Annotated in this window: 49 protein-coding genes and 6 tRNA genes; 24 read left to right on the top strand and 31 right to left on the bottom strand. The window is 30.6% G+C overall.

All coding sequences use genetic code 11. The features are described 5' to 3' along the window. Positions 1-238, top strand: a 238-nt coding sequence (locus tag B3R94_RS10900) for a helix-turn-helix domain-containing protein (protein WP_291100779.1), incomplete at its 5' end; no start/stop codon positions are given. 77 nt (positions 239-315) lie between these two features. Here the strand turns inward: B3R94_RS10900 and B3R94_RS10905 are convergent. The 4 genes from B3R94_RS10905 to B3R94_RS10920 form a co-directional block, all read right to left on the bottom strand. After that, positions 316-400: transfer RNA gene (locus B3R94_RS10905), tRNA-Ser, on the bottom strand. A gap of 132 nt (positions 401-532) precedes the next feature. Next, positions 533-940: a hypothetical protein gene (locus B3R94_RS10910; protein WP_291100781.1), complete on the bottom strand. Its 408-nt coding sequence runs from the start codon at positions 938-940 to the stop codon at positions 533-535. A gap of 86 nt (positions 941-1,026) precedes the next feature. After that, positions 1,027-1,758, bottom strand: a complete 732-nt coding sequence (locus B3R94_RS10915) for a YebC/PmpR family DNA-binding transcriptional regulator (protein ID WP_286511583.1) — start codon at positions 1,756-1,758, stop codon at positions 1,027-1,029. Positions 1,759-1,853: 95 nt separating this feature from the next. Beyond that, positions 1,854-3,962 carry a M3 family metallopeptidase gene (locus tag B3R94_RS10920; RefSeq protein ID WP_291100787.1) on the bottom strand — a complete coding sequence of 703 codons (2,109 nt, stop codon included), beginning with the start codon at positions 3,960-3,962 and terminating at the stop codon, positions 1,854-1,856. A gap of 225 nt (positions 3,963-4,187) precedes the next feature. Here B3R94_RS10920 and B3R94_RS10925 point away from each other — a divergent pair, with 225 nt between their 5' ends. Genes B3R94_RS10925 through B3R94_RS10935 form a run of 3 tightly spaced genes read left to right on the top strand, consistent with a single transcriptional unit; the run spans position 4,188 to position 7,107 of the window. Beyond that, complete coding sequence (locus B3R94_RS10925; protein ID WP_115001319.1) at positions 4,188-4,832, top strand: NUDIX hydrolase; 645 nt, start codon at positions 4,188-4,190, stop codon at positions 4,830-4,832. A gap of 19 nt (positions 4,833-4,851) precedes the next feature. Next, entirely contained in the window at positions 4,852-5,736 is an 885-nt protein-coding gene (locus B3R94_RS10930; protein WP_038334575.1) for a lysophospholipid acyltransferase family protein, read from the top strand. An 18-nt stretch (positions 5,737-5,754) separates the two neighbouring features. Further along, complete coding sequence (locus B3R94_RS10935; protein WP_125348833.1) at positions 5,755-7,107, top strand: UDP-N-acetylmuramate--L-alanine ligase; 1,353 nt, start codon at positions 5,755-5,757, stop codon at positions 7,105-7,107. A gap of 388 nt (positions 7,108-7,495) precedes the next feature. Here B3R94_RS10935 and B3R94_RS10940 read toward each other — a convergent pair whose 3' ends face one another. The 3 genes from B3R94_RS10940 to B3R94_RS10950 form a co-directional block, all read right to left on the bottom strand. Further along, positions 7,496-8,320: a helix-turn-helix domain-containing protein gene (locus B3R94_RS10940; protein ID WP_291100790.1), complete on the bottom strand. Its 825-nt coding sequence runs from the start codon at positions 8,318-8,320 to the stop codon at positions 7,496-7,498. A 21-nt stretch (positions 8,321-8,341) separates the two neighbouring features. Then, the gene (locus B3R94_RS10945; RefSeq protein ID WP_038334569.1) at positions 8,342-8,668 is read right to left on the bottom strand and encodes a DMT family transporter; all 327 of its coding nucleotides are present in this window, start codon (positions 8,666-8,668) and stop codon (positions 8,342-8,344) included. Between the two features lie 74 nt (positions 8,669-8,742). Continuing rightward, entirely contained in the window at positions 8,743-9,396 is a 654-nt protein-coding gene (locus tag B3R94_RS10950) for a hypothetical protein (protein WP_291060461.1), read from the bottom strand. 218 nt (positions 9,397-9,614) lie between these two features. On the opposite strand from B3R94_RS10950, the gene B3R94_RS10955 reads away from it, so the two are divergent. Next, positions 9,615-10,373, top strand: a complete 759-nt coding sequence (locus tag B3R94_RS10955) for a 5'-methylthioadenosine/adenosylhomocysteine nucleosidase (RefSeq protein ID WP_291100793.1) — start codon at positions 9,615-9,617, stop codon at positions 10,371-10,373. Between the two features lie 99 nt (positions 10,374-10,472). Here B3R94_RS10955 and B3R94_RS10960 read toward each other — a convergent pair. The 5 genes from B3R94_RS10960 to B3R94_RS10980 form a co-directional block, all read right to left on the bottom strand. Further along, positions 10,473-10,553, bottom strand: a tRNA-Tyr gene (locus tag B3R94_RS10960). 32 nt (positions 10,554-10,585) lie between these two features. Next, positions 10,586-10,659, bottom strand: a tRNA-Thr gene (locus B3R94_RS10965). 41 nt (positions 10,660-10,700) lie between these two features. After that, a tRNA-Thr gene (locus B3R94_RS10970) sits at positions 10,701-10,777 on the bottom strand. 7 nt (positions 10,778-10,784) lie between these two features. Then, positions 10,785-10,865, bottom strand: a tRNA-Tyr gene (locus B3R94_RS10975). 17 nt (positions 10,866-10,882) lie between these two features. Continuing rightward, positions 10,883-10,956: transfer RNA gene (locus B3R94_RS10980), tRNA-Thr, on the bottom strand. Between the two features lie 278 nt (positions 10,957-11,234). On the opposite strand from B3R94_RS10980, the gene B3R94_RS10985 reads away from it, so the two are divergent. From B3R94_RS10985 to B3R94_RS10995, 3 genes are read left to right on the top strand one after another with little or no spacing between them, the layout of a single operon-like run. Continuing rightward, positions 11,235-12,881 (top strand): Na/Pi cotransporter family protein, encoded by a 1,647-nt coding sequence (locus B3R94_RS10985; RefSeq protein WP_291100796.1) that lies wholly within the window; start codon positions 11,235-11,237, stop codon positions 12,879-12,881. Positions 12,882-12,912: 31 nt separating this feature from the next. Further along, positions 12,913-13,440, top strand: coding sequence for a hypothetical protein (locus B3R94_RS10990; protein ID WP_221856050.1), 528 nt, complete (start codon positions 12,913-12,915; stop codon positions 13,438-13,440). 39 nt (positions 13,441-13,479) lie between these two features. Then, the gene (locus B3R94_RS10995; RefSeq protein WP_291100799.1) at positions 13,480-14,463 is read left to right on the top strand and encodes an acyl transferase; all 984 of its coding nucleotides are present in this window, start codon (positions 13,480-13,482) and stop codon (positions 14,461-14,463) included. 37 nt (positions 14,464-14,500) lie between these two features. Here B3R94_RS10995 and B3R94_RS11000 read toward each other — a convergent pair whose 3' ends face one another. Both B3R94_RS11000 and B3R94_RS11005 read right to left on the bottom strand, forming a co-directional pair. Next, positions 14,501-16,369 (bottom strand): DUF3857 domain-containing protein, encoded by a 1,869-nt coding sequence (locus B3R94_RS11000; protein WP_280045327.1) that lies wholly within the window; start codon positions 16,367-16,369, stop codon positions 14,501-14,503. Between the two features lie 70 nt (positions 16,370-16,439). Continuing rightward, positions 16,440-17,330 carry a TIGR01777 family oxidoreductase gene (locus tag B3R94_RS11005; protein ID WP_291100802.1) on the bottom strand — a complete coding sequence of 297 codons (891 nt, stop codon included), beginning with the start codon at positions 17,328-17,330 and terminating at the stop codon, positions 16,440-16,442. 45 nt (positions 17,331-17,375) lie between these two features. Between B3R94_RS11005 and B3R94_RS11010 the strand changes: the two genes are divergently transcribed. Then, positions 17,376-18,251: an ion transporter gene (locus B3R94_RS11010; RefSeq protein ID WP_291100804.1), complete on the top strand. Its 876-nt coding sequence runs from the start codon at positions 17,376-17,378 to the stop codon at positions 18,249-18,251. Here the strand turns inward: B3R94_RS11010 and B3R94_RS11015 are convergent. Next, complete coding sequence (locus tag B3R94_RS11015) at positions 18,248-19,219, bottom strand: YihY/virulence factor BrkB family protein (RefSeq protein WP_291100806.1); 972 nt, start codon at positions 19,217-19,219, stop codon at positions 18,248-18,250. The two genes, B3R94_RS11010 and B3R94_RS11015, sit on opposite strands and share 4 nt — an antisense overlap. A 26-nt stretch (positions 19,220-19,245) precedes the next feature. On the opposite strand from B3R94_RS11015, the gene rlmH reads away from it, so the two are divergent. Genes rlmH through B3R94_RS11035 form a run of 4 tightly spaced genes read left to right on the top strand, consistent with a single transcriptional unit; the run spans position 19,246 to position 22,044 of the window. Next, on the top strand, positions 19,246-19,719 hold the full coding sequence (gene rlmH, locus B3R94_RS11020; protein WP_038334530.1) for a 23S rRNA (pseudouridine(1915)-N(3))-methyltransferase RlmH: 474 nt from the start codon (positions 19,246-19,248) through the stop codon (positions 19,717-19,719). After that, positions 19,712-20,545 carry a CPBP family intramembrane glutamic endopeptidase gene (locus tag B3R94_RS11025; protein ID WP_291100808.1) on the top strand — a complete coding sequence of 278 codons (834 nt, stop codon included), beginning with the start codon at positions 19,712-19,714 and terminating at the stop codon, positions 20,543-20,545. Before rlmH ends, B3R94_RS11025 begins: the two co-directional genes overlap by 8 nt. Continuing rightward, the gene (rdgB, locus tag B3R94_RS11030; RefSeq protein ID WP_291100811.1) at positions 20,546-21,127 is read left to right on the top strand and encodes an RdgB/HAM1 family non-canonical purine NTP pyrophosphatase; all 582 of its coding nucleotides are present in this window, start codon (positions 20,546-20,548) and stop codon (positions 21,125-21,127) included. Continuing rightward, entirely contained in the window at positions 21,124-22,044 is a 921-nt protein-coding gene (locus B3R94_RS11035) for a ribonuclease Z (RefSeq protein ID WP_291100812.1), read from the top strand. The genes rdgB and B3R94_RS11035 overlap by 4 nt, the downstream gene beginning before the upstream one ends. On the opposite strand, the gene B3R94_RS11040 is transcribed toward B3R94_RS11035, so the two are convergent. The 3 genes from B3R94_RS11040 to B3R94_RS11050 are packed head-to-tail and all read right to left on the bottom strand — an operon-like array spanning position 21,992 to position 26,411. Beyond that, on the bottom strand, positions 21,992-25,048 hold the full coding sequence (locus B3R94_RS11040; protein ID WP_291100815.1) for an AAA family ATPase: 3,057 nt from the start codon (positions 25,046-25,048) through the stop codon (positions 21,992-21,994). The two genes, B3R94_RS11035 and B3R94_RS11040, sit on opposite strands and share 53 nt — an antisense overlap. After that, positions 25,048-26,253, bottom strand: coding sequence for a metallophosphoesterase family protein (locus tag B3R94_RS11045; RefSeq protein ID WP_291100852.1), 1,206 nt, complete (start codon positions 26,251-26,253; stop codon positions 25,048-25,050). The genes B3R94_RS11040 and B3R94_RS11045 overlap by 1 nt, the downstream gene beginning before the upstream one ends. Before the next feature lie 2 nt (positions 26,254-26,255). Beyond that, a complete protein-coding gene (locus tag B3R94_RS11050; RefSeq protein WP_291100818.1) occupies positions 26,256-26,411 on the bottom strand; it encodes a hypothetical protein in 156 nt (51 codons plus the stop codon). Between the two features lie 153 nt (positions 26,412-26,564). On the opposite strand from B3R94_RS11050, the gene B3R94_RS11055 reads away from it, so the two are divergent. Next, positions 26,565-26,699: a 30S ribosomal protein THX gene (locus B3R94_RS11055; RefSeq protein ID WP_219033578.1), complete on the top strand. Its 135-nt coding sequence runs from the start codon at positions 26,565-26,567 to the stop codon at positions 26,697-26,699. A gap of 142 nt (positions 26,700-26,841) precedes the next feature. After that, positions 26,842-27,327 (top strand): DUF4822 domain-containing protein, encoded by a 486-nt coding sequence (locus B3R94_RS11060; RefSeq protein WP_291100819.1) that lies wholly within the window; start codon positions 26,842-26,844, stop codon positions 27,325-27,327. Positions 27,328-27,400: 73 nt separating this feature from the next. On the opposite strand, the gene B3R94_RS11065 is transcribed toward B3R94_RS11060, so the two are convergent. Further along, positions 27,401-27,994, bottom strand: a complete 594-nt coding sequence (locus B3R94_RS11065; protein ID WP_291089414.1) for a hypothetical protein — start codon at positions 27,992-27,994, stop codon at positions 27,401-27,403. A 148-nt stretch (positions 27,995-28,142) separates the two neighbouring features. Here B3R94_RS11065 and B3R94_RS11070 point away from each other — a divergent pair, with 148 nt between their 5' ends. Both B3R94_RS11070 and B3R94_RS11075 read left to right on the top strand, forming a co-directional pair. Continuing rightward, positions 28,143-28,421, top strand: a complete 279-nt coding sequence (locus tag B3R94_RS11070; RefSeq protein ID WP_291063475.1) for a nucleoside 2-deoxyribosyltransferase domain-containing protein — start codon at positions 28,143-28,145, stop codon at positions 28,419-28,421. A gap of 284 nt (positions 28,422-28,705) precedes the next feature. Continuing rightward, positions 28,706-28,945 (top strand): hypothetical protein, encoded by a 240-nt coding sequence (locus tag B3R94_RS11075; RefSeq protein ID WP_038334521.1) that lies wholly within the window; start codon positions 28,706-28,708, stop codon positions 28,943-28,945. Positions 28,946-28,976: 31 nt separating this feature from the next. Here B3R94_RS11075 and B3R94_RS11080 read toward each other — a convergent pair whose 3' ends face one another. The 4 genes from B3R94_RS11080 to B3R94_RS11095 form a co-directional block, all read right to left on the bottom strand. Then, positions 28,977-29,756: a polysaccharide deacetylase family protein gene (locus tag B3R94_RS11080; RefSeq protein WP_291100822.1), complete on the bottom strand. Its 780-nt coding sequence runs from the start codon at positions 29,754-29,756 to the stop codon at positions 28,977-28,979. Positions 29,757-29,916: 160 nt separating this feature from the next. Next, positions 29,917-30,645, bottom strand: a complete 729-nt coding sequence (gene lptB, locus B3R94_RS11085; protein WP_125348857.1) for an LPS export ABC transporter ATP-binding protein — start codon at positions 30,643-30,645, stop codon at positions 29,917-29,919. A gap of 30 nt (positions 30,646-30,675) precedes the next feature. Beyond that, on the bottom strand, positions 30,676-32,037 hold the full coding sequence (locus B3R94_RS11090; RefSeq protein ID WP_280035549.1) for a pyridoxal-phosphate dependent enzyme: 1,362 nt from the start codon (positions 32,035-32,037) through the stop codon (positions 30,676-30,678). 33 nt (positions 32,038-32,070) lie between these two features. Further along, positions 32,071-33,300, bottom strand: a complete 1,230-nt coding sequence (locus B3R94_RS11095; protein WP_038334518.1) for an ABC transporter permease — start codon at positions 33,298-33,300, stop codon at positions 32,071-32,073. Positions 33,301-33,374: 74 nt separating this feature from the next. Here B3R94_RS11095 and B3R94_RS11100 point away from each other — a divergent pair, with 74 nt between their 5' ends. After that, positions 33,375-34,598, top strand: a complete 1,224-nt coding sequence (locus B3R94_RS11100; protein ID WP_291100825.1) for an exo-beta-N-acetylmuramidase NamZ family protein — start codon at positions 33,375-33,377, stop codon at positions 34,596-34,598. Between the two features lie 4 nt (positions 34,599-34,602). Next, on the top strand, positions 34,603-35,205 hold the full coding sequence (locus tag B3R94_RS11105) for a hypothetical protein (protein ID WP_038334516.1): 603 nt from the start codon (positions 34,603-34,605) through the stop codon (positions 35,203-35,205). Between the two features lie 49 nt (positions 35,206-35,254). On the opposite strand, the gene B3R94_RS11110 is transcribed toward B3R94_RS11105, so the two are convergent. The 5 genes from B3R94_RS11110 to B3R94_RS11130 form a co-directional block, all read right to left on the bottom strand. Continuing rightward, positions 35,255-35,641 carry a hypothetical protein gene (locus B3R94_RS11110; RefSeq protein ID WP_291100829.1) on the bottom strand — a complete coding sequence of 129 codons (387 nt, stop codon included), beginning with the start codon at positions 35,639-35,641 and terminating at the stop codon, positions 35,255-35,257. A gap of 107 nt (positions 35,642-35,748) precedes the next feature. Next, positions 35,749-35,943, bottom strand: coding sequence for a hypothetical protein (locus B3R94_RS11115; RefSeq protein WP_291100832.1), 195 nt, complete (start codon positions 35,941-35,943; stop codon positions 35,749-35,751). A 53-nt stretch (positions 35,944-35,996) separates the two neighbouring features. Further along, a complete protein-coding gene (locus tag B3R94_RS11120; RefSeq protein WP_291100835.1) occupies positions 35,997-36,446 on the bottom strand; it encodes a hypothetical protein in 450 nt (149 codons plus the stop codon). Positions 36,447-36,500: 54 nt separating this feature from the next. Beyond that, complete coding sequence (locus tag B3R94_RS11125) at positions 36,501-37,067, bottom strand: DUF4920 domain-containing protein (RefSeq protein ID WP_291100838.1); 567 nt, start codon at positions 37,065-37,067, stop codon at positions 36,501-36,503. An 11-nt stretch (positions 37,068-37,078) separates the two neighbouring features. Next, positions 37,079-37,675, bottom strand: a complete 597-nt coding sequence (locus tag B3R94_RS11130) for an NUDIX hydrolase (protein ID WP_291100840.1) — start codon at positions 37,673-37,675, stop codon at positions 37,079-37,081. Positions 37,676-37,716: 41 nt separating this feature from the next. On the opposite strand from B3R94_RS11130, the gene B3R94_RS11135 reads away from it, so the two are divergent. From B3R94_RS11135 to B3R94_RS11145, 3 genes are all read left to right on the top strand, one after another. Beyond that, entirely contained in the window at positions 37,717-38,115 is a 399-nt protein-coding gene (locus tag B3R94_RS11135; protein ID WP_038334509.1) for a hypothetical protein, read from the top strand. Positions 38,116-38,207: 92 nt separating this feature from the next. Continuing rightward, the gene (locus B3R94_RS11140) at positions 38,208-40,502 is read left to right on the top strand and encodes a choice-of-anchor L domain-containing protein (RefSeq protein ID WP_291100843.1); all 2,295 of its coding nucleotides are present in this window, start codon (positions 38,208-38,210) and stop codon (positions 40,500-40,502) included. Next, entirely contained in the window at positions 40,502-40,822 is a 321-nt protein-coding gene (locus B3R94_RS11145; protein ID WP_125348788.1) for a hypothetical protein, read from the top strand. Before B3R94_RS11140 ends, B3R94_RS11145 begins: the two co-directional genes overlap by 1 nt. 56 nt (positions 40,823-40,878) lie before the next feature. Here B3R94_RS11145 and typA read toward each other — a convergent pair whose 3' ends face one another. From typA to B3R94_RS11160, 3 genes are all read right to left on the bottom strand, one after another. Continuing rightward, on the bottom strand, positions 40,879-42,681 hold the full coding sequence (typA, locus tag B3R94_RS11150; RefSeq protein WP_291100845.1) for a translational GTPase TypA: 1,803 nt from the start codon (positions 42,679-42,681) through the stop codon (positions 40,879-40,881). 93 nt (positions 42,682-42,774) lie between these two features. Continuing rightward, positions 42,775-43,746, bottom strand: a complete 972-nt coding sequence (locus tag B3R94_RS11155) for a hypothetical protein (RefSeq protein WP_038334506.1) — start codon at positions 43,744-43,746, stop codon at positions 42,775-42,777. A 6-nt stretch (positions 43,747-43,752) separates the two neighbouring features. Further along, entirely contained in the window at positions 43,753-44,157 is a 405-nt protein-coding gene (locus tag B3R94_RS11160; protein ID WP_038334505.1) for a hypothetical protein, read from the bottom strand. A 199-nt stretch (positions 44,158-44,356) separates the two neighbouring features. On the opposite strand from B3R94_RS11160, the gene B3R94_RS11165 reads away from it, so the two are divergent. Both B3R94_RS11165 and B3R94_RS11170 read left to right on the top strand, forming a co-directional pair. Then, positions 44,357-45,436, top strand: a complete 1,080-nt coding sequence (locus B3R94_RS11165) for a sensor histidine kinase (RefSeq protein ID WP_038334504.1) — start codon at positions 44,357-44,359, stop codon at positions 45,434-45,436. After that, positions 45,433-46,066: LytR/AlgR family response regulator transcription factor (locus tag B3R94_RS11170; RefSeq protein ID WP_291100849.1), on the top strand; the 634-nt coding region annotated here is incomplete at its 3' end. The genes B3R94_RS11165 and B3R94_RS11170, both read left to right, overlap by 4 nt.

Genomic DNA, 46,066 nt, shown 5'->3' on the forward strand with positions numbered 1-46,066 from the left:
AACTTTTGATACTGATCCGAATTATATTAATCGTTCGAGATCGAAAAATTTCAACCAATATATCAACGAATTAAGAATTAATCATCTTTTGAAACGATTTGCAGATGAACCAAATCTCAAAAAATATACAATTGATGCATTGGCAGAAGAAACAGGTTTTAATTCGAGAAAGACTTTTTCGGATGCATTCTTAGAACATACAGGTTTTCGTCCGTCAAATTATATCAAGTTTTTATAATAAACATGAAGTAAGTAAGAACATTACTCAAAACTATACACAAAAAAAGAGATTCTAATTAATAGAATCTCTTTCAGCGGAGAGTGAGGGATTCGAACCCCCGGAGGTGTGACCCTCAACAGTTTTCAAGACTGCCGCATTCGACCACTCTGCCAACTCTCCAATAACGCAGTTTATTGCGGTATTGCGAGTGCAAATATAGAACGCTTTTTCGAATTTGCAAACCTTAATTTAAAGTTTTTTTAATACAAAAACATAGTTTATTCAGTATCAAATAAATATTTTTAAAAAATTTTATACAATTATTACCAAAGCTATCTGAATAAGGAAACCAAGCGTGAAAAATAAGGCTGCAAACTTCAATAAAGTAAAGCGAAATGTTTCGTTTATGATTAGCTTATTGACCAATGGTTTCGAGATTTTTTCGTCCAAAAGCTTTTCTACTTTTTTATAAAAAATCAATAATAGAATTATAATCACCATAACAACTGTAAATACCAAAATAGAACTCATCGAATGATAAAACATCATTCCCATCGCCATTCCTAATACAGCTAGTATCAATTGTGGTAATTGATTAATTGCTTTCCGAATCATTTCTTCAGTTTTACTTAACCAATCGGCTCCAAGAATTTCTGGCGCAGCCATCCAAAATGCGACAAATTGTAAAATCAAACCAAGTAAAGTAAAAATTTTTATCATTCCCAAAAATTCAATTATGGTTAAAGATAAAAAAAACCGTTTAAAATAAATTAAACGGTTTTCATATTATTCTTCTCAAGAAAAGATTATTCTTCCTCTTCTTCGTCTTCTTTCATCGTATGATAAACGTTATTTACGTCCTCATCTTCGTCAAATTTCTCTAACAATTTCTCGATGTCAGCTTTTTGTTCTTCTGTTAATTCTTTTGTTGTTTGTGGAATTCTTTCAAATTCTGATGAAATAATTTCATATCCACCTTCTTCCAAAGATTTGAAGATTGTTCCGTAATTCTCGAAAGGTGCAATTAATACAATTCCATCTTCATCCTCAAAAATCTCCTCTACTCCAAAGTCAATCATTTCAAATTCTAATTCCTCTAAATCTAGATTTTCAGGTTTTTGAATTTTGAAATTACAGATATGATCAAACATAAATTCAACAGAACCTTGCGTTCCTAATTGTCCATTACATTTACTGAAATAAGAACGAACGTTAGCTACTGTACGATTGTTGTTATTTGTAGAAGTTTCAACTAAAACGGCAATTCCGTGAGGTCCATAACCTTCAAAAATAACTTCCTTATAGTTTTCTGTATTTTTATCAGATGCTTTTTTGATTGCGCGTTCGATGTTATCTTTTGGCATGTTAACAGCCTTCGCATTCTGAATCACCGCACGAAGATGAGAATTTGAATGCGGATCAGGTCCTCCTGCTTTTACTGCCATTACGATATCCTTCCCAATTTTAGTAAACGCTTTAGACATTGCCGCCCAACGTTTTAATTTACGTCCTTTTCTAAATTCAAATGCTCTTCCCATTTATACTTGTTTTTATAGCTGCAAATTTATTCATAAAACGAAAAAAATCCAAGAACTATGTCTTGGATTTTTAAGATGTTAATATTTTAGAATGATTATTTCAATCCGTGGTATTTTAACATGGGCTCAATTGAAGGGTTTTTACCTCTAAAATTTTTGTAAATCACATTCAAATCGTCCGAATTTCCTTGAGAAAATACTTTATCTCTCAAAATTTGACCATTTTTACGTGACATTCCTCCATTTTCTATTGTCCATTCATATGCATCATGATCTAACATTTCTGCCCAGATATACGCAAAATATCCCGCTGCATATCCTCCACCAAAAATATGGCTAAAGTAAGAAGAACGGTAACGAGGCGGAACTTGTGGTAAATTTGTTTTATTATCAATTAAGGCTTGTTTCTCAAAATCGTCTACACTTGTAATTGTTTTATCAACTGAAACTGTATGCCAAGACAAATCTAAAGCTGCAGCAGAAAGTAATTCTGTTAACGTATAACCTTTGTTAAAGTTAGATGCTTTTTTCATTTTTTCTACCAACGCATCAGGAATCGCAGCTCCTGTCTGATAATGCTTCGCATAATTTTTTAGGATAGATGGTTCCGTTACATAATGCTCGTGAAATTGCGATGGAAACTCAACAAAATCTCTTGAAACATTTGTTCCAGATAAAGTTGGATATTTTTGATTCGCAAAGAAACCGTGCAACGCATGTCCAAATTCGTGGAAAGTTGTCACCACATCATCATACGAAATCAACGCAGGTTGACCATTTGCAGGTTTTGTGTAGTTTCCGACATTATAAATAACAGGTTTTGTTCCAAATAAGTGCGATTGCTCTACAAGATTACTCATCCAAGCTCCTCCTTGTTTAGAATCTCTTTTGAAATAATCGGTATAAAATAATCCCAATTGAGAACCATCTTCATTAAACAATTCGTAAACTTTTACATCTTCGTGCCAAGTTGGAATATCTGTACGTTTTTTGAATGAGATTCCGTACAATTCTTTCGCCATAAAGAAAATTCCATTCTCTACAACTGAATCTAAAACGAAATAAGGCTTCATTTCATTTTCGTCGATATCAAATTTCTCTTTACGAACTTTCTCAGCATAATAGTTCCAATCCGCAGCTGTTAATGTATTTGCTGGATTTTCTTTCTTTGCTAAGGCTTCAAATTCTTTTGCATCTTTTTGTGCCATTGCAGTAGCGGCTGGAATCATTTGATTCAAAATCCCTTTTGCTGCTGTTGGATTTTGCGCCATTTGATCTTGCAAATTCCATTCTGCATAATTCGCAAAACCTAATAATTTAGCTTTCTCCGCACGTTTTTTAACCAAAGTTAAAATTGTAGCACGCGTATCATTTTCGTCTTTTTTCTCTGTTCTAATCCAAGCTGCATCAAATAATTTTTTTCTTGAAGCTGCATTAGTCATATTTTGCAACTCAGGTTGTTGCGTTGTATTCAATAAACTGATTAAATATGTTCCATCAGCTTGTTTGAAAGCCTCTAAATCAGCATCACTCAAACCTACTAATTCTTCTTTCGTAAAAGTAACGCCACCAGATTTTGTTCCTTTTAATAATTGATTTGAGAATTTAGTTTCCAAAGAAGCTATTTCTCCATTCAATTTTTTCAATTCGTCTTTTTGTGCAGCAGATAAATTTGCGCCAGCCAATTCAAATCGTTGATAATATACATCTAACAAACGAGATGATTCTTTATCTAAATTCAATGATTTTTTATTGTCATGTAAAGTTTTTACACGTTGAAATAATTTATCATTCAAATAAATGGCATCGCTATGAGCCGCAAATTTAGGCGACATTTCCTCCTCAACTGCTTGCAACGTTTCGTTTGTATTTGCTCCTGTCAATAATCCAAAAACATGGCTAACTCTCGACAATAATTGACCAGATTTTTCCATTTCCACCAACGTATTTTCGAAAGTTGGTGCTTCAGAATTATTAGCAATTTTATTGATTTCGACTAATTGTTCAGCCATTCCTTGCAACAAAGCAGGTTTGAAATCTTCGTTTTTAATTTTCGAAAAATCAGCAGTTTGATAAGGCAAAGTGCTCACTTCAAAAAAAGGATTTTTATCGTTCCACATACTATTTGTTGACTTTTCGCTACAAGAAGTGGCAAGGATTGACGATCCAACCATCATTCCGTAAAAAAGTTTTTTATTAAACATTTTTATAATTTTTAGACCTAACGAAGTTAAAACTTATAATGTTAAATTTCAAAAATATTCAATTTTTCATTCAAACAATGGGAAATATTTAAGCTAAATCTTAAAAGTTAAATAATTAATAAACCTTACCGAAAAGGTTGAATTTTCTTCAACGAAAATAATTATCTTTGAAAAAGAGTGAGGAAAAATTTCACTCTTTTTTATTACCCTAAAAATCAATCCATTTTGTATTTAGATTTAGAAGAATTAAAATATTTATTAGCTGAAAGTGTTGAAGAATTGCCAAGTTGGGAATCACACCAAAAGCTTTCACCTCCATATCGTCAAAAATTTGATTTAGAATATGTAAAACGTACCAATCCTAGAAGTGCGTCTGTGATGATTTTATTGTATCAAAACGAAGATGGAGAAGTTGAATTCCCAGTAACCATGCGTGTTTCTTACGAAGGAGCGCATTCACATCAGTTTTCTTTGCCAGGTGGACAATTTGAAGAACAAGATATTAGTTTTGACGAAACTGCTATTCGCGAAACTATGGAAGAACTTGGTGTAGAGTACGAAAACATTGAGATTGTAAGACAATTGAGCGAAATGTATATTCCGCCAAGTAATTTCTTGGTTTATCCTTACATCGGAATTTATCATGGAGAACCACATTTCAATCCAGATGAGCGCGAAGTACAATACGTTGTTCCATTAAATTTGGAAGCTTTTTTGAATGCTGATTACGAAGTTTTTGAGAGAGAATTTTCTGGTCAAGTTGTCGAAATTCCTGGTTATAACATTGGTGATGATGAATTTCTTTGGGGCGCAACGGCAATGATTTTAGAAGAATTTAAAGATTATCTAAAAATCGTATTAAATTTGTAACTTAAACAATTAAGAACTCGTGTCTCAAAAAGCAAAGAAAAAGAACGCATTTCGCGATTCATTTGGACATTTATATTTCCTAAAAAGGACGTTAATTTTCTTATTAGGATCATTTACTTATAACCGTTACAATGGTTTTAATAAATTAAAAGTTAGCGGTACAAAAAACTTGGTTCATTTGCCAGCTCAAAATGTATTATTCGTTTCGAATCATCAAACTTATTTTGCTGATGTTTTCGCGATGTATCATGTATTTTGTAGTGTAAAAAATGGTTTTATTGATACCATCAAAAATCCAATTTATTTACTTAATCCTAAGATTGACTTTTATTACGTTGCCGCTGAAGAAACAATGAAAGATAATCTTTTGACGAAATTATTCGCCTACACAGGAGCGGTTACCGTAAAAAGAACGTGGCGTGCAAAAGGAGAAAATGTAAATAGAAAAGTAGATTTAAGCGAAATTAACAATATTGATATTGCGTTGCAAAGTGGTTGGGTAGTAACATTTCCGCAAGGGACTACAACTGCGTTTGCACCTGGTCGTCGTGGAACTGCACATTTAATCAAGAAAAATAAACCAATTGTAATTCCAGTTGTAATTGATGGTTTTCGTAGAGCTTTTGATAAAAAAGGTTTGCGTATTAAAAAACGTGGAATTAATGCGACAATGACATTCAAAGAGCCTTTGGAAATCGATTATGAAAATGATTCGAGTGATGCAATCATGAAAAAAATTATGAATGCAATTGAGCAAGCACCAGAATTTAATAAAGTTCGACCAATGGACGAAATTCTTGCTGAAAATAGTGAAAAATCATTGGATGATTATTTGAATGAAGACGACGAAGAGTTTGATGATTTCGAAGAAATGGGCTACGACGAAGAAAATAAAAAAGACTAAAAGAATACAACATACAAAATGAAAAAAGTTCATTTTATTGCAATTGGTGGAAGTGCAATGCACAATTTGGCGATTGCTTTGCACGAAAAAGGATATCAAGTAACAGGTTCTGACGACGCAATTTTCGAACCTTCGAAAACACGTTTGGACCAACGTAGAATTTTACCAGAAGAAATGGGTTGGTTTCCAGAAAAAATTACAACAGATTTAGATGCTGTGATTTTGGGAATGCATGCTCACGCTGATAATCCTGAAATGTTACGTGCTCAAGAATTAGGTTTAAAAATCTATTCATATCCAGAATATTTGTACGAACAATCAAAAGATAAAACGCGTGTTGTAATTGGTGGTTCGCATGGAAAAACGACAATTACATCAATGATTCTTCACGTTTTGCATTATCATAATATCGATGTTGATTATATGGTTGGTGCGCAATTGGATGGTTTTGATGTGATGGTAAAATTGACAGAAGACAACGAATTTATGATTATGGAAGGTGATGAATATTTATCATCTGCCTTAGATCGTCGTTCAAAATTCTTGTTGTATCAACCAAATATTGCGTTGATTTCAGGTATTGCTTGGGATCATATCAATGTTTTTCCAACGTTTGCAGATTACACTTCTCAATTCTCAAAATTCGTAGAATCTATCGTGAATGGAGGTGCTTTAATTTACAACGAAACAGACGAAGAAGTTGTTAAAGTGGTAGAAGAAACGGAGAAAGCAATCAAGAAATTCCCTTATCATTTACCAGAACATTTTATCGAAAATGGAATCACTTTTATCGAAACAGAAGATGGACCAATTCCGTTAGAAGTCTTTGGTAATCATAACTTGATGAATTTAGAAGGTGCTCGTGCAATTTGTAAACAATTAGGTGTAATGGATGATGATTTCAACGAAGCAATTCAATCATTCAAAGGAGCATCTAAACGTTTGGAATTAATTAATCGTACTTCTGATTTTGTTGCGTATAAAGATTTTGCCCATGCGCCAAGTAAAGTAACTTCAGTTACGAATGCAGTAAAAGAACAATATACAGATAAAACAGTTGTAGGATGTTTAGAAATCCACACCTATTCGTCTTTGAATCCTGAGTTTTTGGTGCAATACAAAGGTGCTTTAGACAAAGCTGATATCAAAATTGTAATGTATAGCCCAGAAGCATTAGAAATAAAACGTATGGAAATGATTTCTCCAGAAGATATCAAAAAAGCCTTTGGAGATGATTCTATTTTGGTATTTACAAATGGTGAACAATTGCAAGATTATATCGAAAGTTTAGATAAAAAAGATAAAGTATTTTTGATGATGAGTTCAGGAAACTTCGGTGGAGTAAACTTGAATGAATTATTTAAAGCATAAAAAAATCACCTTTCAATAAAAGGTGATTTTCCACTTAAATATCTATAAAATATAGAAAAAGAAAACTTAATTTTTTAGGTTCTCTTTTTGTTTTTTGTCAAATGGTCAAAATAATCATTTTAGGTTTTTGGATTACTTCTTTTCAAATATCAGTAAACTTAGAACTATTTTAAACTTTTTCGGAACTATTAATTTTAAAAACATTATTTTAGAAAAAACAGAGGTGATATAAACTTTTAGTAATACTCTACTCACTTTTGTTTTCGCCATCAAAAAACACCTCTGTTTTACTATAAAATTATAGTGACCCTTTTGATAGTAACAAAGATGATAAAAATCGAGATTAAAAAAAGTTTGAAAAGTAGCCTAAAGATGTCCAAAACGGAAGTTATTGTAAACTTTTTCTAAATTGAGTTGGACTAATTTTTAGATGTTTTTTGAAAAAATTTCCGAATGAATATTGGTCAGAAAAGTTTAACTCATTCGAAATTTCAGAGATTGTTTTAGTTGTTTCACTCAACAATACTTTCGATTCACGAATCACAACAGAACTGATTAATTCTTTTGTCGTTCTACCTGTTATTGATTTGCAACATTCAGTTAAATATCGTACTGTAATATTCAATTTATCTGCATAATATTTTGCATCTCTGTTTTCTGTATAACTCTTATTTAAATCATTCAAAAAACGTTTTACAATATCATCTTTTCGCGTTCCTTTTCTTACAATAATTGTTTGTTGTTTCGAAAGTTCACTAAACGTTGTGTAAACAATCGCATAAAATAAATTGAATTGTAAATAGCGTACGAATTTAGTCGATTTCTCTTGCAAACGCAACTTCAATTGCAATAAAAGTTCTATTAAAGCAGAAAATTCTATTTCATTGAAATGATAATTATTGATTCTACTTTCGCCAAAAAATTGGTTGTATTCATAACCACTCAAATCGATAATCGACGTATCTAAAATCTTTTTGGTTAAGACTAAACTCAACAATTCTAAATCAGATAATTTTGAAATTATTTGGTAAGATTTATTAGGTTCAGGAAAAAAAACATCGTGTTGTTTAAGTTTAATTTCTTGGTCATTTTGAGAAATAATTAAATAACCATGCTGAATAAAAATCGTCTGAATCAAATCTTTTTTCAAACGTTTATTTTCGACAGTTTGCTGAATAAATTCCTCTTGATCAAAAACATTAAAATTCTCCATAAATCAACACTTTAATTTCAGTTAATTTGACACAAATTTTAATCCAATAATTGAACAAATTAAAGTCGTTAAGAAGAAAACGCGCCAAAAACTTGCTGGTTCTTTAAAAATAAAAATTCCTACTAAAACTGTTCCGACTGCTCCAATTCCCGTCCAAACTGCATAAGCCGTTCCGATTGGTAATGTTTGCGTTGCTTTTACCAACAAAACCATGCTCACCGTTAAGAAAAATAAAAAACCGCCATACCATAAATAGGTGTCATTTCCAGTTGCCTCTTTTGCTTTTCCAAGACATGATGCGAAACCGACTTCGCACAACCCTGCGATTAGTAAAATTACCCAATTCATTTTTTACTGATTTGTTTATAAAAATTAAGACTACAAAAAATTGTAGCCTTAAAATTAATTATTTATTTTTTGAATTATTTACCGAAACTATCGCTAAATTCTACTTGACCTTTGATGTGTACTTCGCTCCATGTTTTAGAAACGCCATCTGCACCTTTGTGTAATTCGAAACAAGCCTGATTAAGAGCTTCCATCGCTTTTCCTGTGTTAAAATCCATCAAATCAACATCTGTTTCAATTGTGAAAACATTATTCTCAAACGTCGATTTTACTTCGTATTCTTTAGAAGCATTATTCAACGTTAAATTCAAGAAAGTTTTACCATCTCTGAAATGTAATTGACCTTTGATTTCGCTTGTATTAATCATGTTTCCGAACAAAATATCTTTCAATTTTTGATCACGATCAATTTGATCAGAATTTAATGTCGCAACTGTAGCAATAATATTTGCACCTTCTAAAACTTCTTGAGGCGTTTTTCCATCTTCTTTTGCGTCTTTCACCAAAACAACATCAAAACGTCCTGAAACAGCCACTTTTTCTGTCGTTTTATAAGCCGTCCACTCAACTCCAGATTTTCTAATCACACCTTCTACAATTTCTGTTGGCTCTTCCACTGTAACAGCAGTTTTAGCAGGTTGTTCTACTGGTTTTTCTTCTGTTTTATTCGTACAATTCATCAGCATTACTGATGCACAGCATATAATCGCTATAGATAATTTTTTCATTTCAAACTTTTATGTTACAAAAGTACAACAAGCCAAGACTAATTCACAATTGATTTTTAACATATTCTGAAAAAAGTCTACTTTTGTAACATGATAAAAAATCTTCTAAATACGTGTTTGATTATCATTTGTTTGCCATTTATCTTAATTTATGAGATTTATTGTTCGGTTTACAAATACAGAAAATAAATTGGTAACTTCGCTTTCAAATTGAAAAGATGAGCGAAAGAATAATAGGAATAATGGGTGCTATACCGCAAGAAATAAACGGTGTAGTCAACTTATTAACAAACAAGCAAGAACATAAAATTGGCCGAAGAAGTTATTTTACTGGAGAATTAAACAATCAAAAAGTTGTAGTCGTTTATTCTCGTGTTGGTAAAGTTGCTGCTTCTGCTACGGTTACAACTTTAATCCTTGAATTTAAAGTTTCTGAATTAATTTTTACAGGTGTTGCAGGCGGAATTCATACTGATGTAAAAATTGGAGATATTGTGTTAGGACAAAATTTGATTCAACATGATATGAATGCACAACCTCTTTTTCCTGCTTATGAAATCCCAATGTTAGGAAAAGCTTATTTTGAGGCTGATTCTTCTCAATTAGAAGTTGCGACAACAGCTATTTTAGAAATTTTAGAAGAGCAACATTTACATAATGTGATTTCTGAAAAAGATTTGGATAAATTTAATATTCATCAACCTCAACTACATGTCGGTTTAATTGGTTCTGGAGATTTATTTTTCTCGACAAATTCTCAGAAAGAAAAATTACAACAAAACTTACCCGAAATACTTTGTGTCGAGATGGAAGGCGCTGCAGTAGCACAAGTTTGTTACGAATTTGATATTCCTTTTATCATCATCAGAACAATATCAGACGATGCCGACGATCATTCTACATTAGATTTTAATAGTTTTATAGAAAAAATTTCGAATGTATATTCAATAGAGATTATTAAGAACATCATCAAGTAAAAAGTCCTTTAAAAAGGGCTTTTTTTATGATGCACACATTAATAAAAAAAATCATCAAAAGATTTGATGATTTGCTTTCCAAATATTTAAAATGGATTGTGGGGAGAGCAGGATTCGAACCTGCGAAGGTTACCCAACGGATTTACAGTCCGTCCTCGTTGGCCGCTTGAGTATCTCCCCGCCTAATAATAAAGTATTCTTCAAAAAAGAAGAGCCGATAGAGGGACTCGAACCCACGACCTGCTGATTACAAATCAGCTGCTCTAGCCAGCTGAGCTACATCGGCGATTTTTTATTTTTGTTTTAAAAGTAAAATATAAACTTTTTTGGAGCCGATAGAGGGACTCGAACCCACGACCTGCTGATTACAAATCAGCTGCTCTAGCCAGCTGAGCTACATCGGCTTTTTAGTGGGGAGAGCAGGATTCGAACCTGCGAAGGTTACCCAACGGATTTACAGTCCGTCCTCGTTGGCCGCTTGAGTATCTCCCCGACCTATATTTTTGCTGAGCCGATAGAGGGACTCGAACCCACGACCTGCTGATTACAAATCAGCTGCTCTAGCCAGCTGAGCTACATCGGCAAAAATATTATTATTTGAATATTTCAAATTGAAAACAGGAGATTCATTTCTCGAAAGAAGTGTTGTTCCTTTTTCGTGGTGCAATATTAGGGCAGTTTTTCGAATCTCGCAAATGTTTTTTCAAAAAAAAGTAGAAGTTTTTTCGAAAAAACCACTTCAATTTTGAAAATCAGAATTTTAGAATTCAAAAAAAAATCAAACTTTTTTTCAATAAAAGTAAAAAAAGATAATATTCTATTTACATTAGAGTCCCTATTTTTGTGGTCAATTAATCATTAATGCATCTTATCATACAAATTTTGCAACTTTTCGGAGCAATTGCTCTGTTCATTTTTGCGATAAAACTATTAAGCGAAAATTTACAAGCGTTATCTGGATCGAATTTTAAACGCACTTTAAACAAATTAACCAAAAACAATTTTTCGACAATTGTTACAGGTACTCTTTTTACAACAGCCATACAATCTTCGTCGGCTGCAAGTGTATTTATATTAGGATTTGTAAATGCTGGATTGATTAATTTGCGAAAAGCATTTGGTTTGATATTAGGTGCAAATATCGGAACTACGCTTACATTATGGTTGGTCTATTTCGGAATGAAATTCGATTTGATACAAATTGCATTGCCTCTTATATTAGTGGCTTTTCCATTTTATTTATCAAAAAAACGTAATCAAAGAAAAGTAGGTGGAATTTTATTTTCACTTTCATTACTTTTTCTTTCGCTATATTTCTTGAAAACTTTTTTACCTTCTATCGAAAGTCATCAAAAGTTACAAGAATTCTTTCAACATTTATCGCATTATGGTTTTTTGACTAATTTATTATTTATTCTATTTGGAATATTATTAACAGTTTTAGTCCACTTTTCGTCAGCATCAATTACCATTGCAATTTTATTAGCAAGCAAAGGTTTACCTATCGAATTAGCCGCAATGATTGTTTTAGGAGCTAATATTGGAACAACTTTTACAGCGCATTTAGTTGCAGCAATTGGAGATAAATACACAAAAGTAGTCGCAGCATTTCATACATTTTTCAATGTTGTAATTGCGTTTATTTTTATGTTGATTGCTAATATTGTTTTAAAATTTATTGATTCAGCAATTTCATCGAATATTGCTATACAGCTTATTGCTTTTGATACCATTAGTAATTTGGTTGGTGTAATTTTATTTGCTCCTTTTATCAATAAATTGGCTTTCTACTGTCAGAAAAAGTATTTCTCGGTAAAATCTACAGATAATAAGTTAGAGTTTTATGCGATTCCATTTGGAACAAATTCTGACCTATATAAAAATGAAGCCAACAAAAAACTTCTGAAACTTGCTTCTACAACAAAACAGACAATTTATACGCTTGGGCGAATGATTACTGAAAGTGATGAAGAAAAGATTTTGGTTTTTCGTGAACGAATTTTAGAACTCGAAAAAGAAGGTGATCAATTGGAGCGAGAAGTCAATGAATTTTTGAATGAAATTGCTGATTTAGATTTACCAAACGAAAATACAATTGCGATTCATCAGTTAATTACACTTTGTCATCATTTGGAAAGTGTTGGTGATATTGCGATTAAGATTTCGTCTATTCATCGTCGTCGTAGAATGACAAATAGTTATTTTACACCAAAAATGAGAACATATTTGGTCGAATTTCAAAACAATTTGGATCAAACAACACGTATTTTAAATCAAAATTTGAACGAAACACAAGAAGAAGTTTCTATCAAACAAGCGGAGTTTATCGAAAAAACGATCAATACAATTTACAAAGAAGCCGAAGCGAATTTGATGAAAACCATCGAAAAAGAGAAACTTTTGACGACAAGTGCGCTTTTCTACAAAGATTTAATTCAGAATTACGAAATTCTTGGTGATCATCTTTACAAAGCCAATGCAACAATTGTTAAGCTTAAAAATCAGTAAATTTTTGTAAGTTTAAAGAAATTATCTAAATATGAATATAATTTCTAAAATTTTATCAATTATTCTAATTATTATTTTCTCTACATTAATTGCTATTCTTTTTGGGATTTGTCATAATCAAATATCTTTTTCAATCTCTAATGAATTATTTGAAAAATATTTTTTCTTTCAATTTGGAACTTCAGAATGGAATATTACTAATCCGAGAATAAACGCAGCTATTGTTGGATTTTTAGGTACTTATTGGTTAGGTTTTTATTTTGGTTTAATATATTCTGTAATATTTTTATTTTTAAAAACATCTAATAATTTAAAATATATCTTTAATTCAATAGTTATAAATTTCTCTTTTGCTTTAATTGGAAGTCTTTTAGGGTATTTTATTGCAATCCTATTTTTTGATCTAGAAAATGTGCCTTTTAAAGTTGAAATAGATATTATTAATATTAAAAATTATATTAATGCTATGTTTATGCATTCAGGTGCCTATTATGGTTCTTATTTCGGAATGGCTATTTCAATAATCTATTTAATTTATAAAAATCAAAAGAATAATTAATTTTTCGCACACTTCTACTCTATTTTGTAATTTTGCAAAATGTTTGATTCAAAGCAAATTTTTTCTATTCAATCCGAAGAAGATTTCCAAAACGTTGCATTGGAAGTTTTCCGTTATCAAGCGCAAGAAAATGAAGTCTACAAAAACTTCTTAAATTTCTTGAACGTTGATTATTCTACTGTAAAACACACCAACGAAATTCCTTTTTTACCAATTCAGTTTTTTAAGAAATTTGAATTGATTTCGGGAAATCGTGAAGTGGAAAAAATTTTCACAAGTTCTGGAACAACTGGAATGGCGACAAGCAAGCATTTGGTTACGGATTTGGCATTGTATCATTACAGTTTAGAAAAATGTTTCGAGCAATTTTATGGTCCGCTTTCCGATTATACTATTTTCGCACTTTTGCCTTCGTATTTGGAGCGCTCAGGTTCGTCTCTAATTGATATGGTGGAGTATTGGATTGAGAAATCCGGCAGCGATAAAAGTGGTTTCTACTTGTATAATCACGATGAATTGTACGAAAATCTTATTGCCCACGAAAAAACGGGCAAGAAAGCAATTTTGATTGGTGTTTCGTTTGCTTTGTTAGATTTTGTCGAAAATTATAAAATGAATTTGCAACATACAATTGTCATGGAAACTGGCGGAATGAAAGGTCGCAAGAAAGAAATTACGCGCGAAGAATTGCATTCAATTTTGAAAAATGGTTTCGGAACAAATGAAATTCATTCGGAATATGGAATGACGGAATTGCTTTCGCAAGGTTATTCTCGAGGAGATTTGACGTTTAAATCGCCAAATTGGATGCGAATTTTGATCAGAGAAACCGAAGATCCTTTCCAGTATGTTGAAGAAGGAAAAACAGGTGGCGTAAATGTGATTGATTTAGCAAATTACAATTCGATTAGTTTTATTGCAACTGATGATTTAGGTAAAAAAATAACTCACAATCAATTTGAAATATTAGGACGTTTCGATCATTCGGATGTGCGAGGTTGTAATTTGATGGTGATTGAATAATAAACAAAATCCCGCACTGNNCAGTGCGGGATTTTGTTTATTTCTTTTTCATTAAAACTTCTTTCAGAGATTCTGTTTTTATTTTCTCAAAAAATTGTTTCAATTCATTGTATTTATCCGCTTCATAAACACCTTCTGGCAATAAAAATTGAATTGCTAGTATCAATTGTCCATCTTTCACTTTTGCTTCCTGATAATACTCTAAACCAAGCTCAGTTTTGTGATGCGCTTTGTATTTTTCATCAATTATCACTTCATAACCTTCTGGAATTTTAGATTTCACCTGAATATTAAACAAATAAGGATAATTAAATTCTATTTTGCGCTGACGATTTTTATCTTCAAAAGTATATTGTTTTAGAAATTCGCGCAAAGGATTAATAAATGTATAAAATGGAGCATTCGGAATTACAGCTTTTGCTTTATAATTTTTAACGTAAGAATCAGTATCAAAAAACGTTTTATCATTAATTTCTTCGTCCAAACGCACATCTAAAGATTCAGTCAAATACCTATTCAAAACATTTTTTTCGTCTACATCATCATCATAAAAATAACCATTGAATTTGTCTTTACGATAAAGAACTAAATTTCCATTACTCATAAAATCATACTTTAATGATGATTCGTAATAAGACAATTTTTGATTCAACTTTACAAAAGAAGCTTCACCTTTTTTGATGACAATTCCGTGATAATTAAACACGTCTAAAGGTCCAAATTCGATTTGCTCTTTATTTAATTTCGAAGCATCCAAAATAATATTTGAAGCGCCATTATTCAATTTCACAACCGTCAAAACAGAATTGAATTGATTGACAATTGGATAAGAAAACAAAATTTGTCCATGATGACGACTACTAAACATAACCATCGAAGTTTCGAAACCTTTGGCTGTTAAAATTTCATTCAATAAAAGATTCATATCTGCTGTAGAACCAGACTTTTCTTTCAATAAAGTTTTGTTTGAACGCGTTGGAATAATTCCATAAAATCTGTTCCATTTTACATTTGAATCAATATATTCAATCACATTTTTCAAAGTTTCTATCTCATCTTTTCCATTCGGAATATTTTGCGCTAAATCTCTGATTGCAGAAGGATTTCGATACAAATCATATTGTGCATTTATATCTTGAATCAAATCTCTCCACGCGCTCATCGTAGTTTTCTTTGCACCATCTGTATGATAAGTAGCAGCCTGTATTTTGATACGTTCACTTTGATCTTCAGGATTATAAACGTATTTTAATTGATTATAACTTTGGATATTATGTAATAACCACTCCGTTGAACTTGATTTGCCTTTATACTTTGTATTCAAACCATCACCAATTGTAATAATCGAATAGGTACCATAAGCTTGATTATTTAATCGAAACTTGCTCGAAAGCGTTGGTATATCATGTTGAAAATTCCACGCATCAATAGAAAAATTATGTTCGCTACTTTTGATATAAGTATACTCGATAATAGAACCAACTTTTACATTTGGAAAAGTGAAACGTTTTGCAGCATACAATTCATTTAGAGAAACATCAAAAATCTCTTTCTCATCAATCGGAGTCATTTGTTCTACTCCATTTACAATATTAATTGTACCTCCCTTAATTCCGCTTATAGATTCATTTCTATTCTTGCTGTAATAATTCAGTTGTATATTTGCTTCATCAAGTCCTTTATCAGTCAGTATTTTGATTCTTCGTTTTACAGTCAAATAATAATTAGACGAAGTTAAATCCATTTTTCCTTCTTCCGAAAGAATAACAGCATCTACATTTTTCTCAAAAGGAACTTGAGTTAAGTTAATTTCTTGCTCCGAAATTTTTCCGAATTTTAAATCTTTCGATTGCGCATTTGTATATAATGCAATAAATAAAAAGAGTAAAGTAATTTTTAATTTCATTTCAATTTGTAATTCCTGCAAAAGTACAATACACAATAATACATAAAGAATAATCTAAATAAAATTTTCGTTACTTTTCTATCAATTCTTCTAACGCTTTTTCTAAAGTAGGATATTGAAATTTGAAACCTATTTCTTGAATTTTAGTTGCGTCAATTCTAGATCCATTTAGGACTAAACTACTCATCTCACCTAATGCTAATTTCATAACAAAAGCAGGAATATTAGGAATAAAAAAAGGTTTATTCATTATTCTCGCTAGCGTATGATTGAATTCCGAATGATTTATATATTGCGGTGAAGATGCGTTATAACTTCCTTTTACTTTATCATTATCTACAGCTTCCGCATACATTTGTATCAAATCTGTAATATGTATCCAAGGCATCCATTGTTTTCCGTTACCTAGATTTGCTCCTACACCAAGTTGAATAGGTTTTTTTAATAATTTGAAACCTTCGCCGTTTTTAGACAAAACAAAAGAAGTTCTAAGACAAACCACTCTTGCACCTATTTTTTCGAACTGATAAGCAGCATTTTCCCATGCGACACAAACTTTACCTAAAAAATCAATATTCGGTTCATCAGATTCTTTGAAAATTTTGTTCGAAGTAATTTGTCCATAATAAGCAGTTCCAGACGCGGAGATAAAAAATTTCAAATCAATATTCAATTTTTTGACATACTCAAAAAGTAAATTCGCTGTATCAACTCTACTCGAAAAAATTTCTTTTTTGTAAGAATTTGTCCATCTTTTCGCAATTAAGCTTCCAGCCAAATGAATAATTCCATCCAAATTTTCAAAAACTTTTTCATCAATTGTATCTTTCTCCCAATGATAAAAAGGATGTTCAATCTCTTTTTCTCTTGTCAAAATACGAACTTGATGTCCATTTTTAATTAAAATCTTCGTTAATTCTGAACCAATTAATCCACTTCCGCCAGTCAATAGAATATTCATACTAAAATTTTTTCCTAATTTAGCTCATTCCAAAAATATAAACCAATGTTTAAAGGTAGATTTCCTTATCTAAAAAGAATGGGGGCTGATGAAGAAAAGAAGCTAAAACAAAAAATATTCGATATAGTTTTTGAAGCTGATACACCTTATGGAAAACTTTTTGACATCTCGTTATTACTTTTAATTTTATTAAGTGTAGGTTTGGTTATGTTGGAGTCTATTCCAGCAATTAATGCGAGACACCATACAGTTTTAGTATCTTTAGAATGGATTTTAACCTTTTTGTTTACTATAGAATATTTATTAAGAATCTATTGTGTTAAAAATCGTTGGCGATATATTTTTAGTTTTTATGGAGTTATTGATTTATTGTCTATTTTACCATTTTATCTTGGTTTAGTTATACCTACAAGTAAGTACCTAGCAAGTATTCGTATTTTAAGATTACTACGTATTTTCAGAATTTTTAACCTTACACGATTTACACGTGGGAAAAATGTGTTGGTGTTAGGGCTGAAAGAAAGTAAAGATAAAATCATCGTTTTCTTATCATTTGTAGTATTAATTGTTGTTGTAATTGGCTCGATCATGTATATGGTTGAACATGATCATCCTGAATCTGGTTTCACAAGTATACCTATTAGTATTTATTGGGCAATTGTAACTTTAACAACAGTAGGTTATGGCGATATTTCTCCTGTCACTGGTTTGGGACAATTTTTAGCTTCTGTTGTTATGATTATAGGTTATGGTGTAATTGCTGTTCCCACAAGTATTGTAACAATGGAAATGAATAAAGCGGCTAGACACAAAGAAGACATTCCTACAAACACACAAAGATGTCGCAATTGTGGCGATGATTATCACCTAGATGGTGCTATTTATTGCAAAACCTGCGGTCATCTTTTAAATGAGCCTTAAAATTTATCCAAATTAATAAATCGATTATTGTCGATATGATTAACGTATTCGTAATTTTTGGTGTAATTAATTGACATATTCAATTCATAACCAACCAACATCAAAATCACATTGATGTATACAAAAATCATCATAATCATCACTAATCCAAGCGATCCATACAACAAATCAATGTTTGTAAAATAACTTAAATACGTGTTAAAACCAATAACTGTCAATAAGAATAAAGCAGAAGTTAACAATGCTCCAGGAATTACTGTGCTACGCGATTTTTTGTGATTTGGTCCGAAATAATACAGCATACACATCGAAACAAAGTAGAAAAGAAATACCGAAAAATAGTTAATTAAATACGAAAACTGTCCAAGTTTACTTAGGAATGAAACGTTGGTTAAGTATTTCCAAATAATTGATGTCGAATACGATAAAAAAACTTGTAACACAATAAAAGCTGTAAAAAACAAGGTTAAAATAATCGAAATCATTCTCGATTTAGAGTTTTTTCGCTTCACATAAACATCTTGATACGAGACATTAAATCCATTAATAATTCCTTGGATTCCGTTGGATGACATAAAAATTGTAATCAAAATCAAGAAATAATTCACTTTACGTTTTCCTTGCACAGCCGTCGTTTTATCAATATAAGAAATCACTTCGTTGCTCACATGTTTAGGCAAAAGTTGAGGAAGAAGTTGTGTAAATAATAGATTTTTTATTTCTTGGTAATAAACCAAATGCGGCAAAATACTAAACAAAAAAAGCAAAAATGGAAACATACTAAAAAATAAAATCCAAGAAACTGCTGCCGAACGCAACGGAAAATTACCTTTCATAACGCGAATCCAAAAAACTTTCAAGAAATCATATACCGTGATGCCCGTATTTTTGTTCATCAATTTTGTTTTCGACCAATCTCGAAAATAATTTATTCCTGTATATGTTTTAAAATCTTGTAGAATGCGCATATTTTTGTCTCAATAAATAATTTTGAATGAATATTACGACCATTTGTATCGGTAAAACAGACGAAAAAGCCATCGAAATGCTATTACAAAAGTATGAAAATCGATTGCCTTCGCACATTAATTATCAAAGAATTGAAATTCCTGACATCAAAAATCGTAAAAATTTGTCCGAAATTCAACAAAAACAAAAAGAAGCTGAGCAAATTTTGAGTAAAATCGTCAATACAGATTTTGTGATCATTTTGGATGAAAAAGGGAAACAGCCTACTTCGAAGCAATTTGCAGATGATATTCAGAATTACATGAATCAATCTGTCAAAAATCTTGTCTTTGTGATTGGTGGCCCTTATGGTTTTGACGAATCTGTTTATAATCGAGGAAATAAAAAAATGTCTTTATCCAATATGACATTTACGCATCAAATGGTTCGCTTATTTTTAACAGAGCAAATTTACCGAGGATTTAGTATATTGCAGGGTAAACCTTATCATCATGAATAACACCTCTCCGTTTGAAGAATTTGTTCCAAAGCAAGAAAATAAACTAAGTTTTGGCATTGGAAAAGCACTTTTGTATAGCGCGATTGCAGTGATTATGATGCAATTTGCTGGCGGACTTGTTTCTGCTCCAGCACTTTTTTACAAACCGCTTAATCACGTTCTTTTACCATTAGGATTTTTAACAGGAACGGTTTGCGCAATTGTTATTTTATTGATGTTAACACAAACAAAATTTGCATCGATTTTAAAAGATATTAAACATTCTTTTACTCCAATTCAGCTCATATTATCAATAGCTTGTTGGTTATTTCTTTTGCCTTTAGCCGAGGTTGCAACAAGTTTAATTCCGACAACTGGACCTTTAGAAAAAATCTATAAAATTTTTCAAGCTTCTTTTGAAATGATGTTAGATTACAAAATCGCTGGATTTATTATGATTTGTATTTTGGCTCCAATTTTCGAAGAAATTATTTTCAGAGGAATAATCTTGAAAGGAATGCTAAATTTCAATATAAATCCTACCACTGCAATCTTAATCAATGGATTTATTTTTGGATGCGCACACATGAATCCTTGGCAATTTATAAGCGCTGGACTTTTAGGAATCATTTTTGGAATAATTTATTATCGTACAAAATCGTTGTTTTTGCCTATGTTATTACATTTCTTAAACAACACACTATCATACTCGTTAATGCTGATGCAGGGCGATATGGAAGGCGAAGTTTTTGCACAAAGAGATTATTTATTAATTGGAGGAATGACACTTATCGGAATTTTATCTGTCTATTTATTAATCAAAAAAACAGAACAAAAAACAATATAAATGGAATTAATTTTTGCCACACATAACAACAATAAAGTAAAAGAAGTTACAAAAATGTTACCTTCTTACCTATCGATGAAATCGTTGACTGATATTAATTTCTTTGATGAAATTGAAGAAACTGGAACAACTTTCGAAGAAAATGCGCAACTGAAAGCGAAAACTATTTTCGATAAAACTGGAAAAAATATCTTTGCAGATGATTCTGGATTAGTGATAGAAGCGTTAGATGGCGCGCCTGGTGTATATTCTGCTCGATATGCTGGTACAGGAAAAGATGAAGATAATATTGCAAAAGCGTTGAAAGAATTGGAAGGAAAAACAAATCGAAAAGCGTATTTTATTTCTATTTTCTGTTTAATTTTGAATGGAAAGGAATATTTTTTCGAAGGTCGAGTAAACGGAACTATTGCAACTGAAATTATGGGTGACAATGGTTTTGGCTACGATCCGATTTTTATTCCTGATGGTTTTTCAAAATCTTTTGCACAAATGTCTCCTGAAGAAAAAAATGCAATTAGCCACCGAGGAAAAGCTGTCGAAAAATTAAACGATTTTTTAACTAATCTAAACGTAAATTGAGTTTACAACTAACAATATTAGGATTTAATTCGGCTTTACCAACAGCTTTTACGCACCCGACCGCTCAATTATTAAACATCGCAGAACGCTATTTTTTGATTGATTGCGGAGAAGGAACACAAGTACAATTGCGAAAAGCGAAGGCAAAATTCAACCGAATAAATCACATTTTTATATCGCATTTGCACGGCGATCATGTTTTTGGATTGATTGGATTAATTTCCACACTTCAATTACTTGGTCGCGATATGCCTTTGCATATCCATGGTCCGAAAGGAATTGAGGAATTTATTACGACACAATTACGTTTAACAGAATCTAATAACTCATTCGAGATTATTTTCAACGAATTGCATACAAAAGAATCTGTTTTAGTTTTTGAAGATGATAAAGTTGAAGTTTATTCTATTCCGCTAAATCACCGAGTTTATACAAATGGTTATCTTTTTCGAGAAAAGCCAAAACCTCGAAAATTGAATATGGATACGATCGAGGAATTTCCAGAAATTGAAATCTGCGATTATCAAAATTTGAAAAATGGAAAAGATTTTACGTTAGAATCTGGAAAAATAATTCCGAATGATTATTTAACCTTTGATGCTCAAAAATCATTGAGTTATGCGTTTTGTTCGGACACAAAATATAAACCAGATATTGTTCCGATTATAAAAGGTGTCGATTTGTTATATCACGAATCAACATTTTTGCATGAATTGAAAGATTTAGCCGTTTATACAGGACATACAACAGCTAAAGAAGCTGGAATGATTGCGAAACAAGCCAATGTAAAGAAATTAATTTTAGGTCATTTTTCTAATCGCTATCACGATTATAAGCCATTGTTAATAGAAGCGCAAGAAGAATTTACGAATACCGCTTTACCCGAATTGCTGAAAACAATAAAAATAGAAAGTTAGTAATCAAAATATAAAAAAATCCGTTCGATNNATCTTTTAATTCGTCAACATGAGAAATAATACCGACAATTCGGTTCTCTTTTTGCAAACTCATCAACGTTTCAAACACGATATTTACAGCATCTGCATCTTGCGTTCCAAAACCTTCATCAATAAAAAAGAAGTTTTTTTCTGACTTCGCATTCGTTTGCACACTTTCTGCCAAAGCCAAAGCCAAGCTCAATGAAACTTGGAAAGATTGTCCTCCAGAAAGCGTTTTCACACTACGTGAACGACCTTCATTCAAATAATCTATAATCTCAAAATCATTGTTGTCATTCATTTGTAAACTCAATTGATTTCTCGTCATTCGATGAAATCTCACATTTGCGTTATCACATAATTGTTTCAAATAAATAGACGAAACATATTGCACAAATCCCGCTGAATTAAACAAATTTCGCATCGTTTGTAAATTTGTCGCTCGTTTTTGCAACTTCTGCAATTCAATTAACAAATCTTTCTTTTCAGCAAAAGATTTATTCAATCGCTCAATTTCAGTTTTTGTTTTTGTTACAATTTCGGTCGCTTCTTTCAACTGATTTGTTACAAAAGTTAATTTTTCTTCTTGTGTTTTATAAATCATTTCATCAAAAGAAACATCCGCTAATTTCTGCTCTAATTCATGAATTGAACTTTTCAAAGTTTCGAACAAAATTCTAAAATCTTCTAATTCTTTTCTGATTTCAGAAACATTAAACTGTTGATTTAAAACTAATTGAACTTCTTCAATATTTTGTATTTGATTTTTTTCTAATGATTTTTCTAATTGATTTTGATTAATAGCCAATTCTTCTTTCAACTCAATGATTTGTTTTTCAACTAATTCAATTGAAGTTTTTTGAGAAGCTAATTTTGGATTCAATTGATTTAAACTTTCTGTAAATTGAATATAATCTTGTTCAATTTTTGTATTATTTAACTTTAAATCATTCAAATTTTGAAGCACATTTTCTGTTGTTTGATTTTGAAAATCTTCAAATTTCAAGACTTTCAAATTTGCTTGATTTTGCTTGATTTGAGAAGCTTTTTCAGCTTCTTCTAATCTAAATTTTTCTAAAGCATTTTTATATTTTTCAACAGATTCACGTTCTTTCTCTAAAGTTTCACGAAAAGTTTCAATCTCTTTATTTTTATTCGAAATTGTTTTGTCCAAAGCAATAGCTGCTTTCTTTTTTTCTTCAAATAATTCAACATTTTTCGAATCAAAATCTTTCCAAACAAACAAATTCATATGATTTTCTTGTTCAATTTTCAGATCATTCAAAACTTGATTTTCTTGTGCAATTTGTTTTTCAATAAACTGTTTTTGATCAATCATTTTCTGAACTTCATTTTGTTTTTTCTGAAGCGATTTTAACTTTTCATCAATTTGATTTAATTCATTATTTACAACTTCAAATTTCGTGGAAATATCATCAATTTCAACAATATTCGGATGCTCTAAAGCGCCACAAAGCGGACAAGATTCACCTTCGTGTAAATTATGTGCAAAATGAACCAACTTTTGCTGAACTTCTAATTCATTTTTCTGTTTTTCAATTGATTTTTTAGTTGATTCAAGCTTTTCAAATTCAGAACTAAACCAATTTTCAAAACTTGAAATTTCAATATTATCTGTTTTGAATTGAGCTTCGAAAACATTAATTTGTTGCTTTTGCTCATCTATTTTAGTTTGTTGTTTCTGAATAGATTGTTGCAAATTTTGATTCTGAACAAACCAATTTCCAACCTCCATCAATGTTTGCGCATCTATTTTTGACTCAGCTAAAGTTTTGACTTCTTTTTCAGATAATTTGATTGAAGCTTCAATTTTCTGTTCATTTTTCTGAACCTCTTCAACTTCTTTCAAACCTTTTGCTGTTCTTACTTTTAACTTTTCTATCTCCTCTGAAAAAGTTAAAATTTGAACTATTAATTCTAAATCTGTTTCTTCTTTTCGTTTTATTGGTAAAGTTTCATAATCAGTTTTAATCGCTTCAATTTGGTTCGAAATTTCTTTGATTTGATTCTCGATTAAAGTCAGTTGTTTTTGTTGATTTTCAACTGAAATTGACTTTTCTTCAATCTGATTTGAAAGTTTTTTATGATTTTCTAAAAGTTGAGAAAACGCATTAAAAATCAATTCATAGCGCTCAATTTCAAGTTTTCGTTGATCCATTTCATTTTTCTGAACTGAAACTTTTTCAAAATCAATTTTCTTTTGTTTTAAAGTCTCAAAATCTGATTTCAACGCTTTTAAACGTTGAAATGATTCATTCATTTGATTATATTCTTCTTGAACTTGATTGGTAACTTTTGTTTGCTCAATCAAATTTTCTTCAAGCTCTTTTATTTTTTCTTCCGAAACTTCTTCAAATCCAGATAATTTCCCTTCTAGTTGATTCAAATTCGTTAAGTTTTGAGAATTTAAAGCTGCAACTTTATCTTGTAAATCATAACGATGAAGTCCAAAAATTTCCTTCATCATTTGTGTTCGATCTTTTGCACCCAACTCAATAAATTCCTTGAATTGCCCTTGCGGAATAATAATTGTTCGTTTGAAATTTTCGTAACTCAACCCAATTATTTCTTCTGCTTTCGAATGATTAAGCGGAATCCATTCATTGTCTTTTTGTTCATAAAAAACAACTATTGGCGATTTTACATCTTCAAAACGTTTCGAATTTCTTTTAAATTCACGTGTTGCTCTGAATAATTTTTGTTCAAAATTATAGAAATCAAACTCGATATATGCCAAATTCGATTTCAAATTCATCATATTGTAAGCACGCTTATCTTTGGAATTTAGACGTTCTGTTTCGCCATACAAAACGTACATAATCGCTTCCAAAATTGACGATTTTCCGGAACCTACATTCCCGAAAATTCCAAATAATCCTGCTTCTGTTAATTCAGAAAAGTCAATTGTTTGGCGTTCTTGATACGAATAAAGTCCTTCTATGGTTAATTTTACTGGAATCATTATGAATTCAAAATTTCGTTAAACAAATCCTTTATTTCGTCGTTTGGTTCTTGATTTCCGTTCTTCGATTTGAAATAATCTGTAAACAATTCCTTCATATCTTTCGTTTGATCTGCAAACTTATATTCAACCGTTTCAATTTCTTGATTTTTAACTTTCGGAATCAAATGAATAATTCCATCATGTGCTTGATAAATCAATTTTCGTTCATCAGCTTTCAAAAAAGAATCACTTTCTAAAGTCAATTCAACCAACGCATTTTGATTTTCATTCAACCATTCTACAGCTACATTTATATCATCAAAAGTTTTACGAATAAGTGGTTTTCCGTTCTTTAATTCTATTTTATGATAAGAAATAGCTTGATTTGGTTCTGCTTCTATTACCGAAACATACTTGGTTTGACCAGCTTCGGAAAAACTATAACACAAAGGCGAAGAGCTGTACACAACAGGTTTTTCTTCTGTTCCGATGTTCTTAAAACCATGCAAATGTCCAAGCGCTGTATATTGAATTTGAGGCGGAATAGCTTCGGAAAAAATCATATCTGCATTTCCAATTTTAATCGGTTTTTCGCCTTCTGGTTCCTCTAAAATTTCAGCACCTTTTTGGTTCATATACAAATGTGCTATCAATAAATTAACACCATTTTCGTCACAATATTCATCCGCAATATTTTTCCAATTTGTCGCTAAAACTTCATTCAATGCATCTTCTTTATTCTCTCCAAAATATTGTTTCAAACGAATTTCGTTTGCATAAGGCGTATGAATAATTCGAATCGGAAAATTGAAAGAATTTAATTTCAATTCAATCATTCCTTCTACAGATTTCGAAATTTTGAAATCATTTAATTCAAATTCCTGAATTTTTGCATTTGGATAACCAATCAAAATAATTCCACATTCGCGCGCCAACGGATCTGGCGCATCAATCAAACTTGGAGAATCGTGATTACCAGAAATCGCTACAACAGGGCGTTTTCCATTATTCGAAAGTCTTTTTAATGTTTTGTAAAATAATTCTACACCTTCTACACTAGGATTAAAATTATCAAATAAATCGCCCGCAATAAGTACCAAATCAACTTGTTGTTGATCTGCAATTTCGACAATTTCATTCATGACTAAAATTTGTTCTTCTAATCGAGAAAAACTATCTAATTTTTTGCCCAAATGCCAATCGGCTGTATGTAGAATTTTTATCATTATTCTCCCGTTTCTGATTTATTTTTTTCGTTAAATTGCTGATTAATTGCTTTCAATCTAGCTTTACGTTCAGCTTCGGCTTCTTGCGCTTTACGCTTCTTTTGATCTAACTTTTTCTTGTGTGCCTTTTTATTTGCGTCTGTATTTCTACTCATTTCTATTTGGTTTAAAATTAATTATTCTCCACGCCAAATGATGTCACAAAGTTAGATTAAATGATAAAGAATTGTAAAACTTTTGTCCAACTAAATTGAAATTATTAACTTAGGTAGAAAGTAATCGAATTTATTAATTTTAAAACATTTATAATGGGAAAAGGCGATAAAAAATCGAGAAGAGGAAAAATTGTGAATGGCTCTTATGGTGTAAAACGTCCGAGACATAAGTATTATTATGAGGAAGATGTTGTTGAAGAAAAACCAACCAAAAAAGCTAAAAAGTAATTTTTTGAAGCTGAAAATCAATCCTGATTTTCAGCTTTTTTATTTTATTCAACTCAACAATAATTTATTCAATGATGAGAATAAAATCTACAATTTAAGCCATTAAATATTGAGTTTATTTGTGCTATCAAAAAAATAAAACATGAATATTTTAAAAAGAATTACAACAAGCATTTTTGTATTATTGGTTGGATTAACACTTTTTAGTTGTAACAATGATGATGATTCAGGAATTACAGAGCAATTAACGCCAAGCGAAATTTTATCCTTTACTTCTTGGGAAACAACTAATGCTTTGAACAACAAAGGACAAAATGTAGCCTTAACAGACACTAATGTTTCTAATTTTGTAGGTTATGCCTATTTCAAAAAAGATGGTACATTTACTATGTTCAATTTAGATGATACGCCAAAAATGAAAGTAGATTGGTCTGTTTCTGAAGATGGAAAAACAAGAACAATCGTTGCTAAAAATGATGCAGGAGAAGTTTTGTTTACACGAATTGTTGACATTACACTTTTAACAAAACAAGAATTTACTTACAGAATTTATCCGTCTAATGATGATAAATCTGTTTATTTCGATATCGTACATACGCCTACAGCTCACAAAGAGCCAACAAAATAGTGTCACATCAATATCATCCAAATATTTAAATTTAAAAAGCTAAGTGTCAATTGACGCTTAGCTTTTTTTGTTATTATTTCACAAATTTATATTCAACATTATTCCAAAAAACATAAGCTCCTTCTTGTTTTAAACTTTCAGGCTTATCTATAATTCTTGGAAAAATATTGTCTTTTGTAATTTTTCCAAAAGAAGAACTTTTACCAGAAGCAGAACTTCCATTTTCAGGATCTACAACAGCATAAGACTCAAAATGTTTGAACAAATAAAATGAATTTGTTGTTTTATCAATTCGACCCAACAATATTTTTCTTGAACCGTCAGTAGCATACAGATTATTTTCTTCTATAGTTGATTTAAATTTAGACGTTTTCAATTCTTCATTGATTATAATCGAATCTTTTTTCAATTCAATAGATTTGACAGAAGGATCTTCGTAAAGCGTCCACGTTTTCTTGAAAAAAGCTTCTGCTTCTGCCGGATAATCTTTTCCGTTTACTCCTTTGTAATAGTATGCATCTAAAATTGAAACATTTTTATCGAATTTGAAAATTTCAGTTTCCGTTGGTTGAGGATTCGTAGGCTGTTCTTTGACTGGAGTTGTCACTTCGTCTTCTTGACAAGAGAAAATTACAAAAGCAGCAAAAATGGGTAGTAGCTTTTTCATTTATGATTATTATTTATACTAAACAACATTAAATCTATTCAAAAAGTATAAAATCTATGTTAAATATTCTTTGTTTCAAGCCAATTCTAACAAAAGTCATTAAATACAAAATCAACAACCTCATTATATTTGCCGAAACAAAAACAACATGAAAGCAATTTTATTTGCCTTATTTCTATTATTGAATACTACAATTTTTGCTCAATCTCTTGAGATAAAATCACCTAATGAATTTCCTAAAAATGATCAACGTACAAAGATATTTTTGGGAGGAACGATTGATATGGGAAATTCTGAAGATTGGCAAGCGAAAGTTTCAAAAGAATTGAAAAATGAAAAAGTCATCTTGCTAAATCCTCGTCGTAATGATTGGAATAGCGCTTGGGAGCCTGTAAAAGAAGAGCCCGAATTTCACAAACAAATGTAATGGGAATTGAATGCAAAAAGTGAAAAACCATTGGTGATTTGTCCAGATGGTTTTTAGCGAAAAAGGAATGTTGATATTAAGGCAGAAAAATATGGCATAAAACAATTTGATTCAATAGAAAATGTGTTGGATTATTTAAAAAAATATTATAAAATAAATAATTAAAAAAGAGAGATTTAAGTTGAAACATAAAAGGTTTAACATATAATTTTATTTCTCAAAATCTTATTTTAAAAATTTATGTTTTAGCTTTGAAACCGCTTTAATAGTAAGTTTTAGAGATTATGAAACATAATGATTTGGAAATTAATCGGTTGATTGAACGATTAGAATCTTTAGGAATTTTGGTCGAAAAAATCGAGAGTTCTGGTTTTGGTAGCATGTTAAATTTTGAAATGATTTATCAACTTCCTGAACAAAATATTTCTAATGCAATCAATTTTAGACGTTTTGATATACAAGATGTTTATCTTTATTTCAAAGAAGCTGTTAACCAAAAAGGAGATTTACTTTTTATAGAATAAACGAAAAATGCTCAAGAATTTGAGCATTTTTTTATTTCAATTTTTGTAAGTCATTAACCGTATAAAACTTCATATCATTGTTCTTTACAAACTTGCAAATCTCTTCTAAGGTTTTAAATTCAGTTTCATAATTATTAGTTGCTTTTGCAACTGTTTTATGCGCATAAAAAACGACTATCTTATTGTTATCCTTTGCGTATTGCAACAACGAAATAAAATAAGGTACACTAAAATGCGCGTAACTATTATCGATTCCTAAACCAAAAAATAACGGTTTATTTTGATAATAACAGTTCTGAAAATTAGGCGCTTCGTTTCCATAAGTTGTTCCTCTTAATGTTTTAAAATGATTGAAAAGTAATTGATCTGATTCTACACTTCGATCACCATAAGGATAGGAAAAATCGGTTACATCAAGTCCTTTGTTTTTCATCAAACTTAGCATTGGAGCGATTTCTTTATCAATAAATTCTTTTCCTCCAAATTCTTTTATATACTTTGTTGTATGTACATGATTTAAACCATGCGCAGCAATCTCGTTTCCGTTTTGTTGCAGATAAGTTAACTCACGAATTTGACTCTCCGAAAGCTTATCAAAATGCGTTACATAGAACGTTCCTTTCCAATTGTATTGTTTCAATTTTATATTTGCATTGAACCATTCGTCCACATAATCATCATCAAACGTAAGCACCACTCCTCCTCTATTTGTAGATTTTTTTGGTCCTTTTATCACATCTTCTTCGTGTGTACAGCTATTCAACACAAGAATTGAAATTAAGCAAATAAAATAATAATTAAGTTTTAGCATTCTATATCAGTAAGTTTTAGTACTTAAATATATCGAAAAAGTAACTGCTAAATGAAAAATTTTTAAAATTAAGCAAATCTTAATTTTAGAACATTTTGAAGTGATTTAAAACAAAAAAACCACTCAAAATTGAGTGGTTTAGAAAATACTATAGTGTAATTTATATCTGCTGATACATAAAGTTTTCACCTAAATAAACGCGACGAACATCTTCATCATTTGCTAATTCTTCTGGCGAACCTTCTTTCAAGATTTTACCTTCGAACATAATATACGTTTTATCGGTAATTGCAAGCGTTTGCGATACATTATGATCGGTAATTAAGATTCCGATATTTTTATCTTTTAACGAACGTACAATCTTCTGAATATCCTCAACCGCAATTGGGTCAACTCCAGCAAAAGGCTCATCTAATAAGATAAAATTAGGTTCTGTTGCCAAACAACGTGCAATTTCGCAACGACGACGCTCACCTCCAGAAAGTAAATCTCCACGATTTTTACGAACATGCTCTAACGAAAACTCTTCAATCAAAGCATCTGTACGCATTTGTTGTTCTTTTTTGGAATGTTTCGTGAATTGTAAAACAGATTTGATGTTATCTTCTACAGAAAGTTTACGAAAAACAGAGGCTTCTTGCGCCAAATATCCAATACCTTTTTGCGCGCGTTTGTACATCGCATCGTTTGTGATATCTTGTTTATCTAAAAAAACTTTTCCTTGCGTAGCCTTTACTAAACCAACAATCATATAGAAAGAAGTCGTTTTACCAGCACCATTTGGTCCTAATAATCCAATAATTTCTCCTTGTTCTACTTGAAAAGACACATTTTTTACGACGTGTTTTTTACCGTAATCTTTTACTAAATTCTGACCTTTTAATACAATTCCCATATCGCTTCAAAGATAGGATTTTTGTTATTTAATCGAGTTAATAATATCATATTTTGTGATGATATGATATTTTCCGTTTTCTAATTCTATTAAAACAGCTTGATTATCCTTTGTAATTAACTTCGAAACTTCTTCAATAGATGTTCCTGCTTTAACAACTGGATAAGGTTTTCCCATAATTTCATGAACAGGTTTTTCAGCAACATTTCTATCTTCTAAAAATGCTTGAAACAAATCTGATTCATCCAAAGAACCAACAATTCCATTTACATCCATTACTGGAATTTGAGAAATTTTGAAACGACGCATACGATCAATTGCATGAGAAGCCAATTCCTCTGTACGAACCGTTACCAAAGGTTTATCGACATGTTCTTTAATCAAATCCACAGCCGTTTTGATTTCTTCGTCCAAATATCCTCTGTCACGCATCCAATCATCATTAAAGATTTTTCCTACGTAACGAGAACCTGAATCGTGGAATAAAACCACTACAACATCATCTGGTCCGAATTCGTCTTTCATTTGTAATAATCCTTTGATCGCAGAACCCGAAGACATTCCGACAAACAAACCTTCCTCTAAAGCTAAACGACGCGTATAAACCGCTGCATCTTTATCAGTCACTTTTGTAAATCCATCAATAATATCAAAATCTACGTTTTCAGGTAAAATATCTTCACCAATTCCTTCTGTTACATAAGAATACACTTCATTTTCATCGAAAATTCCAGTTTCTTTATATTTTTTGAAAACTGATCCATACGTATCAACTCCCCAAATTTTAATGTTAGGATTTTTTTCTTTCAAGTATTTTCCAACACCTGAAATTGTTCCTCCAGTTCCTACTCCAACAATAAAATGCGTTACTTTTCCTTCTGTCTGTTCCCAAATTTCTGGTCCAGTTTGCTCATAATTCGCTTGTGCATTCGATGGATTATCGTACTGATTGACATACCAACCATTCGGCGTTTCTTGTGCCAAACGTTTCGAAACTGAATAATAAGAACGTGGATCATCTGGCTCAACATCTGTAGGACAAACGACAACTTTTGCTCCAACAGCGCGCAAAATATCCATTTTCTCTTTCGATTGTTTGTCTGTAATCACACAAATTAATTTGTAACCTTTGATCACAGCAGCCAAAGCTAACCCCATTCCTGTGTTACCAGAAGTACCTTCGATAATTGTACCTCCAGGAACTAAACGACCATCTTTTTCGGCATCTTCGACCATTTTCAATGCCATACGATCTTTACAAGAATGACCAGGGTTAAAATATTCAACTTTTGCTAAAACTGTACATGGTAAATCCTTTGTAATCTTATTAATTTTAACCAAAGGTGTATTCCCAATCGTTTCTAATATATTGTTTGCGTATTTCATTTTTTTCTAACTTTTAAATTAAAACATTAAATTTTATCTAAAATTAATCGCTTTTGCAGGTGTAATTTTAGATATCATATACGATGGCAAAAGTAATACAATTGCACAAACTAATAACGCTCCTGCATTCAATAAAACAATTGTGCCAAAATCTAAATAAACTGGAGCTGTTGATAAATAATAGTTTTCTGCCGGAAGTTTGATAATTCCGAAATATTTCTGAATGAATAATAATCCAAGTCCAATTGCATTTCCAGCAATTAATCCTGGCAACATAATAAATAATGCGTAATTGATGAATAATTTTCGAATTCGCCAATTTGTTGCACCAAATGCTTTTAAAATTCCGATTGAATGTGTTCGTTCTAAAATTAAAATCAATAAAACCATCACCATATTAATCACCACGACAAAAAGCATGATAAAAAGAATAATGACAATATTTTTATCGAAAATAGAAATCCAATCGTTAATCTGAGCAAAAGAAGCCGTAGCCGATTCTGCATACAAATTGTATGGAATATTTTCTTGCACACGCTTTGCAATTGGGTCAATATTTTCGACATCGTTTACAAATAATTCAAATCCACCAACAGTTGTCGAATCCCAACGATTAAGACGTTGTACATGCTTGATGTCACCAAACATAATTTGATCGTCAAAATTTTTGATGTCTGTTTTGAATAATCCAGAAATGGTAAATCGACGATAAATTGGCTTCGTATCCTCTTGAATAAAATACATCACAAACGAACTATCCACATCTAATTTCATTTCGTCCGCAATCTTTTTCGATAATAAAACCTCATCCATAATCGAATCTTTATTGATTCGTGGAAAATGTCCTTTTACCATAAATTTCTCAAAACGAACCGAATCATAATCTGTTCCAACTCCTTTGAACACAACACCACTAAAATTTTCATCCGTTCGGATAACACCACTTTTATTGGCAATTGCTTGCACATGTTCTATTTCTGGAATTGATTTAAACTTTGGATAAAAAGCTTGATGAAGTGATAATGAATCAGAATTTAATGACGTATTACTATTGTAGTTTCTAATTGTAATATGACCATTAAAATCGGCCAACTTTTCTTTGATCGCCTTTCTTGCACCAACACCAGTCGAAATCGTCACCAAAGAAACAATCAACCCTAATGCTACCGCAATTTGACCTACTCGAATAATAATACTCGATAAGTTATTTTTAGTATTTTTACCAAGCGCAATTTTTTTTGAAAACCACCAAGAAAAACTCAAATTATATATTTTTTATAAGATTAAAACTAACTTTAGGCTTTAAATTCGCCTAAATTCAAATGATTCAAAACGAAATGAAAAACTTTGTCAAATATACATCAATTGGTTTACTTAGTTCAGTTATTTTTTTCGGCTTTTCTACTCCAATTTTAGCTCAAAATAATACATCAAAAACGATAGAAAATCATTCAACTATTCTTGTTGGAGCAGAAAATACAGCTAACTATCTTTCGAAATTAAAAGGTAAAAAAGTTGGATTAATTTCTAATCAAACAGGAATTGCAACCATTAATGGAACAACGATGCATACAGTTGATTTGTTACTAAAAAATAAAATCAATGTGGTTAAACTTTATTCGCCAGAACACGGTTTTCGAGGAGATGCTGATGCAGGCGCAAAAGTAAAATCTGGTATTGATACAAAAACTAACTTGCCAATTATTTCTCTTTATGGTGACAATAAAAAACCGAAAGCAAATCAGATTACCGATGTAGATGTTTTGGTTTTTGATATGCAAGATGTTGGCGCACGTTTTTACACATACATTTCTACTTTGCATTATGTTTTGGAGGCTGCGGCTGAAAATGGCAAGAAAGTAATTGTGTTGGACAGACCAAATCCAAACGGACATTATGTGGACGGACCTGTAATGAAAAACGAGTACAAATCATTTGTTGGAATGCACAATGTTCCGATTGTTTATGGAATGACGATTGGCGAATATGCGCAAATGATCAACGGTGAAGGTTGGTTAGCAAATGGTATAAAAGCAGATTTGGAAATTATTCCATTGATCAATTATACTCATCAATCCAAGTACAATTTACCAGTAAAACCATCGCCTAATTTACCAAATGCACATGCGATAAATTTATACCCAAGTACGTGTTTGTTTGAAGGGACAAACGTAAACGAAGGTCGTGGAACAGATATTCAGTTTCAGGTTTATGGTTCACCATTCTTAAAAAATATGCCTTATCAATATACGCCAACTTCAAAACCTGGTGCAACAAGTCCAAAATTTAAAGATGAAGTTTGTTACGGTGAGGATTTATCGAATGTTCCGTATCAATCTTCCATCAATTTGAAATGGTTAATCAATGCATATAAAAACAATACGAAGCAACCTTTTTGGACGATGAATGGTAAAAAATTGTGGATTGATCAACTTTCTGGAACAGATGAATTGCGTAAACAAATAGAAGCAGGTTTATCAGAAGAAGAAATAAAAGCAACTTGGCAAAAAGATTTGGAGGCTTTTATGAAGATAAGAGCAAAATATTTGATTTATAATTAAATTAATGCAAGTTAAAAGAAGCGTTCTTCAAAAACTGTCTACAAATGAATTAAATTCTTACATCAAAGATGATTCTAGATTTGTTCCTGAAGCAATAGAAATGGCTTTCGAAATTTTAAAAAATGAACGAAATGTTCAGTTTTCTGAAATTGAAACAACTCGAATTAAAAATTTAATTTCATCTAAAATTATTTATCACGAAAAAGAAGAAAAGAAGAATTCTTTCGAGCCAAATTTAGTTGAAGATATTGAAGAAAATAATGAGGTTCCGAAACTTCATACTATAACTGAAATTGTTTTTCATTCAAGCGTATTTTTTTCTTTTATTGGAGCTGTATTATTGTATAAAAATCTAAAAAAAATTAAAGACATAATACGCTTTCATTATGTTATTTTAGCTCTTTTTAGCCTTTCGATGTTAGTTTTTGATTATTATTTATACGAATATATAGTTAATCATCAAGAAGAATTATCACATATTAAATACAAACGTTTTGGTAATTTCGGGATATTTATAACAATTCGTGGAATAGCAAATTTGATTCTTATTAGCTTGATATGGAATTACTTTTTTGGAAAAGATTTTAAGTATAGAGAATTAAAATAATAAAAAAACGGAAGTCAAATTTGACTTCCGTTTTTATGTTTTAGAATGATTATTTTTCTCCGACAACCACAGAAATAGATTCACCCAATTCTTTTACTTTTTCATATAATTTTGTAGAACCTTTTTCAAACTCTATCGAAATTTTTCCTTCACGAGCCTTTATTTCTAAAGATTCTCCTTCTCTCCAAACATAGTTTTTTCCTTCAGTCACTGGTTTTCCAAATACTTTTCCGATTTCTTTGATTGCATTTGCCGACTTTGGTTTATCAAAAATTGCCGAATACGAATAAACTTCGTTGCTATCGCTTACATTTATCGAAACTGTAGAATGAGTTGTTGTCCCCGATGTTTTTGTTTTCGTGACCGCAGTTGCAGTCTGGGCTTGACAAGTAAAAGCTGTTATCAAAATAGCTCCAATTAATAGTATCTTTTTCATATTTTTATTTTTTATAAAATTCTGAAAAAGATTAATTTGCGTAGGTTAATGAACGGTTAACGAAGCGTTAACACAAAAAAAGCTACAAAATAATTGTAGCTCATTTTTTACGTATTTGTATTATTTATATTTTTTGTCGCAAGAATTTTGTCTCCAAGATTTTTAATTTTATCTACAATTTCTTGATTATCTAGATTAAAAGTTGCTTTCATCGAATAATAAGATACTGTATTATTAACTTTCAACTGCGCAAAAGCTGAAAGAGTTAACATAAACAGAACAATACTTAAATATTTTTTCATTTAAGGTTTATTATTAAACGATAAATATCTAAAATTTTCAGCAGAAAAACATCTTATAATTCGTTTAATATTTCAATCGTTAAGAATTCTCCAGTCATCGAATCAAAAGAAAATAAACAATTTAAACGACAATAATCATTTGCTAAACGATTTGGATCATTATTAATAATTCTTTTATAATCATTACTTTTACGAACATGCGTCTCATCAACATTTCGATTTAAATCAAAAATATTTTGACCTTCATAAACCTTACAAATTGGATTTGGAGAAAGATAAAACTTAATCGAAGTAATCATTTCATCAACAATTTTCACAGAAATGCCTTTTTCCTTGTACAACACAATTTTTCCTTGAGCGATATTCTGCTCTGAAATATCAGATTCAAATTCATTTTGAAATGATTGAAATAATTCGTCATTCATCGATTTTCCGATCAATGAAAAATACTGATTTGGATTGGCTTGAAATAAGTTTGTCATATTGTATAGAATTGATTTCATAAAAAAACCTTTCCAAAAATAGAAAGGTTTTGATTAATTATTGAGTTAAAAATCTTAGTTTTCTTTCAAATAAACTCCGTCAGCTTCAAAATTATATTGCAACTGAGGTTTTGTAATTTTCGCAATTTCTTCTTTCGATTGTCCTGCATCTTCTGCATAATGGCGCAATTTCTCAACAGAAATTTCACTTACAAAAGCTTTTCCGTGCACGACAACATTTGCTTTTTCACCATCTAAAGGCATAAAAAATCCATAATCTTTGAAACGTACAAATGATTGTTCTTCGCCTTTTCCAAGATCAACTTTCATCCAACAACCTTTCTTTTTGCAAACAGATTCTATCGTCGAAACAAACTGAACATTTTCCAAAGAATCACCACTTTTCATGTTATCGTATAACTTTCCAAGTTCGCTTTTCGTCAATGTATTTTTGATATCAAACGATTCTCCATACACTTGATACGCGTATAAATCATCTATTTTAGCCGTTCCGTTATCTAAAATTTTTGATTGAACTTTAGAAGCTTTTTCAGTTTTAGCCTTCGTTTCTTTTCTTGTTTGTGCATTTGTTGTCAATACAAAACAAGTTAAAGCACAAAGAGTTAAAATATATTTTTTCATAAGAGTCTTATTTAGTTCAAATTTAAATAATTGTCCATTAACAATTTTATATTTGGATATGAATTTTCTAATAATTGAGGAATTTCATTCTCTTTTTTCCATTCAACCGATTCAATTCCTTCCTCAGTTTGCGGCAAAGGCAATTCAACACCGTCATAAAAAACTTCGAACCAAAATGTTTCTTTGATAATATATTCTCTCAAAAAATAAATGTGAAAAGTTGGCATTAAAAATCGTTTCAACTCCAAATTTGTCAAACTACATTCTTCTTCAATTTCGCGAATTGCAGATTCTTCTCTCGATTCTCCTTTCTCCATTTTACCTTTTGGCAAATCCCATTTCCCAAGTCTGAAAATGAACAAATAATCGTCTTGCGGATTACGAACAATTCCGCCCGCAGCTTGTATATGTTTGTAATATTTTAAGAATTTCGTCCAAACATCATCAATATCTTCACTAAAAATATTGACTAAAGTTGCTGCTTTTGATGATAATAAATGAAAAGATTCATCAAATTGAGCTTCATTTTGAAACAAAATATTTTTTGCTTCTGGATTAGATTGGTTGCTGAAAGTTAACAAACTTTCATTAAAAAAAACTTTGTACATTTGAACGATTTGTTACAAATTTATAAAAAACTCACAAGGATATGAAGGTAAATACAAATAAAGTCCGTTTTGCAAAAAATCAACAAGAAGCATACACTTTTTTGTTGGATATGAAGAATTATGAGCAATTGATGCCAGAGGATACAAAATCGTTTGAAATTCACGAATCTGGAAAAGGATTTACGGTTGGTGTTGGTGCTTTACCAAAGGTTGGAATGCGTTTGAAAGAGACAGTTGAGCCATCGAAAATTGTTTTCGAATCTCCTGCACCTGCTTTTGAATATACTTTGACAATTTCTATTGATGCTGTTGATGAGAATTCGTCTGATGTTACGTTAGATTTTGATGGAAATTTCAATATGATGATCGAAATGATGGCAAAAAAACCATTAACATCTTTCATTGAAACTATTGCAGAAAATTTAGGAAAAATAGGCTAAGACTATTTTTCGATAAATAAAATTCCTAAAACTGTTAAATAAACTTTATATTTTAAAGTTATTTAGCAGTTTTTTTATCTAAATTATTTTTTATGAAACACTTTTATTCAAAAATAATTCTCCTACTCTTTTTTACTTTTACACTAAATAGTTTTTTATTTGGTCAATATATTCTGGTAGATACATCTTTATCGAAAGAAGAATTAATTGATAAATTTATTGGAACAAACACAGGTTGTATTACTATTTCTAATATTAATATTTCTGGATACAATAGATCTTATGATGAAATAAGCTATGGTTATTTTACAAAAGGAACTAGTAATTTTGATCTTTCCGAAGGAATTATTTTATCTACTGGAAAAGCAAAAGCTGCTGAAGGTCCAAATGCTACTTTACAAAGTTTTTATGGAATTAATTGGGGAGGAGATCAAGACTTAATTGATATTTTGATACAATCTAATTTACCTCATGACAAAATTTTAAATGCTACATCTCTCGAATTTGATTTTGTATCAAACCTTACAACAGATCAAATTAGTTTCGAGTACATGTTTCTTTCAGAAGAATATCGAATTGATAATTGTGATTATTCTGATGCTTTTGCCTTCTTAATCAAAAAAGCAGATAATTCTGAACCTTATCAAAACATTGCATTAATTCCAAATACAACTATTCCTGTAACAACTAAAACAATTAATGGAGCAGATAGATGTAAAAGTTTCCAAGAATATTTTGGAGGGTTTAATTCTAGGAATAGTCCAACAAATTTCAATGGACAAACAAAAGTTTTGAAAGCAAATGCACAAATTGTAGCAGGCGTAAAATACCACATAAAATTGGTAATTGCTGACCATGGAGATAGTTATGGCCTTTATGATTCTGCTGTTTTCTTGAAAGCTGGAAGTTTTGTAGGATCAAAAAGTTTAGGTTCTGATGTTGTATTATGTCCTGGAAAATCTGAAACAATAGATGCGACAACTACAAATGCTACAGCTTATAAATGGTACAAAGATGGTGTGGAAATTAGTGGTGAAACAAATGCAACATTAGTGGTAAATGAAACAGGTTATTACGAAGTAGAAATCACATTGAATACTGGTTGTTCTTTGAAAGGTCATATTAATGTTTCTGTACAAGAAGAACCGCAAATTTATCAAGATCGTTTTTCTATTTGTGATGATGATTTAGATGGAAAAACACAAATAAATTTAGACGAATATACTGATCGAATTGTAGAAGATTATTATTCTGCTCATCAAGTGAAATATTTTGATACCGAACAAGATGCTAAAGATAATATTTCTGCAGGAATAACGAATTTTGAACTAAATGGAATTCAGACATCTAAAGAAGTTTGGATTCGTGTTCAAATCGGGACTTGTGATCCAGTTATAAAAAAAATTACTTTTACATTAAATAATCTAAGTATTGCAAACATAATTCCTCCAATAGAAATTTGTGACGAGGATTTAAGTAACGATGAAGAAATTGTTTTATCCGATTATATTGATGACTTGATTACGAATATATACGGATCTCCAACTTATTATTTAAGCGAAGCTGATGCAAAAAATAGTCGAAATGCAATCAGCGCGACACAAATAATAAATTCAGATCAAACATTTTGGGTAAGATTTAAACAAAATGGTTTATGCGAAAATGTTGCTCCATTGCATTTTATTTTCAAACAATCAGGAAAATCATCAACCTTAAAAGATCTTACAATTTGCAAAGGAACAACGACGACTTTAGACGCAGGTCCAGGATTTAAAACTTACGAATGGTTACATAATGGCGACAAAAATCAATCAATTACAAATGTTCCTGTTGGAACTTATTATGTGAAGTTAGGATTGAATGGTTGTTTTTATACACAAGAAGTAAAAGTTATTGAAGCCGAAGATCCAACTATTCAATCTATCGAAATTCAAGGTTCTACGGTGACCATAAAAGTCACTGGATCTACGCCTCCATATCTGTATTCATTGGATAATGGCACTTTTCAATCTTCAAATATTTTCACAAATGTAACTTTAGGAACTCATACAATTTCTGTGAAATCGGCAGATAATTGTTTGCCTATTTCGAAAGAATTTTCGCTGATTAAACTAATCAATTTTATTTCTCCAAATGGTGATGGTAAAAATGATGTGTTGGATTATTCGCAATTAAGAAGTAAAATCAATCCGAAATTTGTCATTTATAATCGAAAAGGAAAATTATTATTTACAGGTTCGGAAGCAAACAATTATACATGGGATGGAAAATTGAATGGAAAAGCGCTACCTTCCGATAGTTATTGGTATATTATCGAATGGACTGAACCAAATTCAACTCAAACTCAAAAATTTGAAGATTGGATTTTATTAAAAAGTACTTATTAATGAATAATTGGATAAATTTTCCTAAAAAGGATTTGATGCTCGAAATTTATTTTTCTGAACAAAATATGGAGGACAAAACTTTATTATTTTGGAATCAAATTAAAATTTCTCCTGAAATATGGAAATGTGATGATGTTATTGAGGATAATTTTTGGGTAGTTGCTGTATACGAAAATTATTTGATTTGGTACAATGATATTGAAGAAGGTTTTAATGTTTCGAGATTCAAAATTAAAGGTGAAATAGTAGAATATAACGCTTCTAAAGATGAATTAAATTTCGCAATTAAAGCACTTAAAAATAAAATCGAATCTATTTAAAACAAAAAACCAGAAGATTAACTTCTGGTTTTTTTGTGATATATAATTTCAAATGATTAGCTCATTGATTTTTCGTAACGCTTACGATCAGTTTCTTTTAAGTGAATCTTACGTAAACGGATGAAGTTTGGTGTAACCTCGATACATTCATCAGCTTGGATGTACTCCATACATTCTTCTAAAGTCATTTCGATTTTAGGAGCGATAGAAGATGAATCGTCTTTACCAGCTGCACGGATATTGTTTAATTTCTTAGCTTCAATAACGTTTACAACTAAGTCGTTGTTACGAGAGTGCTCACCTACGATCATACCTTCGTAAACTTCTTCACCTGGCTCGATAAAGAATTTACCACGATCTTGTAATTTATCTATAGAATAAGGAGTAGAAACACCTTGATCTTTAGAGATAATTACTCCAGCAGAACGTCCAGCGATTGCTCCCTTAAATGGTTTGTAATCTAAGAAGTTGTGTGCCATTACAGCCTCACCTGCAGTAGAAGTTAACATTAAAGAACGTAAACCAATTAAACCACGAGATGGAATCTCGAACTCTAAGTGTTGCATACCTTCTTTCGCTTCCATAACTAATAAATCACCTTTACGTTGAGTTACTAAGTCAATTGCTTTAGAAGAGTAATCATCCGGAACATCAATAACTAATGTTTCGTATGGCTCACATTTAACACCGTCAATTTCTTTGAAGATAACTTGTGGTTGTCCAACTGTTAACTCATATCCTTCACGACGCATTGTTTCAATTAATACAGATAAGTGCATGATACCACGTCCGTAAACTAATTGAGTATTTGAATCTGAAGTTGGCTCAACACGTAAAGCTAAATTACGCTCTAATTCGTCCTCTAAACGCTCAACTAAGTGACGAGAAGTAACGAATTTACCATCTTTACCAAAGAATGGAGAGTTATTGATACCAAAAGACATATTCATTGTCGGTTCATCAATGTGCATTACTGGTAATGCTTCTGGATTCTCAGCATCAGCAATAGTATCTCCAATTTGGAAACCATCGATACCAACTACAGCACAGATATCACCTGCTTTAACTTCTGTAGCTTTAACTTTACCTAAACCAGAGAAAGTATAGATTTCTTTTACTTTTTGTTTCTTAGAAGATCCGTCAGGTTTTGCTAAAGCAACCCAATCACCTTCTTTAATAACACCACGAGTTACTTTACCTACAGCAATACGGCCTAAGAATTTAGAGTAATCTAAAGAAGTAATTTGCATTTGTAATTCACCTTCGTGAGCTTCTGGAGCTGGAACGTGCTCTAAAATACCATCCATTAATGGTAAGATATTTTCTGTACGAACATTCTCAGTATTAAACCATCCTTGTTTAGATGATCCGTAGTATGCTGGGAAGTCTAATTGCTCTTCTGTAGCATCTAAGTTGAAGAATAATTCGAATACTTTATCGTAAACTTCGTCAGGACGACAGTTTTCTTTATCAACTTTGTTGATTACTACTAATGGTTTTAATCCTAATTCTAATGCTTTTCCTAATACGAAACGAGTTTGAGGCATTGGTCCCTCAAAAGCATCAACTAATAAGATAACACCATCAGCCATTTTCAACACACGCTCAACTTCACCACCAAAATCGGCGTGGCCAGGAGTGTCGATAACATTGATTTTTACACCTTTATACTCTACCGAAGCATTTTTAGAGAAGATCGTAATCCCTCTTTCGCGTTCGATATCATTGTTATCCATGATTAATTCACCTGAATCTTGGTTTTCTCTGAAAACGTTTGTTGAGTGAAGAATTTTATCAACCAAAGTAGTTTTACCGTGGTCAACGTGTGCGATAATCGCAATATTTCTAATGTTTTGCATCCTTGAAATTTATGGGTGCGAATTTACGATAAATTATTTTTAATTACTATAGATTTTATTTAATTTAATGAAATCGCAACAAACGTATGTTATTTATCGTTTTTTATTACCAAATGGGTTGTATGATATACCAAAGTTGAAATAGAAAGATGATTTTGGTTTATACTCGTATATATAGTCATTAAAAGATTCATTTTTTTCAAAGATTCTTCCAGTAGGAATGCTACGTAGTCCTGTTTTTACAGTACCAATAAAATCACCAATTCTATGTTCATACATTACACCACTATTAATTTCTGTTTGTCTAAATTCAAATGTTTTATTCGATTGGTTAAAATAGAATGATGTAACATCCATTTCACTACCAAGAGAAAATCGACCATTATTAAATACATTTTTTTTCATCATTACTCTTTTTGGAAGTATGATATCGGCTATCCAACCATTTTTAAATTTATGCTCATAAGAAATAATGGGGAATGTAGGTACTTGCGAACTAGGGTCTATAATTACAGCTAAACCTAAAAGTAATTTGGTTCTTTCGTTTGCTGTAATCATTATACTACCTGTTAGTAAACCACGGAATCTTTCAAAACTATTTTCGTTACCATCAACTGATAGAGTAGCTGAATAAATTGCTGTTTTTTTCCATAGTTTAGAAATATGACTTGCAGTTACAGCTTCCGAATGATAATGAAAGTTTTGTTTCGTTTCATTCATAGTAGAACTAAGGTTATCTATATTTGCTGTCGTGTACTTATAATTAAGTGCTGTAGATATCGTCCATTTTTCTTTTTTGAAAAAATATAAATTCGCATTTGCCTTTATTTGTTGAAAGTTTTTCACTTTACTTTCGGGTAAATTAAAGTTGCTATCTTCTAACTTTTGAGAAAATTTATAAGGTGTAAGATTTGTATATTCTACATTAAGAACACGGGTAGAGGGGAATTTATCTGCAACAAAAACGACAGCTCTTTTTTGAATACTATCTTTTTTTTGAGCGAATGACAAAGTTGAAAGTAAAAGCAATAAGCTTGTAATTGCTTTTTGTTGTATTGAATGCATTAATTTTTATTTGATTTCGTGAATACTCGATTGGAAAAAATTGAAGACAAATACCTTATCATAAATCTTACTGATATTGTGTTCTTCTATTGTTTTTAAAATTGATTTTAAGGTTGTGTCTAATTTGTCATTTACAAGAACAAACCAAGATTCTTTGTTTCTATTTATAGAAATTGTTTCGTTATTTTTAAGATTAGAAATATCCATTAACTTTACTTCTTTAATATGTTCATTCTTCTCAATAATACAAAAATCATGATGTATACAATCTACAATTTCTAATGTCGGATCGTAGCATTGTATAAAACGATTTAAATCTGTTATTTGAATAATTTTATCTTCTTTTTCTGTTGCAGAAAAATTTAGAAGATTTAACTTATTTACCCAAAAATTAAAATTTTTCACACTCATAGTATTTCATGTTTTGTAAATTGAATAGCTAAGAAAAGTATAAAAAAATAGTTTTGATCGTTTTTTATACCAACACTAGATTTTTTTATACCAACCAGAAAAAAAAAGAAGAAGTATAATAAAAACGTTGGTTCGTATAAACTTTAATAATGGAATAGATTAATCAATTACCTTTGTTATAGATAAGATTTTTATAAAAATGAATTCATTGTTACCTCAATCAAAAAATCAAAAAATCATAAATTTTTTAGTAGATAAAAAGTTTAGATTTTCTCGTCATTTACTTTTTATAGTTGGATTTTTATTAGTGATATATAGTTCTACGTTTGCATCTAATTATTATGGTGTATATAGATATTATGTTATTCTTTTACTATTTGTAGTATTTGTATTAAAAACATATATTAATATTTATATATTGGTTCCAAAGTTTTTTTTTAAAGGTTACTATATTTTATATCTATTACTATTAACAATTTTAGTTTATGTGGGGATTAATATTATTGGTCAATCATTAGATATGTTTTTTGAAAAATATAGAATAGCTAATCCTAGACATTTTGGTGAAAACATAAGGAGAAGTTATGAAGGGCTTATAGTTGTTGTGCCAATTATTATGATGACAACTACCTTAAAACTTTTTCAGAAATGGATTGAAGATAATAGACAAATATCTGAACTGAAAAATTTGACATTTTCAATGGAGATAAATGAATTAAAAAATCAAATCAACCCACATTTTTTATTCAATATGTTGAATAATGTAAAAGCATTAATCAGAAAAGATCCTGAAATAGCGACAGATGTTATTATGAAACTTTCAGATTTTTTAAGATATCAATTATATGAAAATAATGAAGAAAAAACACCTGTTTCTTCAGAGTTGAAATTTTTAGCTAATTTTTTAGATTTAGAGAAAATTCGTCAAGAAAATTTAAATGTAGTTATAGAGACTGAAGCGAATAAAAGCGAATTAAATTCTACTTACATTCCGCCCAATTTATTTACAACATTTGTAGAAAATGCTATAAAGCATAGTGTTAATTTAAATGGAGAAGCAACTTATATAAAGGTAAAAGTTTCGATTATTGATAATCATTTACACTTTGTTTGTTTAAATTCTTTAGATCCTAATTACATCATTCCTAATAATAAATTTAAAGGTTTAGGGCTTCCAAATATTACAAGAAGATTAGAACTTTTGTACGGAAAAATGTATACTTTAAATATAGAATCTACAAAAGATGAATATGTTGTTAACTTAATAATTCCAATATGAATTGTATTATAATTGATGATGAGCCTTTGGCAAGAGAAGAAATGGAGTTATTAATAAACGAAGTTTCTGAATTAGAAATTCTAGGTAAGTTTCCGAATGCAGCTTTAGCTTCAAAATTTTTAAGTACAACACAACCAGATGTTATATTTCTTGACATAGAAATGCCATTAATTAATGGGATAGAGTTTGCGCAAAGTGTACCTAGAAATACTTTAATAATTTTTACAACCGCTTATTCAAGATACGCAATAGATAGTTATGAATTAGATGCTATCGATTATTTGTTAAAGCCAATTGATAAAAAGCGTTTAGAAAAAGCAATAAATAAGGCGACGTTTTTTTATAATTTCCTTTCTAATAAAAAGGTTGAAGAAAATACTGTTGAAGAGAATGATGATAATTTTTTATTTATAAAAGCCGATAGAAAACAATATAAAATAAGTTTTTCTGAAATCTTGTTCATAGAAGGTTTGAAAGATTATGTAGTGCTTTACACAACGACACAGAAGTTAATTACAGCAATGAATTTAAAAACGATTCACCAGAAAATAGATTCAGAATTTTTTATACGCGTTAGTAAATCATATATCATAAATTCAAAACATATTATGGATCAGTATCAAAAGTTGG

The organism is Empedobacter sp. UBA7611 (assembly GCF_002484365.1).
GTDB lineage: Bacteria > Bacteroidota > Bacteroidia > Flavobacteriales > Weeksellaceae > Empedobacter > Empedobacter falsenii_B.

Coding starts and splice junctions, on each gene's coding strand:
- B3R94_RS10910 (WP_291100781.1), bottom strand. CDS start 940: ATGATAAAAATTTTTACTTTACTTGGTTTGATTTTACAATTTGTCGCA.
- B3R94_RS10915 (WP_286511583.1), bottom strand. CDS start 1,758: ATGGGAAGAGCATTTGAATTTAGAAAAGGACGTAAATTAAAACGTTGG.
- B3R94_RS10920 (WP_291100787.1), bottom strand. CDS start 3,962: ATGTTTAATAAAAAACTTTTTTACGGAATGATGGTTGGATCGTCAATC.
- B3R94_RS10935 (WP_125348833.1), top strand. CDS start 5,755: ATGAAAAAAGTTCATTTTATTGCAATTGGTGGAAGTGCAATGCACAAT.
- B3R94_RS10940 (WP_291100790.1), bottom strand. CDS start 8,320: ATGGAGAATTTTAATGTTTTTGATCAAGAGGAATTTATTCAGCAAACT.
- B3R94_RS10945 (WP_038334569.1), bottom strand. CDS start 8,668: ATGAATTGGGTAATTTTACTAATCGCAGGGTTGTGCGAAGTCGGTTTC.
- B3R94_RS10950 (WP_291060461.1), bottom strand. CDS start 9,396: ATGAAAAAATTATCTATAGCGATTATATGCTGTGCATCAGTAATGCTG.
- B3R94_RS10955 (WP_291100793.1), top strand. CDS start 9,615: ATGAGCGAAAGAATAATAGGAATAATGGGTGCTATACCGCAAGAAATA.
- B3R94_RS10985 (WP_291100796.1), top strand. CDS start 11,235: ATGCATCTTATCATACAAATTTTGCAACTTTTCGGAGCAATTGCTCTG.
- B3R94_RS10990 (WP_221856050.1), top strand. CDS start 12,913: ATGAATATAATTTCTAAAATTTTATCAATTATTCTAATTATTATTTTC.
- B3R94_RS10995 (WP_291100799.1), top strand. CDS start 13,480: ATGTTTGATTCAAAGCAAATTTTTTCTATTCAATCCGAAGAAGATTTC.
- B3R94_RS11000 (WP_280045327.1), bottom strand. CDS start 16,369: ATGAAATTAAAAATTACTTTACTCTTTTTATTTATTGCATTATATACA.
- B3R94_RS11005 (WP_291100802.1), bottom strand. CDS start 17,330: ATGAATATTCTATTGACTGGCGGAAGTGGATTAATTGGTTCAGAATTA.
- B3R94_RS11010 (WP_291100804.1), top strand. CDS start 17,376: ATGTTTAAAGGTAGATTTCCTTATCTAAAAAGAATGGGGGCTGATGAA.
- B3R94_RS11015 (WP_291100806.1), bottom strand. CDS start 19,219: ATGCGCATTCTACAAGATTTTAAAACATATACAGGAATAAATTATTTT.
- rlmH (WP_038334530.1), top strand. CDS start 19,246: ATGAATATTACGACCATTTGTATCGGTAAAACAGACGAAAAAGCCATC.
- B3R94_RS11025 (WP_291100808.1), top strand. CDS start 19,712: ATGAATAACACCTCTCCGTTTGAAGAATTTGTTCCAAAGCAAGAAAAT.
- rdgB (WP_291100811.1), top strand. CDS start 20,546: ATGGAATTAATTTTTGCCACACATAACAACAATAAAGTAAAAGAAGTT.
- B3R94_RS11050 (WP_291100818.1), bottom strand. CDS start 26,411: ATGAGTAGAAATACAGACGCAAATAAAAAGGCACACAAGAAAAAGTTA.
- B3R94_RS11055 (WP_219033578.1), top strand. CDS start 26,565: ATGGGAAAAGGCGATAAAAAATCGAGAAGAGGAAAAATTGTGAATGGC.
- B3R94_RS11060 (WP_291100819.1), top strand. CDS start 26,842: ATGAATATTTTAAAAAGAATTACAACAAGCATTTTTGTATTATTGGTT.
- B3R94_RS11065 (WP_291089414.1), bottom strand. CDS start 27,994: ATGAAAAAGCTACTACCCATTTTTGCTGCTTTTGTAATTTTCTCTTGT.
- B3R94_RS11070 (WP_291063475.1), top strand. CDS start 28,143: ATGAAAGCAATTTTATTTGCCTTATTTCTATTATTGAATACTACAATT.
- B3R94_RS11075 (WP_038334521.1), top strand. CDS start 28,706: ATGAAACATAATGATTTGGAAATTAATCGGTTGATTGAACGATTAGAA.
- B3R94_RS11080 (WP_291100822.1), bottom strand. CDS start 29,756: ATGCTAAAACTTAATTATTATTTTATTTGCTTAATTTCAATTCTTGTG.
- B3R94_RS11090 (WP_280035549.1), bottom strand. CDS start 32,037: ATGAAATACGCAAACAATATATTAGAAACGATTGGGAATACACCTTTG.
- B3R94_RS11100 (WP_291100825.1), top strand. CDS start 33,375: ATGAAAAACTTTGTCAAATATACATCAATTGGTTTACTTAGTTCAGTT.
- B3R94_RS11105 (WP_038334516.1), top strand. CDS start 34,603: ATGCAAGTTAAAAGAAGCGTTCTTCAAAAACTGTCTACAAATGAATTA.
- B3R94_RS11110 (WP_291100829.1), bottom strand. CDS start 35,641: ATGAAAAAGATACTATTAATTGGAGCTATTTTGATAACAGCTTTTACT.
- B3R94_RS11115 (WP_291100832.1), bottom strand. CDS start 35,943: ATGAAAAAATATTTAAGTATTGTTCTGTTTATGTTAACTCTTTCAGCT.
- B3R94_RS11120 (WP_291100835.1), bottom strand. CDS start 36,446: ATGAAATCAATTCTATACAATATGACAAACTTATTTCAAGCCAATCCA.
- B3R94_RS11125 (WP_291100838.1), bottom strand. CDS start 37,067: ATGAAAAAATATATTTTAACTCTTTGTGCTTTAACTTGTTTTGTATTG.
- B3R94_RS11130 (WP_291100840.1), bottom strand. CDS start 37,675: ATGTACAAAGTTTTTTTTAATGAAAGTTTGTTAACTTTCAGCAACCAA.
- B3R94_RS11135 (WP_038334509.1), top strand. CDS start 37,717: ATGAAGGTAAATACAAATAAAGTCCGTTTTGCAAAAAATCAACAAGAA.
- B3R94_RS11140 (WP_291100843.1), top strand. CDS start 38,208: ATGAAACACTTTTATTCAAAAATAATTCTCCTACTCTTTTTTACTTTT.
- B3R94_RS11145 (WP_125348788.1), top strand. CDS start 40,502: ATGAATAATTGGATAAATTTTCCTAAAAAGGATTTGATGCTCGAAATT.
- typA (WP_291100845.1), bottom strand. CDS start 42,681: ATGCAAAACATTAGAAATATTGCGATTATCGCACACGTTGACCACGGT.
- B3R94_RS11155 (WP_038334506.1), bottom strand. CDS start 43,746: ATGCATTCAATACAACAAAAAGCAATTACAAGCTTATTGCTTTTACTT.
- B3R94_RS11160 (WP_038334505.1), bottom strand. CDS start 44,157: ATGAGTGTGAAAAATTTTAATTTTTGGGTAAATAAGTTAAATCTTCTA.
- B3R94_RS11165 (WP_038334504.1), top strand. CDS start 44,357: ATGAATTCATTGTTACCTCAATCAAAAAATCAAAAAATCATAAATTTT.